The organism is Streptomyces sp. NPDC002779, assembly GCF_042888685.1.
In the GTDB taxonomy this organism is placed as follows: domain Bacteria; phylum Actinomycetota; class Actinomycetes; order Streptomycetales; family Streptomycetaceae; genus Streptomyces.
Genome location: NZ_JBIAQC010000001.1, coordinates 628449 through 683957, shown reverse-complemented (window position 1 = coordinate 683957; position 55509 = coordinate 628449). Strand labels below are relative to the sequence as shown.

The following is a 55509-nucleotide window of genomic DNA, read 5'->3' as shown; positions in this document are numbered from 1 at the left end:
TCACCGCCGAGCTGGACTCCGTACCCCTGCCACCACCCCCCGCGGACGCCCGGCGGCTGACCGGCGCGGACGCCGGGGCGGTACGGGCCTGGGCGGGCGGCAGCGGACTGCAGGACGCGGACGCCGAACTGTTCGCGCTGGCCGTCACCGAGGCGGCGGCCGCGCTCGGCCCGCTCACCGGCGTCCGGCTGTGGGGCGCGGCACCGGCCTGCGTCTGCGAACTGCGCACCGCCCGCCGCGTCGACGACCCCCTGGCCGGCTTCGTCCCGCCGGACACCGGCGAACTGGAACCGGGCCAGGGCCTGTGGTACGCCCGCCAGGTCTGCGCCTACGTCGACGTCCGGGACGACGCGGCGGGGGCGACCGTACGCCTGCAGTACGGATAGGACACGGGGGCCGCGGCCGGGGAAACAGGTATATCTACCCGTGCGCCCCGCCCGCGGCCCGACGACCATGGACAGCATGCTGCAACTCCGGAACGGCTCCCACCGTCGACCGCCCGTCGGAGCCGGTCATCTCACCGTGGAGTACGACCCCCGCCCCTCCGCGGTCCGCGAGGCCCGCAAGGAGGTGCGCAGCCGGCTGGAGGGATGGGGGCTCGCGGGCCAGGACGAGGTGCTGGACACCGCGGAACTGCTGGTCAGCGAGTTGGCGACCAATGCGCTGCTGCACTCGGCGAGCCGCTTCCGGGTGACGCTGTCCGCCGCGCAGGGCGTGCTGCGCTGCGAGGTGCAGGACGCCGGCCGGCGCACCCCGCAGGTGCTGGAGGCGGGCAGTTCGGAGAGCGGGCGGGGGATGTTCCTGGTGGACGCGCTGGCCCGCAGATGGGGCTGCCATCAGGACGGGCAGCGCAAGACGGTGTGGTTCGAACTCTGACGCGCCCTCTTGTCGGCCCGGCTCCGCTGCGGTTTCTTGATCTGCATGGCGGACAGCTCGGGAAACCCTCAGGCATCACAGGCCCACGCAATCGACTCCTCTCCCCGCAAGTCCAGTTGGAAGTACATCGGCCCCGGCATCGTCGTCGCCGCGACCGGGGTGGGCGCCGGCGACCTGGTGGCCACGCTGATCGCCGGCAGCAGCTTCGGGTACACGCTGCTGTGGGCCGCGATCATCGGCTGCCTGGTGAAGATCTCCCTCGCCGAGGCGGCGGGCCGCTGGCATCTGTCCACCGGCCGCACCCTCTTCGACGGCTGGGCGAGCCTCGGCCGCTGGACGACCTGGTTCTTCGTCGGCTACGTCGTCATCTGGGGCTTCGTCTACGGAGCCGCGGCGATGTCGTCGAGCGCCCTGCCCCTGCAGGCCCTCTTCCCCGATGTGATGGACCTGGAGTGGTGGGGGATCGCCTGCGGCCTGGTGGGCCTGGTCTTCGTCTGGTTCAACAAGTACGCCGTCTTCGAGAAGGTCATGACGGTCCTGGTGGGCGTCATGTTCGTGGTGACGGTCTACCTGGCGATCCGGGTCACCCCGAACCTCGGCGACGCCTTCGCGGGCCTGCTGCCGGTGCTGCCCGACGCGGACGACTCCGTCCTGAACACCCTCGGCCTGATCGGCGGGGTCGGCGGCACCATCACGCTGGCCGCGTACGGCTACTGGGTCAACGCCAAGGGCTGGACCAACACCGGCTGGATGAAGGTGATGCGCCTGGACAACCGGGTCGCCTACGCCACCACCGGCATCTTCGTGGTGTCGATGCTCTTCGTCGGGGCGGAGCTGCTGCACTCGGCGAACATCGCGCTGGCGAGCGGGGACAAGGGGCTGCTCCAACTGAGCGACATCCTGGAGGAGGAGTACGGCACGGCGACCGCCAAGTTCTTCCTGATCGGCTTCTTCGCCACCTCGTTCACCTCGTTGATCGGCGTCTGGCACGGCGTGAGCCTGATGTTCGCGGACTTCGTCGAGCGCTACCGCAGGGGTGACGCGACCCGTGGCGAGGACATCGCCACCGGCAGCCGCGAACGCAGCCTGCCCTTCCGCCTCTACCTGCTGTGGCTGACCTTCCCGCCGATGATCCTGCTCTTCCAGGGCCAGCCCTTCCGCCTGATCATCATCTACGGCGTCCTGGGCGCGGCGTTCCTGCCGTTCCTGGCCGGCACCCTGCTCTGGCTCCTCAACTCCTCCCGCACACCCCGGGAGTGGCGCAACGGCGCACTGAGCAACTCCATGCTGGCGATCGCGGGCCTGCTCTTCCTGGTGCTGTGCGTGAAGCAGATCTGGGACCAGCCGTGGTCGGAGTTCTTCTGACGGACTCCGGCCACGGCCTGGGGGGTGGCGGTGCCTACGGCAGCGCGTGCACGTGCGGGCCCACCGCGTTGGACCACGCGTTGCCCGCCGTGGCGTCCCAGTTGGTCGACCAGGTCATCGCGCCGCGCAGGTCGGGATAGGTCCTGGACGGCCTGAAGGACCCGCAGTTGGTGCCCTTCGCAAGACAGTCGAGCGCGTTGTTCACCACGGCCGGTGACACATACCCGCTGCCCGCGCCCCGGGTCGAGGCCGGCAGGCCCAGGCCCACCTGGGACGGGGCGAGGCCGCCCTCCAGCTGGATGCAGGCGAGGGCGGTCAGGAAGTCGACCGAGCCCTGGCTGTACACCTTGCCGTCGCAGCCGAGCATCGACCCGCTGTTGTAGTACTGCATGTTGACGACCGTGAGGATGTCCTTCACGTTCAGTGCCGTCCGGAAGTAGGAGTTCGACGTCGACTGCATGTCGATGGTCTGCGGAGCCATCGTGAGGATCATCGACGGTCCCGCCTTGGCCGACAGCGCCCTGAGCGCCTGGGTCATGTAGGTCGCGTTGAGCCCGTTCTCCAGGTCGATGTCGACGCCGTCGAAGCCGTACTCCTGCATCAGCGCGTACACCGAGTTGGCGAAGTTCGTCGCGGACGCGGAGTCGTTGACCGACACCGTGCCCCGCTCGCCGCCGACCGAGATGATGACCTTCTTCCCGGCCGCCTGCTTCGCCCGGACGTCCGCCTTGAACTGGTCGACGGTGTACCCGCCGAGCCCGGCCGAGTCGAGGGTGAAGGTCACCGCGCCCGGTGTCCCGGTGGCGTCGGCGAAGGCGACCGCGATGATGTCGTACTGCGCCTGGACGTCCGACAGCTTCTGCACCGCCGCGCCGTTGTCGAAGTTCTGCCAGTACCCGGTCACCGCGTGCTTGGGCAGCGCGGGATTCGTCGGTGTCGCCGTGGTCGTCCCCGTCACGGTCGCCGACTTCGGCGACTCACCGGCCGAGTTCACCGCCGTGACCTGGAAGGAGTACGAGGTGGAGGCCGCGAGCCCGGTCACCGTGGCCGATGTGCCGGTGACCGCCGTGACCTTGGTGCCGCCCCGGTAGACGTGGTAGCCGGTCGCGCCCGGGACCGTGTTCCAGGCCAGGGAGATCGACGACGAGCTGCGTCCGGACACCGTCACCCCGCCCGGCGCGCCCGGGACCGTCGGCTCCGGGTCCCCGCCTCCGCCGCCGTCGGGCCCGAACACCGAGACGTCGTCGGCGAAGTAGGCGGCCTGGCCGTACCAGCCGTGCGTGTACACCGTCACCGACCGGGTCGCGGAGCCGGTGGTGAAGGTGGTGGCCAGCTGCTTCCAGTTGCCGGAGTCCGGCGTCCACGTCGACACGTCCGTGGTGCCGGTGCCGGTGACGCCCAGATAGGCGTACCCGCCCCGCACCCACGCGCTGAGCGTGTACGTCGCGTTCGGCTGGACCGCCACGGCCTGGGTGCAGCGGGCGTTGTCCTGCCCGGCCGGGGTCGCCTTCAGCGCGGCCGAGCCGCCGTGCACCGGCGAGGAGACGGCCGTACCGCTGCCCGCGGAGCAGGTCCAGTTGGACAGGCCGGACTCGAAGCCGGCGTTCCTGGCGTTGTTGACATCGGCGGCGGAGGCCTGGCCGGTGCCCGCGAGGGAGAGGGCGAGCGCCAGGGTGACGGCACCCGTCCAGAGACGTGTCGATCGTCTGCGTATGGACATGTCAAAACACGTTGGTCCAGACCAATCCCCTTGTCAAGAGCAAGTGCCGAGATGCTCAACGTGCCCCGGTTTGGCGCAACTTGTGAAACGCCAGTTCCTTCATAGCTACAGAAACGCTGTTCTCCGGTCATGAACCCGTGGATACAGTGCTCACGTAGTCACGCAGTGAAGTCGGCTGTGTGTCCTGGGTACCGGAGTGACGCCGGTCGGGCCGGCGGGCATGGGGAGTGGGGAGCTGCGCGTGCCAACTGCCATCGCCGTGACCAGTGCCGACCTGGCGCTGCCGCCACAGGACGAACGGACCGTCCCAGCCGTCGTGCTCCAGGGCCTGGACCGGCAGCCGCTCGACCGCTCCCTGACCGCCCTGCAAGCGATCGTCGAGCAGCACGGCCACCTCATCGTCGTCTGCTCCGAGGCCCTCGACCCCGCCGTGGAACGCCGGCTGCACACCCTGCGCGCCCTCATGGAGAGCGACCGGATCGCCCTCTTCCGCCCCGAACTGCCGCCGCTCGGACTCGCCGTCCTGGTCCGCCAGCTGCGCCAGCTCGCCTCCTGCGACCTCAGCCCCGGCGTCCTCGCCTCGGCGGGCCGTCTGCTCACGCACTACATCCACGCCGGGGCGCTCCTCGGCTCCGTCGCCAGACTCGACCGCGTCCCCGTCGGGCTCAAGTCCCACACCAGGTCATGGGTCCCGGGCAGCCAGTTCGGCGTCCTCGCCCACCCCGAACCGCAGCTCGTCCGGATCGGCCCCGAAGCCGCCCTGACCGGACCGGAGTTCGGCACCCGGATGCTGGTCGCCAAGGGCCAGCTCCAGTCCGACTGGGTCACCGACACCCTGGCCAGGTCCTGGAGCGTCCAGGGCCTGCGCGAGGTGCCGCTGCCCGCCGAGTCGGAGCGGTGGTGGGGGACGGGACGGCTGATCGAGTTCTGCGCCTACCTCTCCGACCTGTCCGTGCTCTACCAACTGGTCACCTCGGTGCGCCGGAGCGCCTGCCACTGGTGCGGCATCGACGTCATCGGCGACCGCTGTGTGTTCTGCTCCGCCACCCCGCCCGTACCCGAGACCCGCGCAGGCTGACGAACCCGGAAGCCGCATCCGACCGATCCCGACCGATTCCCCCAATGAGGTTGCACGGTTCATGAACTCCCGTCAGCGCCGCGGCGTGATACTCCTGATCCTGTCGGTCGTCTGCGCCCTCGGCGCCTTCGCCGGCGTGCTGTCCGTCATCGACGACGCCGAGTCCAAGGTCGGCCCCGAGGTCACCGCCTACCGGCTCAAGGCGGACGTCGAACCGTACAAGCCCCTCAGCGCGGCCCAGTTCGAGAAGATCTCGATGCCCGAGCGGTGGCTGTCCGACAACGCGGTCACCGATCTCCGCGAGATCGAGGGCAGGATCGCGGTCACCACCCTCAAGCAGGGCTCCCTGCTCCAGAGCGACATGATCGTCGCCCAGCCGGCCCTGAAGCCCGGGCAGCAGGAGGTCGCCATCATGATCGACGCGGCGACCGGGGTGGCCGGCAAGATCACCCCGAACTCCACCGTGAACGTCTACGCCACCTTCGAGGGCGAGCGGGAGGGTGCCCCCGCCCAGTCCAAGATCATCGTGACCAACGCCAAGGTCCTCGACGTGGGCGACCTGACCGCGCTGAAGCCCGACGCCGACGACCGCGACCGGCAGCCCACCGACGCCGTCCCGATCACCTTCGCGCTGTCCACCCTCGACGCCCAGCGCCTCACGTACGCCGAGTCGTTCGCCCAGCGGGTCCGCCTCGCGCTGGTGGCGCCCGGCGGTGGCGGCACGGTCCCCGAGTCGGACCGGACGTACGAACTCGCGAAGGACAAGTGAGAGGCCCGCATGCCCACGAGGATCCTCCCGGCGGTCGGTGACGCGGACGCGGTCCGGTCGGTCACGACCCTGCTCAGCCAGCTCCCGGACGCCGAGCCGGTCGCCCCGGTGGTCGACTCCACCCAGCTGATCGACACCCTCGCCCGGCTGGCCGCCGAGTCCGTCGACGAACTGCCCGAGGTCGTGGTCGTCCATGAGCGCATCGGCCCGGTCCCCGCCCTGGAGCTGATCCGCGAAGTCGCCCTGCGCTTCCCGGCGGTCGGCGTCATCCTCGTCACCTCGGACGCGAGCCCCGGCCTGTTCCAGGCGGCGATGGACTACGGCGCCCGCGGCCTCGTCGCCCTGCCCCTGCACTACGAGGAACTCGCCACCCGGGTCCAGGCCGTCGCCCAGTGGTCGACGGGCGTACGGCGCCATCTGGGCGGCGCCATCGAGGTGTTCACCGGCGTCGGCGGCACCGTCGTCACCGTGAGCGGCGCCAAGGGCGGGGTCGGCACCACCGTCGTCGCCATCCAGCTCGCCCTCGCCGCCCAGGCCTCCGGCCGCCCCACCGCCGTGCTCGACATGGACCTCCAGACCGGTGACCTCGCCTCCTACCTGGACGTCCAGTTCCGCCGCTCGGTCGTCGACCTCGCCGGCATCTCCGACATCTCCCCGCGCGTCCTGGCCGACGCCGTCTTCCGCCACGACAGCGGGCTCGCCCTGCTGCTCGCGCCCGGCGAGGGCGAACGCGGCGAGGAGGTCACCGACCGCGCCGCCCGGCAGATCGTCAGCGCCCTGCGCGCCCGCTACGAGGTCGTGATCGTCGACTGCGGCGCCCAGCTCAGCGGCGCCGGAGCGGCGATCGTGGAGATGGCCGACACCGCCCTGCTGGTCACCACCCCGGACGTGATCGGCGTCCGCGGCGCCAAACGCGCCGTCCGCATGTGGGACCGCCTGCAGATCCGCAAGGCGGAGGAGACCATGGTCGTCGTCAACCGTCACACCCGCGGCACCGAGATCCAGCCCTCCCTGATCCGGCAGATCACCGGCACCGCGCTCGCCGCCACCACGATCCCCGCCCACTTCAAGGAGCTGCAGAGCGTGGTGGACGCCGGCCGCCTCCACGAACTCGACGCCAAGAGCACCGTCAAGCAGGCCCTGTGGACCCTCGCGGGCGAACTCGGCCTGGTCAAGGCCGCGGCGGTCGACCGCCGCGGCGGACGGGGCTCGGTGAGCTTCCGCCGCCGCAAGGAGACTGGGGGGTAGACATGCGCGCACTCCGCCGCGGAGCCGACCGGGGCCAGGTCACCATCGAGTTCCTCGGCATGACACCGCTGATCATCCTGACGCTCGTGCTGATGTGGCAGTGCGCGCTGCTCGGCTACACCTTCACGCTCGCCGGCAACGCCGCCGACGAGGCCGTACGGGCGGGCACGGCCGCCGACCCCGGCGCCAGACAGGGCGCCTGCCAGGCGGCGGGCCTCGACAAGCTGCCCGGCGCGTGGGAGGGCGGCGCGCAGGTGACCTGCACGACCGGCGGGGGGTATGTGACCGCCGAGGTCCGGCTGGAGGTCCCGGTGCTGTTCCCCGGGTCGATCGGCTTCCCGTTCACGGTGGAGGGGCAGGCGGGGGCGGTAGAGGAGGCGACGGACTGAGATGCCGTACGAACGCATTCACCGTGACCGTGACCGTGACCGTGACCGTCTGCGGGCACGCCCCCGTGACCGTGGCCAGGTGGCCCTGGAGTACCTGGGCTTCATCCCCGTACTGATCCTGGTCGCCATGGCGGCCATTCAGATCGGGCTCATCGCCTACACCGCCCAGCAGGCGGGCACCGCCGCCCGGGCCGGGGCGCGCAGTGCCTCGCTGGAGGGGCCCTTCGCGCAGGACTGCCAGGCCGCGGTGAGCGGCTGGCTGGCCGACGGGACCGCGTGCGCGAGCGCCGGGCTCGGCGACGAGGTACGGGTCACCGCGACCGTCGACATCCCGTCCATCGTGCCCGGCTGGGACTTCGGCGCCGCCACCAAGTCCGCCACCATGCCGCTCGACCACTGAGGAGCACGAGAGCCATGAGCCTGCGGGCCCGCATCAACACTCCCGAGGAGAACGGCAGCAAGGGCGAGGACGGCCATCTGGTCGCCTCCTACCGGGCCAAGCTGCTGGAGGAGATCGACCTCGCGGAGATGAGTTCGCTGGCCGCGGCCGAACGCCGGGCCCGGCTGGAACGCGTCCTCGGCCACATCATCAGCCGCGACGGTCCCGTGCTGTCCACGGTCGAGCGCTCGCAGCTGATCCGCAGGGTGGTCGACGAGGCACTGGGCCTGGGCATCCTGGAGCCGCTGCTGGAGGACGCGTCGATCACCGAGATCATGGTGAACGGCCCCGACGCGATCTTCGTCGAGCGGGCGGGCCGGGTGGAGCAACTGCCCCTGCGCTTCCCCTCCCACGAGCAGCTGATGCAGACCATCGAGCGGATCGTGTCCACCGTGAACCGGCGCGTCGACGAGTCGAACCCGATGGTGGACGCGCGACTGCCCTCGGGCGAGCGGGTGAACGTGATCATCCCGCCGCTCTCCCTGACCGGCGCGACCCTCACCATCCGCCGCTTCCCGCGCTCCTTCACCCTGCACGAGATGGTCGGCCTGGGCTCGCTGGACGAGCAGATGGTGTATCTGCTCGCGGGCCTGGTGCAGGCGAAGTTCAACATCATCGTCTCGGGCGCGACGGGCACCGGAAAGACGACGCTGCTCAACGCCCTGTCCGGGCTGATCCCCGAGGTCGAGCGCATCATCACGATCGAGGACTCGGCGGAGCTGCAACTCCAGCAGGGCCATGTGATCCGCCTGGAGTCCCGCCCGCCGAACGTGGAGGGCCAGGGCCGGGTCACCATCCGCGACCTGGTCCGCAACTCCCTGCGGATGCGCCCCGACCGCATCGTCGTCGGCGAGGTCCGTGGCGGCGAGTCCCTGGACATGCTCCAGGCGATGTCCACCGGCCACGACGGCTCCCTCGCCACCGTGCACGCCAACAGCACCGAGGACGCGCTGATGCGGCTGAAGACGCTGGCCTCCATGTCCGACGTGGAGGTCCCCTTCGAAGCGCTGCACGACCAGATCAACAGCGCCGTCGACGTCATCATCCAGCTCACCCGGTTCGCCGACGGCGCCCGCCGCATCACCGAGATCGCCGTCCTCGACAGCCACGGCGGCGAACCGTACCGACTGGCCACGGTCGCCCGCTTCAACGCCCAGCCGATGGCGGCGGACGGCCGGGTCTACGGCGTCTTCGAGTACTACCCGCTCCCGCGCCGCACCGCGGACCGCCTCTACATGGCGAACCAGCCGGTGCCGCAGGCGTTCGGCGTGGCACGGACCGTGGAGCAGTTGGCCATCCGAGCGGCCAGGTAGGAAGGAGCGGAACCGATGGAATTCCAGACGCTGATCACGCTGACCACCGGCATCACCCTGCTGACCTGCGCCCTGGCGGTGGCGGGCCTGCACGCCTGGGCGGCCGGCCGGGCCCAGCGCCAGGCACTGGTGGAGCGCCTCTCGGCGACCGGCCAGATCACGGCCGGGGGCCGCCGGCGCCGCTTCGGCGACCTGGACCGCAGACTGCGCCGTACGAAACCGGGCCGGAAGCTGGAACTGCGGCTGGCGGCGACGGGCCTCGACGTGACGCCGGGCGAGTTCTTCGTCTACATGCTGGCCGCGGTGGCGGGCCTGTGGCTGGTCGGCCAGGCGACGCTGGCGCCGTTCTTCGGCCCGATAGCGGGGCTGCTGGGGGTGTGGGCGGCCGTCCAGTTCCTGAACTGGCAACGGCAGAAGCGCATCGAGAAGTTCATCAACCAACTCCCCGAGCTGGCCCGCATCCTGGCCAACGCCACCCAGGCCGGGCTCGCGCTGCGCACGGCGATCGGCATGGCGGCGGACGAGCTGGAGGCACCGGCGGGCGAGGAACTGTCCAAGGTGGCCAACCAGTTGGCGATCGGCGCCTCCATGGACGACGCGCTGGGCGAGCTGGCGGACCGGCTGCCCTCGCGGGAACTGGTGGTGCTGGTGACCACCCTCGTCCTGTCGAACCGGGCGGGCGGCCAGGTGGTCAGCGCCCTGCGCAACCTGACGGAGACGTTGGAGGAGCGGAAGGAGACCCGCCGGGAGATCCGCACCCAGCTCTCCCAGGTGAGCATGACCTCGTACGCCGTGCCGGCGCTCGGCATCGGCTCCCTGTTCCTGATGAACGGCGTCAAGGACGGCGCACTGGACCGTATGACCGGCTCACCGGCCGGCCAGGTGGCGGTGATCGTGGCGTTCGGGCTGTACGTCATCGGCTTCGTGATGATCCGCCGTCTGTCGCGGATCGACGTCTAGGGGGGGAGGGCGGACCATGACGGCTTTGCTGCTCGCCCTGCTGATGGGACTGAGCGTATGGGGTGCCTTCGCCGGCATCCGCATGTACCGTGCGGACGCGAAACTCCCCGGTGACCTGCAGCTGGCGCTGGAGGTGGGCGCCACGCGCACCGGCGCCGTGGACTCGGTGATCGACCGCATGGGCATGCGGTACGCGCCGGCGGTCCTGCGCCTGATGGGCCCGAAGCAGGTGGCCAAGTACCGCCGCAAGATCGACCTGGCGGGCAACCCGGGCGGCCTCACGATCGACCGCTACGCGGCCCGGCGGGCGGTGTACGGCTTCCTGGGCGCGGTGGGCGGGCTGGTGTTCCTGATGCGGGGCCAGTATCTGGTGACCCTGCTGCTCTTCGCCTTCGGCGCCTTCTGGACCGAGGTCGGCATCTGGTCGGCGATCCGGATCCGCAAGGACGTGATCGAACGGACCCTGCCGGACTTCCTCGACGTACTCGCGGTGGTGGTGAGCGCGGGCCTCGGCTTCCGGCAGGCACTGGACCGCGTGGCGTCCCGCTACGAAGGCCCCTGGGCGGACGAACTCCGCATCACGCTGCGCCAGATGGACCTGGGCATGAGCCGCCGCCAGGCGTTCGCGGAACTCCGCCGCCGGAACGACTCGGAACAGGTCGCGATGTTCGTGACCGCCCTCCAGCAGGGGGAGGAACTGGGGGCGCCGATCGTGGACACGCTGGTGGCGCTGGCGAAGGACATGCGCAGGACGGACGCGCAGAACGCCCGCCGGAAGGCGGCGAGGGCCGTGCCCAAGGCCACGATGATGATCACGACGTTCATGGTTCCGGCCACGATGATCCTGCTGGGGGCGGGGCTGCTGCTGGGCTCGGGGACGGACTTCGGCTCCATCACGGGGGAGTAGGTGACGGTCATGGGCATGGGGCTTGGGTCAGGGCTGGGACCGGGAGTCGGGGTGCGGGTGAGGGGGCTGGGAGTGGACGCCGGTGCCGCTGCCGGTGCCGGTGCAGGTGCCGGTGTCTGTGCTGCCGTAGGCACGGAGGCCGTTGCAGCTGTGCCGGCGCGCCCCCAGGACCCCACCCTCGCCCTCCAGATAAACGCCCTCCAGGCAACCACCCGTATGGTCTTCGGCTTCCGGCTGGCCATGCTCGCCCTCTCCGCCCCCGCGGCCCTGCTGAACGCCGCCCCCGGACTGGGCACCCGCCTGGTGGGCGCCGCCGTGGTGGTCACCTTCATCACCAGCTACGCCCTCTTCAGGGACTGGGAACGCTTCGGCCCCCTGCTCCTGCGCCACCCGACCCTGCTGGCCCTGGACACCCTCTTCGGCGCGCTGCTCCTGGTCTCGGCGGGCCCGGACACCCCCCTGGCCTACGTCAGCGTCTGCACCCCCCTCCTCGCCGGCATCGCCTACGGCTACCGAGCCGCGGCCGTCTTCGCCAGCCTCCAGTCGCTGATCCTCCTGCTCGTCTACGCCACCACGGCGGAAGCCGACACCAGCCTCGCGGAGAAGCTGCTCCTGCCCGGGTTCTGTGTGATCACCGGCGCGGGCGGCTCCGCCCTGCGCAACCTCGTCCTCCGCTTCGGGGCGGCGACCCAGGCCCTGGCCGAAACCCGGGCCCGGCTGGCGGCCACCGAGGCCGTGGCCGCCGAACGGGCGCGTCTGGCACGGGAGATGCACGACTCGGTGGCCAAGACCCTGCACGGCGTGGCCCTGGCGGCCGACGGCCTGGCAGCGACAGCGGCCACCACCCCCCAGAACCCCGCCCTGATCACCCGACAGGCGGAACTGGTAGCCCGAGCCAGCCGCAGAGCGGCCACGGAATCCCGAGAACTCCTGGTGGACCTGCGCCGCCACGAGCCCTCGACAACGACGGACGTCCTCGAGGAACTGGCAGCAAGGACGGCCGACTTCACCACCCGTACAGGCGTCCCCACCACCTACCACCCCACCAGCCCCGCCACTCCCACCCCGCCCCTGCCCGCCGCGGTGACCCGCCAACTCCTCTCCATCGCCGCGGAGGCCATGGAGAACGCCCACCGCCACGCGACCCCGACCAGCGTGGACGTACGGGCGGGCGTGCAGGGTGATCTGCTGCGCATCAGCGTGTACGACGACGGCCGCGGCCTCCCGCCGGGAACCACCCTCGAACAACTCCGCAGAGCGGGCCACTTCGGCCTGATCGGCATGGTCGAACGGGCCGCGTCCGTGGGCGCCCGGATCCGGATGGGCCGCGGCGACCACCCGAAAGGCACGGAAGTCCTCCTGGAACTCCCCCTGGCGCCACGAAGGACATGACGGCATGACACACCCCCACTTCCCCAGAACCGCCCCCGCGCGCCCGCTCCGCGTAGTGGTGGCCGACGACAACCCGGTGGTCCGGGCCGGCCTGACGGCCCTGCTGACGGGCCGCAGCGACATCACGGTCGTAGCCGAAGCGGCGGACGGCCAGGAGGCGTACGAGGCGGCCCTCCAGCACCGCCCCGACGTCGTCCTCCTGGACGTCCAGATGCCCGGGGTCGACGGCCTCGCGGCACTCCCGTACCTGGTGGCCATCGCGCCGGTGATGATGCTGACGTACAGCAGGGAGTCGGAGACGGTGGAGGAGGCGCTGCGCAGGGGCGCGAACGGTTACCTGGTCCATGGCGAGTTCACGGCTGCGCAGCTGGTGGACGCGGTACGGGACGTCAGACAGGGCAAACCCCACTTCACGCCGACGGCGGCGGACGCACTCCTGAGCCAGCTCCGTAAGGGTGCGGATTCGCAGCAGCATACGGAATCCAACGCTCCACCGACCGAATTCCGCGAACCTCTTTCGCAAGTGCAACCGAATGTGGGAGAGTCGTCTTCGGGCAGGGCGAGGTTCCAACTCAGCGCGAGGGAGGCGGAGATCATGAACCTGATCGCCACGGGCATGACGAACCAGCAGATCGCCGCCACCTGCTTCATCAGCGAGAAGACGGTCAAGAACCACATCAACCGCATCTTCGCCAAGCTCCACAGCACCACCCGGGCACAGGCCGCCGCCAAGTGGCTGGGGGTGAACTGAGATGCCCCGCATCTGGGCCCACCTTTGGGCCCACGGACCCTCGTCCCCGTACCTCCAGCGGCCCTACGGTTCCGGCACCACAGCCGCAACCGAAGGGACACCCCATGAACAACCGCTTCAACATGAACGACAAGGGCCAGACGGCGGTGGAGTACCTGGGGATCATTGCGGTGGTCGTTGCGATCGTGTTGGCGATCACGGGGACGGACATCGGCAACACGATCTACACCGCGATCGTGGACAAGGTCGACGAAGTCGTTGGGTGATTCGGCACCCTCGGTACGGCGACTCAGGGCAGGCGTTCCCCATCTACATCACCGTGGTGGGGGCCCTGCTCTTTCTCGCGTTCGCCTACCTGGCGGTCGGCCAGGCCGCAGCGAACCGGAACGGTGCCCAGACAGCAGCCGATGCGGCTGCGCTCGCGGCAGCGCAGGACACCCGGGACCAGCTTGCGGGTAAGTGGGTGGAGGACGTACTCGACCCGACCCAGTGGCAGGACATCTTTGACGGCCTTGTGCCTGGACTTGAGCCGTCATGCTGGCGGGCGGACGAACTCGCCGCGCAGAACGACGCGCATGTCGAGTCGTGTGATCAGACCGGCCCTTTGGAGTACACGGTCGATGTCCAGACGGACAAGTCTGTCGGGGATTCCATCGTCCCGGGTACGGAGGACAAGTACGCGCGGGCGTCCGCCATAGCAGTGATCGAGTTCCGTTGCGGGTTCGAACTTCCGGGCGAGGGTGCCGAGGAGGGGGAATTGCCGGTACTTACCTGTGAGGGCGAGGACTGGGAGCTGGATCCGGAGGACCTTACTGATCTCCCGGGCCCTGAAGACCTTTTTGACGTCCATCTGGCTGACTGACACCGAACGACGAGGGATGAAGGAAGCAGAGGCATGAGCATTCGGTTCACTACGAAGGCCCGCAGGGGGATGGTCGCGTTGACCGTTGCGGCTGGACTGGCCCTCGGTGTGGCCGGCTGCGGCGGCGGGGGAGGCGACGAAAAGAAGTCTGAACCGTCCGCCTCTGCTTCGAAGGACAGTGGCTCCGACCCTAGTGCTCAGGAGGGTACGGACGAACCACTGGCCGAACTCAGGGGTGAGAACGGTCTGATTCTCAGGATCGACGCTGCCACCAGAGACGCAGGCGGATTCGTGACCGTGGGTGGCGAGATCAAGAATGACGGTGCTGAGGCGACTCGCATTCCGATTCAGACCCGTGGTGATGAGACTGAGATCATGCGCCACGGGTCGTCACTCGGCGGGGCAACCCTGGTGGACTCCGCATCCAAGAAGCGGTATTACGTGCTGCGGGACACGGACGGACGACCACTGGCTACCACGGAGATGCCGCGGATCAAGCCCGGCGAATCCATTCCTGTGTTCATGCAGTTCCCCGCACCGCCTGCCGAGACGACAGAGGTGACGTTCCAACTGCCCTCCTTCGCGGCTGCCCCCATTCAGATCGCTGGGTGAGTCGAACGATGACCTCCACCAAACTCACCACGGCCTTCACCACCGCCACCGTCATGCTCGCCACGACCCTCTACGGCGTCACGGCGGCCCACGCCGACGACAATCCCAGCGTCCCCCCAGGCACCGAAGCAACAGCCGCCGCCCCCGTCGAAGTCGACCCCAACGACCCGGACCTGAAGCTCCCCGAAGGTGCGACGCTCGCCGAAGCGAAGGTGCTGGACATCAAGCAGGTCGTCGAGGACCAGAGCGGAGACGAACGCCGCGAGGACACCAATGCCGACGTGAAGTTCGCGCTCCAGGCGGAAGTCCTGTTCCCCAAGGACAGCGCGAAACTGAACGGCGAGGCAAAGGCCCGCATCGCAGCGATCGCTGAAGAAATCAAGACCCAACAGGCGACAAAGATCCGTGTCTTCGGCTTCACGGACAACCTGGGCTCCTCGGCCCACGGCGATGCCCTCTCCAAGCAACGTGCCAACGCCGTGGAGGACATCCTGAAGGGCGAACTGAACAACCCGAACATCACCTACGAGGTCCGCGGTTACGGCGAGCAATACCCCATCGCATCCAACGACTCGGAATCCAGCCGCAAGAAAAACCGAAGGGTAGAGGTCTCCTTCCCCCGCACGGACGACTGACGCGACGCCACCACGGGGCCTCGGAAGACGGCCGTAGCCCCGCCGCCCCCTCAGCCGTCCACACCCCCCACTGCTGTCGCCTCCACCTCCACCCGTGCCCCCACCTTCAGCCCCCACCCGGCCATGGCCCCGGCCTCCGTCTCCAGGACGTGTCGGGCTCGGGGGCGGGGGAGGCCGAGGCGGCCCGGTTTCATGGTGCGTACGGCGATGACGCGGAGTCGGCGATCGAGGTACGCGACGTCGATGGGCATCCGCATGCCGATCGTGTGCACGCTGTTGGCGGGGGAGAGCAGGAGGGCGCCCTCGACCGAGTCCCGCCCGAGCAGCCCGCGCCTGCGGGCCCGGTAGGACGTGGCGATTTCCAGGGGCAGCTCGCGACCGCGCGTGGGCGGCGACGACTGGTCCAGAACGATCAATTTCCCGCACCCGTCAACCCATTGCCGCCCCATGGCCGAGTACATCCCCACTCTGGGGCAACCTAGTCGGGCGGCCAGCCAGCCCCGCCCGGTCCGCTACACGTACGACTGGAGCGTTCCGCGTCGCCGAACATCCAGCGTCGCGCAGTGGAACGAGCCGCCGAACGGGGCGTAGTGCAGCAGGTCGCACGGCACCGGCTCGAAACCCCAGGACTCCAGCGCGCGCAGCATCGACGTGTGGTGCCGTTCCGCGATCACTCGCTTCTCGTCGAGCATGAGGACGTTCATGCTGAGCCACTTCCCGCACATCGAAGTGATCTTCAGCAGCGGCTCGTCCAGGGGATCGGGCGGGGGAGCGACCAGTACCTCCCACGAGCGCAGGACGTCGGGCAGGCGGTCGGCATCGACGTACTCGGGGTTGATCAGGACCTTGCCGGGGCCGAGCGGCACGAACGTCGTGTCGATGTGCATGGGGGCGCGGCAGCGGCTCTCGATCTCATGAATGCGATAGTCCGGCCCGAGATGGCGGCGCAGCCATTCGATCCCCATCCGGTTGGTGACATTGCTTCGCGTGACGAAAAGATCACGCCCCGCGCGCACGAAATCGGCCGCGTCGAATACGGGCTCGAATTCGGTGAGGATGTACCGCATGGGCTCGCCGTCCGCAGGGACCCGGAAATCGGGGTCGAACAGTTCGTCGGTGAGCTGGGGTTTCGGCGCGGACGTCCACCGGGCGCCGCGCCGGAAGTAGTCCTTGAGGATCGGGCGGTAGGAATGCGTCTCGAAATACCGGCACGGCCATGCCATCGGGGTCTCGATGATCTCGTCGCCGATGACGAGCATGCTGTCGCGAGGGCAGGTGTTGCAGAATCCGCGGGACGACCAGTCGGGCGTATGGAAACGCCGGTGGTGATCGACCGCGTCCGGTCGCTGGACCGTGATGCCGAAGGACTCCAGCAGCCCGACGAACTGCTCGATCTCCTCCTGCGCCCGCTCGACCAGCATGCGCGGGTACCGCGCGCCGGCGGCCAGCCCCTGCAGCCGCGCCGCCCACCTCGGAATATTGCAGGTCACAACGGGGTGACTGGACGGGATGGTCGCCCCGTCGAGCCGTCCGACGATGATTTCCTCCAGTGGGTCCCACTCATTGTGGGAGCTGACCGGAGAGGCGAGGTGCTCGGCGGGGGCCACGGCCGAGGCGGGCGATGACTGCAACATCACATGGGGTCCACTCTCGCTCGGCGGAAGTCGAACTCTTTGCATCTATCGAGTCACCCGGAGCCCGTTTTCAAAACAGTGCGCGTTCTCGCACGTTCTCCTTTGCTCGTTCATAAGCGGAACGAAGTGTTCGCGGAGGCGCCGGGCGATCGAACCGGTGCGTTATGCAACCGTTATGCCGCGCTCAAGGGCAGGGACGGGAGGTTTGCGTGCATCTGCCCCGTCGGTTGACAGGCGCCGCCCTGGTGTCGTCTCACCCCGATCGATAGCGTTGCTTCGCTCAAGAGAAGCCTCGCCTCACCGGGAGCCGACCGTGAACCGCCGCCCCACCCTCCTCGCAGCGATCACGCTGACCGCCGCAGCGGCCCTGACGCTGTCCGCGTGCGGGAGCGACGACGACAGCCCCGAGGGCAACGACAAGATCGCAGGAGCCGATACAGGAGGCGAGAAGTCAGCCTCACCGAGTGCGCTGGCGTCGTCGTCCGCCGAGCGACCGAAGATCGAGTTGCCGTCGGATGTCACGTACAAGTTCGAGTGGAAGAAGACCGGCGATCCGGAGAAGGACGCCGTTCTCAGCGACGCGGAACAGCGCATCAAGGCCGTGGACATGGCCATCGCTGAGCAGGATCCCTTGCACGAGGCATACCGCTTCTACTCGGAGGGAACCGCCGCGGCTGGTAGCGAGACTTATATCAAGGAGTTCGTCGACCACAAGGCTCGTACCACCGGCCTGACCCGGTACTACAACGAGAGCCTGTCCATCAAGGACAACGGGACTGCCGCGCTCGTGTACTGCGAGGACCAGAGCAAGGCGTTCAACAAGTTCCTGAAGACCGGCAAAACTGACGTCACCCCGGTGACAAAGGACAGCTACGTCATCTACGCCGGCACCCTGCGCCAGAACAAGAACGGGGTCTGGGTCACCGAGACCCTGACCTCGCAGAGGGGGAGTGCGAAGTGCCAGCCTTGATCCCGAAAAGACACCTGCTCCTTGCTTCGGGAGCCATGGCTCTGGTCCTGGCCGTTGCCGGTCCTGCCCAGGCGGAGAAGGGCTTCGGCGGAACAGATGGCCAGCCCGCCCCGGGCACTGGCGCCGACGTCAACGGCGACACCGTCTCCGTCACCGCCGGAGGCGTCGTCTTCGATCACTCCAAGAACGGCAGCGGCAACTCCACCGGCACCCTGACCTCCAGCACCAACTGGAGCCCCCCGCCCTGCTGGTACGCCCCCAAGTACACCCCCGAGCAGCTCCAGAAGTACCTGGAGCCGATCTGGGAGGCGGAGTCGACGGGCTATCAGTGGGACGCGGAGCAGCGCGAGAAGTACAACGCCAAGGACCCGGAGAAGGGCTTCAACAAGGACAAGACCGGCAAGGGCTACTGGTGGGGCTCGTACGTCGACGAGAGCTACCCCCCTGGCTGGGACTCCTGCGAGGCGGACTACTTCTGGGTGGACGTCGGTGACCCCCCGCCCCCCGGCATCGAGAACGCCATAACCCCGGAGATCCTCGCCGAACTCGCCTACGCAGAGATCCGCGTCCCCGGCACCGAGGTCACCCTCGCCCCCGCGAACGCCACCAAGGTCAACCTCCCGACCTGGAGCTGGCTGGACGCCGCCGAGTTCAAGCCGGTCTCGGTCACCGCGTCCGTACCGGTGCTGGAGCTCGAGGCGACCGCGACGGCGGTACCCGTCTCGCTGCAGATCGAGCCCGGTACGGCCGACGCCGTCACCTACCCCGCGTCCGGCGTCTGCGAGATCGACAACGGCCGCATCGGCGAGCCCTACGCCAAGGGCAAGGCCGACCGCACCCCGCCCTGCGGAGTGAAGTACCTCCGCTCGTCGGGCGACGGCACGTTCCCCCTCCAGGCCACGCTCACCTGGGAGATCACCTGGACCGGCACCGGCGTGCCGGGCGGCGAGCTCCCCGACGGCACCTTCGGCGCCACCCAGAACGTCGTTGTACAAGAGATCCAGGCCATCAACCGCTGACCATCTCCAACTCCTGCTCCTTGTCCGGGAAGTGCTCCTCCTGAAGGGGGGAGCACTTCCGCGTACGTCACGAATGGGCGTCCGTGTCGTTCCTCTCTGCGGTGGGTGATCCGCGGACAGAGGGGACAAGGCATGGCTGAGCGGTTGACCGTCGACGGCGACGAGCTCACACGCTTCATGAACGCGCTGCGGAAGTCGACCACCTCACTCGCCGGAGTCCGCAAGGCCCTGCTCGATTCGACGGTCTCAGGTCTCGGCACGGACGACCTCGACCGCGCCTGCGCGGACTTCCAGGAGGACTGGAAGTACGGCGCCGAGGAGATCGGCAAGCAGACGGAGGACCTCGCCGAGATCATCGGCAAGAGCCGGGACAGCTATCTGGAGGTCGACAAGGCCCTTGAGGAGGCCCTGAAGAAGGCCGGGTCGGGCGGGGTCCGCAAGTGACGCTCGCCTTCGGCGCCGAACGCACCGGCGCCGCCCTCGACCCGTCGAATCTTCACGTCCGCTACCCCCACCTGGGCTTCGACCCCGTACCGGGCAGCACCGAGACCGTCCGCGACCTGCACCGCAAACTCGCCGCCTGCGCGACGGTCCTGGAGGACGCACACGGCCTCGTCACCAAACTCCTGGACGGCAGCTACTGGAAGGGCGACGCCGCCGTCGCCTTCCGCGAGCAGCTCGACGGCGGTCCGCTGCCGCGGAATCTGAGGAACGCCGCGCGCTCGCTCCGCAAGGCAGCCGCTCACCTCACGCGCTGGGAGACCGAACTGGACGACTTCCAGCGGCGGGCCAAGCGGCTGGAGGACGACGCGCAGGATGCGCGGGCCGCGGTGAAGCGGGCGGAGGAGGGGGCGGATGCCGATACCGGCGCTGCCCGGTCCGAGCTCGACAAGGTGCTCGGCCGGGCGCGGCGGCTCGCGGAGGAGCATGAGGCCAGGGCCAAGCACCGGGCGGAGAAGATCCGGGGCGCGACGAAGGAGCTGGCGCCCCATGAGCCGGGCTGGCTCGACGACGCGCTCGACTGGCTGGGCGAGAACCTGCCGGACGTACTGAGCTTTCTGGCGGGCACGATCGCCGTGGCGGTACTCCTCCTCTCCGGGCCGCTGGGGTGGAGCCTCGCGACCGCGGGCCTGCTGATGCTCGGATCCTCAACGATCAGTCTGACGGCGCTGTCCCTTCGACTCGGTGATCCCGAAGTGCGGGCATCCCTGTGGGACGGCATTCGGTACGGCGAACTCGACGGTGACTTCTGGAGCAACTCGGTGTCGGTCGGGGCGGATCTGGCCGGCGCGTTGCCGGGTGTCGGGGCGATCGGCAAGGGCGCGTTCACGGGGATCCGGGCAGCCGCGCGCAGCACGGAGGCGGTCAGTTTCGGGGAGAAGCTCGCCCTCGTCGGTACGAAGACCATGGATGAGGCGAAGGCCGTGGCGGACCTGGACAACCCGCTGGTCCTGCGGGCCGTGCGGGGGATGAGCGATCCAGCGAAGGCGGCCCGCACCGTGCAGGGCACCTCAGGACTGGTCGGAGTAGGGACAGGCGGTTTCGGCCTCCACAACAAGCTGGTGGACGCGGAGGATGACGGCATCAAGGACGGCACGGTGGCGGGTATCGACGGATCCCGCCTCGTCCTCGATACCGGCGGAATCTATGCGGTCGCCCGCCACCTCTTCTGACACCGCCGACGAAGGAGCGATCTCTTGAACCCTGCCGAGTGCCCGACGGCTTGGGACCATCCCCCCACTCGCCGCTCCTGGACGGGACACATGGCCATGAATGTCGCCGGTCTCGTCGGTTGGGCCGGTGGCTGGGTCGCGCTGCTCGGTATCTCCACACACACGCCCGACTGGGTTGTGTGGATCTTCATGCCGTACTTCGTCTACGGCCTCTACCGAGCCGTGCTCCAACTCCGCTGCTTCCCCACCGCCCTCCACATCCTCCGAGTCCTCCAGCACTACCCCTGGCAACTCCTCCCCCACACCCCCCGCGGCCTCGACGAGCACCCGGACGCCGAGGACGGTGGGATCTGGATCGAGTTCCCGAACCCCGCTCGCCCGGAGGGCAGGCGCATTCCGCTCACCTTCGTGAAGCATCACCGTGCGTACTGGTGGCTGCGCCACATCGGCGGCCCCCGGACCAAGCCCGCACTCAAGGCGCGGCTGGAGCCGCTGTGGTTCGCCGGGGACCCGCGGTTCCTGGGCGTCGTGGCGGTCAGCGGCCGGCGCGGAGCCGCTCCACGCCGGTTGCACTTCCTGTACCGGCCGTCCGCCTTCGAACAGCGCGCCGCACGCAGGCAGTGGGACGACGCCACCCCGGACGACCTCGAACGCGCACGCCGGGCCGGAGCCCGGTTCCTCGCGTCGGCCCCGGCCACCGCCACCGCCGCCGGGCAGGAGTGATGAGCGCTCCCACGATCGTGGTCGACGATTCCGCCGTAGATCCGCACGCGGAACTGTGGTTCGCCGAGCCGCCCGGATTCATGCCGCTGCCCTTGGACGCCCTGCTTCCCGAGCCCGACTCCCGAGCGGCGCACGCCCTGCGCGCCGCGGCCGCGCCCTTCCTCGACTCGGCCCCGGACGACACGGTCCGGCTCCGGTTCGTCTCGCACGTCGCAGCGGGCCAGCAGCTGCTCGCCGCCCTGCGCGAAGTAGGGACCGTGTACTGCGCGATCGGGCTGCACCGGGACGATGTCGGTGCCGCGGGCGACGGGTTGCCGCTGGTCTCCTGGTTCACCGTGTCCTGGCGTGCCACGGCTGTCGCCTCGCGTGCCGCGACGGCGGCCCGGTCAGTCGCCTCGGCCTCGGGCTTCGACCACGTCGAGTACTGGGAACTGCCCTGTGGTCCCGCGGCGTTCAGCGAAGCGGCCTTCACGCCGCCTGCCGGCACCGCACTGCCGCAGCGGCCGTTGCTACAGCTCCGGGCCCACCTGCCCCACCCCGACTGCAAGAAGCTGGCCGTGCTCGCGCTCAGCACGACCGCTCTGGCCCGCCGCTCCGAGTACCGGGTGATCCTTCGGCGGATCGTGGAGACGGTCTCTTTCCGTAATCCCCTGGAAGCAGCGCCCCCGGACGGGGTAGGAACACCCCCATGACTCGACTCGGCGCGATCTTCCGCCCCCAGCTGCCCCCCGAGAACCTCCGTTCCATCGCCCGCCTGGCCGACGAAACCGGTCTGGAGGAGCTGTGGCTCTGGGAGGACTGTTTCCGCGAGGGCGGGGTGTCCGCGGTGGCCGCCGCGCTCGCGTGGACCGAGCGGGTGCGGGTGGGGATCGGGCTGCTGCCCGTGCCGTTGCGGAATGTCGCGGTCACCGCGATGGAGGCCGCCACGCTGGAGCGGATGTTCCCGGGGCGCGCCGTGCTGGCCGTGGGGCACGGGGTGCAGGACTGGATGGGGCAGGTGGGGGCCCGGGTCGAGTCCCCGGTCACCCTCCTGCGCGAGCACCTCCTCGCGCTGCGGGCGCTGCTGCGCGGGGAGCGCCTCACCACGGACGGGCGGTACGTCCGTCTCGATGACGTCGCACTCGACTGGCCGCCCGCCCGGCCCGTCCCCGTGCTCGCCGGTGTCACCGGACCCCGCTCCCTCCGCCTCTCCGGTGAGGCCGCCGACGGAACGCTGCTCACCGCGTCCAATCCGCCGGACGGCGTACGCCGGGCCCGGCAACTCATCGACGAGGGGCGGAAGTCCGCCGGGCGCACCGATCCGCATCCCGTGGTCGTCTACCTCCTGGCCGCCACCGGTGCCGACGCCGCCGACCGGCTGCGCAAGGAGCTCACCGACGAGGGCCTCGCCGATGTCCCCGGCCTCGGTGTCGCCGGAGACGCCGCCGCCGTCGCCGAGGCCGTTCAACGCCTCGCGGAGGCCGGCGCCGACACCGTCGTACTCCAGCCGACGGCCGACGAACCCGACCCCGAGGGCTTCGTACGCTTCGCCGCCGAGCAGGTACGACCGCTGGTTTCCTGAGGCCTCACCCCGTCGGCCGATCCCCCGTCGCCCCGTCGATCAGCTCCCGCACGATGTCCATGTGGCCCGCGTGCCGGGCCGTTTCCTCGATCATGTGGACCAGGACCCACCGCAGGGACACGGCCTCGCCGCGCCAGTCCGGGCGGCCCAGGTCGTCCAGGGTGCGTTCGCGGATCGTGCGGTCGGCCGCGGCGCGGGCGCGGCCGTAGAAGTCGATGATCTGCTGGGTGGTCTCGCCCTGGTCCGCGCGCATGTCCTCGTCGGTGTACGGGTCGAACCACAGCGGCTCGACCTCGCCGCCGAAGGCGGACACGAACCAGCCGTACTCCACGGAGCCGAGATGCTTCACCAGGCCCAGCAGGCTCGTGCCCGACGGGGTCAGCGGGCGGCGGAGGTCCGCGTCGTCCAGCCCCTCCAGTTTCCACAGCACCGCGTCCCGCATCCGGTCGAGGCTCGCGTGGAGCGTTTCCTTGTCGCCGGCGGTGTACGGCGTGCTGGTCGCGTCAGGGGTCGTCATACCGCCGAAAATTAGCAGCGGGCACTGACAACGGGCTGCGATCATCGGGGCATGGACCAGCAGAGCAGCCGCAACCGCAGCCGCAGCCGTACCTTCGAGGAACTCGTCGCCGAGGGCGCCGCCGTTCCCACCGAGGGCTGGGACTTCTCCTGGTTCGAGGGGCGGGCCACCGAGGCGCGGCCGAGCTGGGGGTACGCCGTCTCCCTCGCCGAGCGGCTGGCCCGCGCCGACGCCGCCCTCGACCTGCAGACCGGGGGAGGGGAAGTGCTCGACTTCGCCCTCGGGCGCGCGCCCAAGGCCCCCGTCCTGACCGTGGCCACCGAGGGCTGGCCCCCGAACGTCGCCAAGGCCACCGCCCTCCTCGCCCCGCGCGGCGTCGCGGTCGTCGCCTCGCCCGAGGCCGACCCGCTCCCGTTCGCCGACGGCGCCTTCGACCTGGTCTCCAGCCGGCACCCCGTGCGGGCCCCCTGGCCGGAGATCGCCCGCGTACTGGCGCCCGGCGGCACCTACTTCGCCCAGCACGTCGGACCGCACAGCGCCTTCGAGCTCGTCGAGTACTTCCTCGGGCCGCAGCCCGACGAGGTCCGAGGCGGCCGGGACCCGCGGAAGGAGCGCGCCGACGCGGAAGCCGCCGGTCTGCAGGTCGTCGATCTGCGGGCCGAGGAACTCCGCATGGAGTTCCACGACATCGCCGCCGTCGTCCACTTCCTGCGCAAGGTGATCTGGATGGTCCCCGGCTTCACCGTCGAGGCGTACGAGACGCACCTGCGGTCCCTGCACCGGCGCATCCAGGACGAGGGACCCTTCGTCGCGCACAGCACCCGCCACCTCTTCGACATCCGCAAGCCCGGCTGAGTCAGGCGTGCGGGCCCACCGTGACCTCCCCCAGCACCAACTCGGGCGCCGCCTCCAGTACTTCGCCCACCCGTCCTACCTGCTCGTCCAGCTCCCGCCGCTGCCGTGCCGTCAGGACGCCCAGCGTCTCCACGGTCACCGTCGTACGCCGGCCCTGCCGCCGCTGGTGCCACACCCCGGCCACCACCCCGTCCACCAGCAGCACCGGATGGTTCCCCGCCTGCCCACCCGACAGCGCCCTGCGGTACGCCTCCCCGGGGAACAGCGACTCCCGGGGCTGCGCGGCGATGACGTACGCGTCGAAGTACGGCAGCAGCCGTACGCCCCGCCACTCCGGTGACGGGAAGGACGTGTCGCCCGCCGCCACCCACGCCGGTGCTCCCTGGAAAACGACCTCCTCGATCGCCGCGTCCTTCACCAGGTGCTGGAAGAGTCCGCCCGCCCAACCGACCGGCGCGGCGAGCCACTTGGCGAAGTGCGCCGGGGTGGCCGGGCCGTAGGCGCGCAGATAGCGCAGTACGAGGGTGCGCAGCGCGTCCTGCGCGGGCAGGGGGGCGAAGCGGGGTGGGCGGGTGTACGTCACCTTGCGGCCGCGGTTGGGGCCGAAGCAGAGCGCGCCTGCCTGGCCCGCCCGGTGCATGACCTGCCGCCAGCGCGGCCACATGCCCTGGAAGGCGGGCATGACCGGGTCGCCCGCCCAGGGGCCGGTGCGGGCCACGACCTGCTCGCTCAGCTCGTCGATCGTCAGGCACGCCCCGTCCAGCGCGTCCTCGATCGCCGCCAGGATCTGCCGCGTCTGTTCCTCGGTGAGGCGGGCGTCGGCGGCGAACGGGCTCGGCCCGGACGGGATAGCGGTCAGGGCGGCGGTCCACAGGGGGAGCTCGTGTGCGGGGAGCAGATGGACCGTGCCGCGCGGGCCGTGGGTCTTCACGAGGGAGCGGTCGTCCCAGAGCGCGGTGCGTACGTCCGCCCGCGTCAGTCCGGAGGTCCGTACGCCGATCGACAGCTCGGCCGCGGAGAGCACCTGGGCGTGCGCGCCGAGCATCGCGGACACGATGCCGGGGGCCGAAGCGCCCTCCGACGCCGGATTGGCCAGGAACTGTCGTTCGAGCCGTCGCGCGCTCGCCTCTTGCCAGGAGATCGTCACCGTCATGGGACGACGGTAGGGGGGAAGTAGGTCAGGTTCCGTCCTCTTTGGGAGTCGAGTGAGGTGCGAGCAAATCGGGTGAATCGGGCATCCGGTGCAGTTCCACCCTGGATATCCAAGGATTCACACCTTTTCCACATTGTTATCGCTTGCAACTCGCGTCTCATCCGCAACTCGCGTAAATTCGGACCAAGGTAATTCGCGTGAGCAAAGCTGCGCGGGCGGCACCGCGCAGTGGAGGGGGCTGCGCGGTGCCGTGCCCACCTGCGGCGGGCGGAGCGCCGTATGACCGCGGGCCGACGTCAAGCTGACGTTCGCTGCCCGGGTCACCCAGGTGGGGGACAACCCGGAAAACACGCCGCGTGCGGGACAAGGACCGGCACACCCGGGCGCCCCACGCGTATCCCGCCGAACGCCCAGAAAATCCGCTGTGTTCCGGCCATGAGCCACCCCTGAAACCCCCCTCTCACGCCCACCGCCGCGTTGCCGTCCGATTTCGGAGAGTAGTTATGGCACGCCGATGCACGCAGCATCACTTACGAAGGGTTATGGTGGAAACCCCCCCTCGGGCCGGTCCGTCTCCCCCCCACGGACCGGCCCGTTTTTCTTTTGTCGCGGACGCCTTCGCGGACGCCTGGTTCCACCGGCCCCACACGCCCCGACACCCGCCCGCCGGGCCGCCCGCAGGGCGGAGGTAGGCTTCGGCGGCGGGGACCGCCACCGGGCTGGGACCGCCCTCGGGAGCGACCGGGGCCGCGGCCGCCCGATCCGTACGGAGGGGCTATCAATCACGTGAACCTGCGCGACAAGCTGCGTGGCCTGCTGGTCGGGCTGTACGCACGCCGGGTGGAAGGTCACCTGGACCACGCTCAGGTGCCCAAGCACATCGGCGTCATCATGGACGGCAACCGCCGCTGGGCGAAGGCCGCGGGTTCCAGCACCGTGCACGGTCACCGGGCCGGCGCCGAGAAGATCGAGGAGTTCCTCGGCTGGTGCTCCGAGACGGACGTCGAGGTCGTCACCCTCTGGCTGCTGTCGACGGACAACTTCGACCGCCCGAAGGACGAACTGGTCCCGCTGCTCGGGATCATCGAGGACGTCGTACGCACCCTCGCCGCCGACGGCCGCTGGCGCGTCCACCACGTCGGCACCCGTGAGCTGCTGCCGCCGCGGATGCAGAACAGCCTCAAGGACGCCGAGGAGACCACCGCACACATCGACGGAATACTCGTCAATGTCGCCATCGGCTACGGCGGACGCCAGGAGATCGCCGACGCGGTGCGCTCGATGCTGCTCGACGCGGCGGACCGGGGCACCTCACTGGAGAAGCTCGCCGACTCCGTCGACATCGAGATGATCGGCCGCCACCTCTACACCGGCGACCAGCCCGACCCCGATCTGGTCATCCGCACCAGCGGTGAGCAGCGGTTGTCCGGGTTCATGCTGTGGCAGACGGCCCACTCCGAGTACTACTTCTGTGATGTGTTCTGGCCGGCCTTCCGCAAGGTCGACTTCCTGCGCGCGATGCGTGACTACGCCGCCCGCCACCGCCGTTACGGCGGCTGAGCCACAGGTCACCCGCCACCCCCTTGGGGTGGAGGTAACAAGGAGTTCACCAGCGCGCCGTTCCCCGCCGTGGCATGGCAGCGCTTGTTCGAGGGCATAAGCCAAGCAGGTCGACACCCGAACCACGGGTGTCGGATCTCAGCGGACGGCACGGGGCCGTCCGCCCGGGAGGCCCTTTGCACCAGCCCGATCGTGCGGTCACCGTACGGACGAAGCAGGTAAGGGCCGGTTCTCGGCCCGTGCAGCGGCGCCGTCGACCGGTCCAGCTCCTCTCCGTCGCTCCCCGACCTCTTCCGAGGGGGTACGTCCTTCCGTGGTGACCAGCGCAACGCGCCCCAAGCCAGACCGGCGCACCTACGTAATCGACACCAGCGTCCTGCTGGCCGACCCGCACGCCCTGAACCGCTTCGACGAGCACGAGGTCGTGCTCCCCATCGTCGTGGTCACGGAGCTGGAGGCCAAGCGGCACCATCCCGAGCTCGGCTACTTCGCCCGGCAGGCGCTGCGTCTGCTCGACGAGTTCCGGGTCCGGTTCGGCCGTCTCGACGCCCCGATCCCGATCGGGGAACTGGGCGGGACGGTGCGTGTCGAGCTCAACCACTCGGACCCCAGCGTTCTGCCGACCGGCTACCGCCTGGGGGACAACGACTCCCGCATCCTCGCGGTCGCCCGCAATCTGCAGGCCGAAGGGTTCGACGTCACCGTCGTGTCGAAGGACCTGCCGCTCAGGATCAAGGCCTCGTCCGTCGGGCTCCTCGCCGAGGAGTACCGCGCCGAACTCGCCATCACGGACTCCTCCGGCTGGACCGGAATGTCCGAACTGACGCTCCCCGGCGAGCAGGTGGACGTCCTCTTCGAGGTGGGGCACGCCCATGTGCCCGAGGCGGCGGACCTGCCGGTGCACACCGGGCTCACCATCCAGTCCGAGCGCGGCAAGGCGCTGGGCCGGGTGACGGCCGACGGCAACGTCCGGCTGGTGCGCGGCGACCGGGAGGCGTTCGGTATCAAGGGCCGCAGCGCTGAGCAGCGCATCGCGCTCGACCTGCTGCTCGACCCGGACATCGGGATCGTGTCGATGGGCGGCCGAGCCGGTACCGGCAAGTCGGCGCTGGCGCTGTGCGCGGGCCTGGAGGCCGTGCTGGAGCGCCGTCAGCACCAGAAGGTGATGGTCTTCAGGCCGCTGTACGCCGTGGGCGGGCAGGAGCTCGGCTATCTGCCGGGCAGCGAGGCCGAGAAGATGAGCCCCTGGGCGCAGGCGGTGTTCGACACGCTGTCCGCGGTCACCAGCCGCGAGGTCATCGAGGAGGTCACCTCGCGCGGGATGCTGGAGGTCCTCCCGCTCACCCATATCCGCGGCCGCTCGCTGCACGACGCGTTCGTGATCGTGGACGAGGCGCAGTCGCTGGAGCGGAATGTCCTGCTGACCGTTCTGTCCAGAATCGGCGCCAATTCACGGGTGGTGCTGACCCATGACGTGGCCCAGCGGGACAATCTCCGGGTCGGGCGCTACGACGGAGTCGTCGCCGTCGTGGAGAAACTGAAGGGGCATCCGCTTTTCGCCCATGTCACGCTGAACCGGTCCGAGAGGTCCCAGATCGCCGCCCTTGTGACCGAAATGCTGGAGGATGGGCATATCTGACCCGAGACTGCCCCGAGTGCTTAACTTGAGGTAGCTACTCGCCAGTTGGCGCCGTCCGACAAAGGCCCAGAGCCTAGTCGGGCGGCGCCTTGGTGTGTTGCCGTTTCGTGGAACTGCCGGGACCAAACGGGATGTGAGCTTTCACACGCAACACAGAATTGCCTCACGGCGTCCGGGTACGGCAGAGTCTCCTTCCTGTCAGGCCCCGCATACGGCACATCCGTACCTTCAGAGGTATGGCACCCCGTGAGGAACACCGCCAACTCCATAGCGTCGCCGTATGCCGCCCGCGCACCACGCGGCGCTCCCCGGAGGGGAGTTGCCCACCGGGCCCGTGCCTCCCGTGACCCCGCAGTTGGGAGGCCAGCGCCAGGGGCAAGATTGCGTCCGCCAGGGTCACCGAAGCGGGCGATGCTGGAAGGAAACCGTGTGAGCCGGATCTCGGTCCGGGGATTCGCAGTGGTCTCGGCCACCGCGGTCACCGCCGTCGGAAGCGTTGTCGGCGTTGCCTCGGGCAGCACCGCGCAGAACAACGACGCCGAAGCGACGGCAGCCGACGCCACGCTCCTCGCGGACATACCCACGGGCCAGCAGGCCCAGGTACAGACCGCTTCCCTGACGCAGCAGGCGACCGTCCAGGCGATCGCCGCCGACGCGAGCGCCAAGAAGGACGCGGAGGAAGCGGCCCGCAGGGCCGCCGCCCAGACCGCGATCGAGAAGAAGGAAGCCGCGGAGAAGGCGGCGAAGGCAGCGAAGGCGGCCGAGGAAGCCAAGGAGCGCGAAGAGGCCGAGGCGAAGGCCTCCCGGTCCTCCTCCAGCTTCGCTGTGCAGAGCTCGTACACCATCGCGCAGATCCAGGCGATGGCGCAGTCGATGGTGCCGTCCGGCCAGTGGCAGTGCTTCAGCAACATCGTGGACCACGAGTCCAGCTGGAACTACAAGGCCGTGAACCCCTCCTCCGGCGCCTACGGTCTCTTCCAGGCCCTGCCGGCGGGCAAGTACGCCTCCGCCGGCGCCGACTGGCAGACCAACCCGGCCACCCAGATCAAGTGGGGCCTCAACTACATGAACGAGCGGTACGGCAGCCCGTGCGACGCCTGGTCGTTCTGGCAGGCCAACCACTGGTACTAGGCATTTCCCCGCTCAACCTCGCACAGCCCCTCACCGTCCTACGGTGAGGGGCTGTCGCCATGTACGGTCGGACCGGACGACTCCGGGGGGAGTGGTGGGGAAAGACGGGGGAAGAGGACGGAACATGTCTCGAGTGCCAGGGTGGCTCGGTCGGCTCGGCGCCGGACTGACCCGGATGGGAGACCGGTTGGACGAGCGCCGCGCGGAGGTGCAGCGCGAGAGCGCCGAACCCCCGGCCGCCTCCGCGCCGACGCCTCCCCCCGCCGACAAGGCGCCGCCGTCCGTTCAGCGTGTGTACGTGGCTCCGGCGCGTCCGGATCCCGCGCTGGCCGTGCCGTGGGGTGTGCGGGTCGCCGCCGAGGCCGGCTGGCGGCTGCTGGTGCTGGCCGGCACCGTATGGGTGCTGATGCGGGTCATCAGCGCCGTACAGCTGGTCGTGCTGGCGTTCGTGGCCGCGCTGTTGATGACGGCGCTGCTCCAGCCCACGGTGGCGCGGCTGCGCCGGATCGGTGTCCCGCAGGGCCTCGCGACCGCGCTCACGGCGATCCTGGGCTTCGTGGTGATGGGCCTGATTGGCTGGTTCGTCACCTGGCAGGTCATGGAGAACCTCGACAACCTCTCCGACCAGATCCAGGACGGTATCGACGAGCTGCGCGACTGGCTGCTGAACAGCCCCTTCCACGTCACCGACAAGCAGATCAACGACATCGCCGAGAATCTGCGCGACGCGGTCGGCGCCAACACCGACGAGATCACCTCGGCGGGCCTGGAGGGCGTCACGGTCATCGTCGAGGCGCTGGGCGGCATACTGCTGGCGGCCTTCTCGACGCTGTTCCTGCTCTACGACGGCAAGCGGATCTGGGAGTGGTCGCTGCGGCTGGTGCCCGCGGCGGCCCGGCCGGGGGTGGCGGGCGCGGGCCCGGCCGCGTGGCGGACGCTCACCGCGTATGTGCGCGGGACGCTGATAGTGGCTCTGATCGACGCCGTCTTCATCGGCATCGGGATCTACTTCCTGGATGTGCCGATGGCCGTCCCGCTGGCCGTCTTCATCTTCCTGTTCTCGTTCATCCCGCTCGTCGGCGCGGTGGCCTCCGGCGCGCTGGCGGTCGTGGTGGCGCTGGTGACGCAGGGCGTCTTCACGGCGGTGATGGTGCTGGCGGTCGTGCTCGCGGTGCAGCAGATCGAGGGGCACATCCTGCAGCCGTTCATCCTCGGCCGCGCGGTCCGGGTCCACCCCCTCGCGGTGGTCCTGTCGGTCGCGGCGGGCGGCCTGATCGCGGGCATCGGCGGCGCGGTGGTGGCGGTGCCGCTGGTGGCGGTGACCAACACGGTGGTGGGCTATCTGAAGGCGTACTCGCAGGAGAGCCCGGAGAGCCCGGAGAGCCCGCAGGTGGTCGCGGATGCCGAAGGCCCCGTCCACGCCGAAGGCCCCGTCCACGACAGTGAACGGGGCCCGGAGTGACCTGGCTTACGCGGAGAGGACCGCTTCGGCGTCGAGGGTGACGGCGACCGCCTGGATCACCGAGGCGATCTTGAACGCCTCCTGGACGACCTCGCGCTCCAGGCCGGCCTTGCGCAGCACCTGCTCGTGCGAGTCGAGGCACATGCCGCAGCCGTTGATGGCGGAGACCGCGAAGGACCACAGCTCGAAGTCGACCTTGTCGACACCGGGGTTGCCGATGACGTTCATCCGCAGGCCCGCGCGCAGGGTGCCGTACTCGTGGTCCGACATCAGGTGGCGGGTGCGGTAGAAGACGTTGTTCATCGCCATGACGGCGGCGGCCGCCTTGGCGGCGGTGTACGCCTCCGGCGTCAGGTTCGCCTTCGCCTCCGGCTCCAGCTCGCGCAGCACGATCGGGGAGCGCGAGGCGATGGCGGTCGCCAGCACGGTGCCCCACAGCTGCTGCGCCGGGAGGTCGGAGTTGCCGATGACGGAACCCAGGTTGAGCTTCAGGTCCTTGGCGTAGTCCGGGACGGCGGACTTGAGGGAGTCGAGGGACATCTCAGGTCACTCCCCGGCCAGCAGCTTGACCGCGTCCAGCGTCTCGTCGCCCTTGGTCCAGTTGCAGGGGCACAGCTCGTCGGTCTGCAGCGCGTCGAGGACCCGCAGGACCTCCTTGGGGTTACGGCCGACGGAGCCGGCGGTGACCATCGTGAACTGGATCTCGCGGTTCGGGTCCACGACGAAGACCGCGCGCTGGGCGAAGCCGTCCTCGCCCTCGATGCCGAGGTCGCGCATCAGCTCGTGCTTGGAGTCGGCCAGCATCGGGAAGGGCAGGTCGGTCAGGTCCGGGTGGTCCTTGCGCCAGGCGTGGTGGACGAACTCGGAGTCACCGGAGAAGCCGAGGATCTGGGCGTCGCGGTCGGCGAACTCGTCGTTCAGCTTGCCGAACGCGGCGATCTCGGTCGGGCACACGAAGGTGAAGTCCTTCGGCCACGCGAAGACCACGAGCCACTTGCCCTCGTAGGACTTGTGGTGGATCTGCTCGAACTCCTTGCCCTTCTCCAGGGAGACACAGGCGGTCAGTTCGAACTCGGGGAACTTGTCACCAACAGTGAGCACAGGCTCTCCTTGCAGCGAAGAAGCGTCCGGATCGCGGACGCTTCTCATGGGTTGGACGAGGTCGATGCTGGCACACGGTGCATTGATTAGAGAAATTGCTACACTCGGTCATGGTGATCGGAGGCGGTTATCAGTGACCGTGAGTAATGGTGGAGCCAAGAGGCGACTGCCGAGTCTCGCCCAGCTGCGGGCGTTCGCGGCCGTGGCGGAGCATCTGCACTTCCGGGACGCGGCCGCCGCCATCGGCATGAGCCAGCCCGCCCTGTCCGGTGCCGTGGCCGCGCTGGAGGAGACCCTCGGCGTCACGCTGCTGGAGCGGACCACCCGCAAGGTGCTGCTCTCGCCGGCCGGTGAGCGGCTCGCGGTGCGCGCGAGGGCCGTACTGGACGAGGTGGGTGCGCTGTTGGCGGAGGCGGAGGCGGTACGCGCCCCGTTCACCGGGGTGTTGCGGCTCGGGGTCATCCCGACCGTGGCGCCGTACCTGCTGCCGACGGTTCTGCGGCTCGTCCACGACCGCTACCCGGACCTCGACCTCCAGGTCCACGAGGAGCAGACCGCCAGCCTCGTCGACGGCCTGAACACCGGCCGCCTGGACCTGCTGCTGCTCGCCGTCCCGCTCGGGGTGCCGGGTGTGGTCGAACTCCCCCTCTTCGACGAGGACTTCGTGCTGGTCACGCCGTTGGACCACCGGCTGGGCGGCCGTACGGGCATCGGGCGCGAGGCGCTCAAGGAGCTCAACCTGCTCCTCCTGGACGAGGGGCACTGTCTGCGCGACCAGGCACTGGACATCTGCCGGGAGGCGGGCCGGGAGGACGCGCCGGTCACCACCACGGCCGCCGGTCTGTCCACCCTGGTCCAGCTCGTCGCGGGCGGTCTCGGTGTCACGCTGCTCCCGCGCACGGCCGTCAAGGTCGAGACGACCCGCAGCAACCAGCTGCTGACCGGCTACTTCTCCGACCCGGCCCCGACCCGCCGCATCGCCCTCGCCATGCGCACGAACGCGGCCCGCAGCGCGGAGTACCAGGAACTGGCCACATCCCTGCGCGACGCCCTGCGCCCGCTCCCGGTACGGGTCCTGGAGGGCGACACGGGCTGAGGGGGCGGCGAGACCGGCCCCGGCCCACCTCCGCGGCACGGGTCACCCCCATCGACTCGCTGCCCGGTGGGACGGGTCAGGGCCCATCGGGGTCGCGGTCGGCGGGCGGGTTGTTCTGCCTTTCCGGCGGATGGCCCCCGCCTGGCGTTGGGCGCGGCCCGCAGGGCGGGGGGCCGCTATGGCGTGGGCGCGGAGGGCGCGAGTCAGGCCGCCGGTCGCCTCGGCGCGGGGCGTACGTCGTCGGTCGCGGCTGACAGCGCCCCGCGGGGGCACAGTCGGGGGCGGTCGCCGGATGGCCCCGCCTGGCGTGGGCGCGGGCCGCATGGGTGGGTGCCGCCATGGGGTCCGCTGTCGGTCGCGGCTGGCAGTGCCGCGCGGGGCCGTCCGGCGGATGGCCCCGGCCTGGGGCGTGGGGGCTGGGCCCGCAGGGTGGGGTGCCGCTATGGAGTCCGGTAGCGGGGGGAGTTGGTAAACCCTGCGGGCCGCTGTCGGAGGGCGGTCGCTTCGGCCTTCTGGCGGGTGGTCGCCGCCTGCGCGGAGGCGTGGCTGGCCGGTAGCGGGGGGTTGTTCTGACGGGATCCGCTGGCGGGTGGGGGCGGTTGGGGTCCGGAGCACTCTGCGGGGTCGTAGCGCACGGGCTGGTCGGCTTGCAGATCGGGTGGATGGTTCCCGACTGTGCAGCGGCGCCGGGGTGGTGTCTGCGCGGCCCGGTGCCGGTGGAGTCGGCAGCGACTTCGACGGCCCGCAGGGCCGGGGGGCGCTGCGGGCCGCTTGGGTGGGGGAGTTCGGCCGGTTCCGGTTCGTTCTACTCGGTGCGCAGGCCGTCCGGGCGCATCAGTCTCAGGAGGGGAGGCAGGCTGAGCAGGGTCACCGCGAGGACCACGCCCGCCGCGGCGCCGGTCATGGACAGCAGGCTCCCCCAGTCCACCCGTACCGCCGTGTCCGTCATCCGCAGCAGGACCGCGCCGAGGGTCAGGCCCACCGCCGAGGCCAGCAGCAGACCCAGCGTGATCGGGATCGCCGTCTGCCACAGCACCGACAGGCTCAGCGTGCGCCGCCGGGTGCCGAAGGCGACCAGCGCCGACAGCAGCTTCTTGCGTTCGCGCAACTGCTCCAGCTGCGACACCAGCAGACTCGCGCCGATCAGCATCAGCACGCACACGGCACCGACGAACAGACCCGTGCGGATGGAGGCGAACCGGTTGGACTCCTCCGTCGCCGACCAGTCCTCGGCGCGTACCAGCGGACCCAGCGCCGCCACGGTGTTGCGCACCCGCTCGCGCGCGTCGGAGACGGACGGGTCGAGCGCGATGTACGCCCGCCCGGTCATGGCCTGCGCGGCACCCTCCGGCAGCGCCTTCGGAGTGATCAGGAAGCCGCCCCGCTCCATACCGCTCAGATCCCGGCGCGCTTCCACCTTCCGCAGATCCGCCGGCACCTGCCAGGCGACCTCCCGGCCCGGGGTGGAGCCCGCGTAGCTCGGATCCAGGTACAACGTCCGCCCCGGCACGGCCAGTCGCGCGGTGTCCGTGTCGTACTCCACACCGGGGACGGCGAAGACGTCACCGTCCCGGCACGAGGTCAGCCTGGCCTGCTCCCGCAGGGCCGCGCAGTCCCCGACGGTCACCGAGGCGCCCTTCTCGGGGTCCAGGCGCCTGTCCCCGAGCCAGCCCTCGGAGTGGGCGACGATCCGCCGCACGCCCTCGGTCCCGCGCAACCGCTCCGCGGCATCCTCGATACCGACGCCGCCGCCCGACGTCACCTGCATCTGCGCCTGGGAGACGTCGTAGCCGGTGCTCTTGGTGTAGTCGCTGTCCACCCCGGCGAACAGCATCTGCAGCGCGATGGCCCCGGCCACCGCCACCGCGACGCCGTTGACCAGCCGGGCGGCCGTACCGCTGCTCAACTGAAGCCGCCGTACCGCCAGTTGCCAGGCGATCCCGCCGCCGCCGAGCCGGCCGACGACCGTCTCCACGATCCACGGCAGCAGCGCGGTCACGCCGATCAGCAGCAGCATCACACCGCCGACGACGAGGTACTGGTTGAAGTCGCCGTCCTCGTTGCCCTGCCCGACCATCGGGTAGAGCAGCGCGAGTCCGCCGAGCGGCAGCAGCAGCCGCCACCACAGCCTGCGCCGCGCCGGCTTGGCCGTACGCACCACACCGAGCGGCTCGATGACCACCCCGCGCAGCGCCAGCAGCGTCACCAGCACCGCGGCCGCCGGCACGGCCATGGCCACCAGCAGGGCCAGCGCGGGAGAGGGGTTCAGATCGTCCGGGAAGACGCTGAACCGGAACACCTCGACCGATCCCGCGATCTGACGACCGATCAGGAAGAAGACAGCGCCGAGGACCAGTCCGAGCAGCGCGCCCGCCAGTGCCTCACCGGCCGCGATACGGCGGGTCATCCGGCCGTCGGAGCCCACCAGGCGCAGCGCCGCCAGCCGCCGGTCGCGGCGCTCGCCGCCGAACCGCACGGCCGCCGCGATGAACACCGCGACCGGCATCAGCAGCGCGACGAGGACGACCAGGATCAGCAGGATCAGCACCGGGTCGGACTTCTCCCGGGACGGGTTGGGGTCGCCGTAGCGGTCGATGCGGACCACCTGGCCCCCGTCGACGTACGGTGCGAGCCCTTCGCCGCCCCGGTAGAAGGTCAGATCCGCCGAGCCGACCAGGCCGCTCTGCCTGACGGTCCCGACGATCCGCTCCGGCAGCCGCTCCCGCAGCAGCGCGCCGTCACCGGACTCCAGCACCCGCTTCAGCGCCGGTGAGACCACCATCTCGCCCGCCGCCGGGAACCTGTCCACTCCGGGCGGCAGCGGCGCGCGCGGCCCCTCGGGCTCCAGGATCCGCCCCCGTACGTCCGTGCCGCGGAACACCGTGCTCGCCTCCACGACCAGCAGGGTGTCGTCGGCCTTGGCCGGCATCTCGGCGCTGAAGGTGATGTCGGTGCGCGCGGCGCCGCGGTCGTCCCGGGCGGCCAGCGCGTTCGGGATCGCCGTGGTCAGCAGCAGCAGCGCCACGCCCAGTCCGACCCCGACGGCCGTCAGCACGGCCCGGGTCCAGCCCTCGCGCCCGCCCGCGAAGGCGAACCGGAACCCCAGGGCGAGGTCCCTCCCCCACTGGTTCATACGATCCGCTCCATGTCCCGGGACCGGCCGTCCCGTACGACGATCTCGCGGTCGGAGTAGGCGGCCACCCGTGCCTCGTGCGTGACCAGCACGACGGCGGCGTTGGTGGACCGCGCGGCCTCCGTGAGCAGTTCCATCACGCGCTCGCCGTTGAGGGAGTCCAGCGCGCCGGTCGGCTCGTCGGCGAACAGCACCCGGGGGCCGGTGACCAGCGCGCGGGCCACGGCGACCCGCTGCCCCTGGCCGCCGGAGACCTCACCGGGCCGCTTCTTGCGCAGGTCGTCGACCTCCAGCCGTTCCATCCAGGACAGCGCGGTGCGCTCGGCCTCCTTGCGGGCGGTGCCGTTCAGCCGGAGCGGCAGGGCGACGTTCTCGACGCAGGTCAGCTCGGGCACCAACTGCCCGAACTGGAAGACGAAGCCGAACTCCGAGCGCCTGAGCCGGCTGCGCTCGCCGTCGCCCATGGTGGCGAGCTCGCGTCCGGCGTAGGTGATCGACCCGGAGTCGGGCGGCACGATCCCGGCGAGACAGTGCAGCAGCGTCGACTTCCCGGAGCCGGACGGGCCCATCACGGCGACGACCTCTCCGGGATGCACGGAGAACTCGGCGCCGTCGAGGGCGACGGTCGGACCGTAGGCCTTGCGCAGCTCCTGGGCCGCGAGCAGGGCACCGGCGGGCGGCGTCACTTGACCACCACCTCGGCCAGCTTGTCGAGCCGCGCGGCGGTCAGTTCCAGCCAGCGCAGATCGGCCTCCAGATGGAACAGGGCGTGGTCGCAGATCAGCTGGTCCGCGAGATCGCCCTTGCGCTTGCGGTCGGTGAGGATCCGCATCATCCGCAGATGCTCGGCGCGCTGGGTGTCGAGGATGTCGGCGGCGTCGCGCCGGGTGAGCAGCGCGAGGACGACCTTGGTGTAGAGCGTGGACTGCAGGTACGGCTCGGGCTTCTCGGGCGTCGCCAGCCACCGCTGTACGTCGGTGACCCCGGCGTCGGTGATGGCGTACCGCTTGCGCTCGGGGCCGCCGCCGGGTTCGATGCCGTCGACCTCGACGAGACCGTGCTTCAGCAGCCGGGACATCGTCGAGTAGACCTGGCCGTAGTGCAGCGGCCGGTCGTGACCGAACTTCTCGTCGAAGGCCCGCTTCAGGTCGTAGCCATGACGCGGGCCTGATTCCAGGAGCCCCAGGAGGGTGTGACCGATGGACATGAGCGCGACTCTACACGCGGTGTATACGCCGTATGTATACGCGCGGTGTGCAGTCGCTGGCGGGGCGTACGGCCGCCCAGGTGGGGGCCTGTTGTCACGGTTCTGTCACTGAGGTTCGGGCGGGCCCGCGGGCGGGCGTCCGCGGCGCGGGATCGGCCCCGTCTCCCTCGGCAGGCGCCCCGCCTCGGCGAGCGCCTTGCGCAGCAGGAACTCGATCTGCGCGTTGGCCGAGCGCAGGTCGTCCCCGGCCCAGCGGGCCAGTGCCTCGTAGACGGCCGGGTCCAACCGCAGCAGCACCTGCTTGCGCTGCGGCCGGCCCTGGGAGGCGGTCACTGGTAGAGCGTCCCCGTGTTGAGCACCGGCTGCGGCGCCCGGTCACCGCACAGCACCACCATCAGGTTCGACACCATCGCCGCCTTGCGCTCCTCGTCCAGCTCCACGATGTCCCGCTCGCCGATCCGCGCGAGCGCCGCCTCGACCATGCCGACGGCTCCGTCCACGATCTGCCGCCGGGCCGCGACGACCGCCCCGGCCTGCTGCCGCTGGAGCATCGCCGAGGCGATCTCGGGGGCGTACGCGAGATGCGTGAAGCGCGACTCGATGATCTGCACTCCGGCCGCCTCCACGCGCGCGTGCAGTTCGGCGGCGAGCTTCTCGGTGATCTCCTCGGCGTTGCCGCGCAGCGAGAGGCCGTCCTCGTCATGGGCGTCGTAGGGGTACTCGATGGCGATGTGCCGGACGGCCGCCTCGGTCTGGGTGGAGACGAACTCCAGGAAGTCGTCCACCTCGAAGCTGGCCTGCGCGGTGTCCTCGACCCTCCAGACGACGACCGCGGCGAGCTCGATCGGGTTGCCGTAGGCGTCGTTGACCTTGAGGACCGCCGTCTCGTGATTGCGGACCCGGGTCGAGATCCTGACCCGGGAGGTGAGCGGGTTCACCCAGCGCAGCCCGTCCTGCCGGATCGTCCCGCGGTACCGCCCGAAGAGCTGGACCACCCGGGCCTCGCCCGGCGCGACCATGTTCAGCCCGCACATCGCGAGGAACGCGGCGAGGGCGATCAGGATGCCCCCGGCGATCAGCGCGGCCTTGGCGCCGGTCCCGTCCACCGTGGTGGCGCCGGCGACGCAGCCCGCGCCGAGGGCGAGCCCGAGCAGGCCGAGCAGCAGCGCGAGTCCGCCGCCGATGCTGTGCGCGGCGAACTCGCGCACCCGCGGCGCGGGCATGTCGGGTACGTCGGGTGCGGTGGTGGTGTGGCTGTTGGACATGGGTCCCCCGGATCTTCCTTCTGGTCTTCCTGCTGGCATAGCTTCCATCTAGCTAAGTGATATCACATTAGCGCAGTCAGGCAACCTTGCGCACCTGTCACTCGTCGGTTCCAGAGGGATGGGTGCTGATTCTCACGTCCGTAAAAGACCGGATCGGCGGCCCTTTGTCACATCTGACGGTGTTAGCTTTCTGAGCTGACCTGAGCGGCGAACCTGTGTGGCATCGGTGCACACGAGAGCGAAGCGGAGCGGATCGGACTCATGGGACGAGCGGAAGAGAGACGAGCACGGCAGCGCGGTGGCCGCCGCGCGGCGCCCAAGCGTCGCCGCTCGTCCGGCCCGGCCGGCGCCGGCGGCATACGCAGGTTCTTCACCTGGAAGAAGATCCTCGGCACCTTCCTGGGCCTGTTCCTGCTCGGCATCGGCGGCTTCATCGTGCTGTACCTGATGGTGGAGGTGCCCCAGGGCAACGCCGCCGCCCGGCTGCAGAGCAACGTCTACAAGTACAGCGACGGCACGGTCCTCGCCCGCGACGGCAAGGTCAACCGCGAGATCGTGGACCTGTCCAAGGTGCCCGAGGAGATCCGCAACGCCTTCGTCGCCGCCGAGAACAAGTCCTTCTACAAGGACTCCGGCGTCGACTTCAAGGGCACCGCCCGCGGACTGCTCAACACGGTCAGCGGCAAGGGCGCGCAGGGCGGCTCGACGATCACCCAGCAGTACGTCAAGAACTACTACCTCACCCAGGAGCAGACCGTCACCCGCAAGCTGCGGGAACTGGTCATCTCCCTGAAGGTGGACCGCCAGATGTCGAAGGACGAGATCCTCGCGGGCTACCTCAACACCAGCTACTTCGGCCGCAACGCCTACGGCATCCAGGCCGCCGCGCAGGCCTACTACCGGGTCGACGCCGAGAAGCTCAGCGTCGAGCAGGGCGCGTATCTCGCGGCCCTGCTCCAGGCGCCGAGCCAGTACGACTGGGCGGTCGCCTCGGAGACCGGCAAGGAGCTCGTCAGGGCCCGCTGGAACTACGTCCTCGACAACATGGTCGAGGAGGGCTGGCTGAACTCCTCCGACCGGCAGTCGATGGAGTTCCCGGTGCCCAAGGAGCCCAAGGCCGTCGCGGGCCTGGAGGGCCAGAAGGGCTACCTCGTCGAGCTCGCCAACAACCAGCTCGAAGAGCAGCTGATGAAGCAGGAGGGCATCTCCCGCTCCGAGGCCGAGACGCAGGTCAAGAGCCAGGGCTGGACCATCACCCTGAACATCGACCGCAAGCGGCAGGCGCAGCTGGAGAAGGCGGTCGAGACCGAGCTGACCAGCAAGCTGGACCCGAAGGAGCGTCCCGTCGACGCGGACATCCAGGCGGGCGCCGTCTCCGTCGACCCCAAGACGGGGAAGATCGTCGCCCTGTACGGCGGCGAGGACTACTTCAAGCACTACCGCTCCAACGCGACCCGGACCGACTACCAGCCGGCGTCGACGTTCAAGCCGGTCATCCTCGCCGCGGCCCTGGAGAACGGGGCCGAGACCCAGGACGGCGAGACCATCGGCGCGAGCACGGTCTACGACGGCACCAGCAAGCGGCCGGTGGTGGACGCGAACGGCAAGAAGGTCGGCTTCGCCCCGCCGAACGAGGACGACGTCGACTACGGCGATGTCACCGTCCAGACCGCCATGAACAAGTCCGTCAACTCGGTGTTCGCGCAGATGGGCGTGGACGTCGGCATGGACGAGGTGATGGACACCGCCGCCGAACTCGGCATGGACGACGGTCTGGAGGCGGTGCCCGCGCAGACGCTCGGCACCATGGGCGCCAGCCCGCTCCAGATGGCCGGGGTCTACGCCACCCTCGACAACCACGGCAAGCAGGTCACCCCGACCCTGATCAAGTCCGCCGAGCAGCACAACCGCACGGTCGAGATGCCCGACGCGATCGGCGAACAGGTCATCAGCCGCGAGGCCGCCGACACCGTGACCTCGGTGCTCACCGGCGTGGTCGACGACGGTACGGCCCGGCGCTCGGTGCGCGACAACCCGGCCCGGAACGGCCAGCAGGTCGCCGGCAAGACGGGTACCTCCGACTTCGGCAGGTCGGCCTGGTTCACCGGTTATACGCCGGACCTGGTGACCGCGGTCGGCATGTTCGGCGAGGACGCCAAGACGCAAGCCCAGGTCAACATGAAGGGCGCGACGGGCACCCTGCCCGGCACCGGCCGGGTCAACGGCGGCGGCCTGCCGGCGTCGATCTGGGCGGCGTACACCTTCGGCGTGACGGACCCGGACGCCGAGTTCGACCTCGACACCGACCAGGGCGCGGCGGTGGAGCCGACCTGGACGCCGACGCCGACCCCAGAGCCGAGCCGCACCCCCACGCAGGAGCCCACCACCCAGGCCCCGACGACCCAGGCCCCCTCGAAGACCCCGACGCAGACGCCGACCGGCACCCCGACGACCGAAGAGCCGACGGACGAACCCACGACGGCCGTGCCGACCACGACACCGCCGACGGACGAGATCCCCGAGGACCCGGCGGAACCGGGCGAGGACGAGGACGAGTAGCGCGTACGGGCGACAACGGCACGAACGGCGAAAGGGCGCCCGGTCCGCACCGGGCGCCCTTCGTCGTACCGTCCGCGGCGTTCAGCTGCGGTTGAGCTCGAACCACACCACCTTGCCGGTGCTGAGCCGGGTGGCCCCCCACCGGCGGGCCAGCTTGTTGACGAGATACAGCCCCCGGCCGCCCTCGTCCGTCGCGCGGGCCTGCCGGAGCCGGGGCAGCTGCGGCACGTCGTCGCCCACCTCGCACCGCAGCACATCCGTGCGCAGCAGCCGCAGCGTGACCGGCCGGGACGTGTACCGCACCGCGTTGGTGACGACCTCGCTCACCAGCAGCTCCACCGAGTCGGACATGTCCTCGAGCCCCCACCGGGACAGTGCCCGCCGGGCCAGCCGCCGCGCCCGCCCGGGCGCCGCGTCCTCCGGCTCCAGGTACCAGTACGCCACATCGCTCGGCGCGATCCCGTCGAAGCGGGCGGCGAGCAGCGCGATGTCGTCGTCCCGGTCACCGGGGCCGAGCATGTCCAGCACCTCGTCGCACAGCGCCTCCAGCGGCGGCGGATGATCCGGCCCGGTCAGCTGGGCGGTCGCGGCGAGCTTCTCGCGCAGTTGCTCTATCCCGGTCCACACGTCCCGCAGCCGCGACTCCACCAGACCGTCGGTGTACAGCAGCAGGGTGGCGCCGGCCGGCGCGTCCAGCTCCACCGCCTCGAAGTCGACCCCGCCGACCCCGATCGGCGCGCCCGGCGGCACCCGCAGCACCTCGGCCCGGCCGCCCAAGTGCAGCAGGACCGGCGGCGGATGACCGGCGTTGGCGATCGTGATGCGATGCGCGACCGGGTCGTACACGGCGTACAGACAGGTCGCCATGCGGTCCGTGCCGAGCCGCTGGGCCTGCTCGTCGAGGTGGTGCAGCACCTCCTGCGGCGGCAGGTCCAGGCCCGCGAGCGTCTGGGCCGTGGTCCGCAACTGCCCCATGATCGCGGCGGAGGTCATGGAATGCCCCATGACATCGCCCACCACCAGCGCCACCCGGCTGCCCGGCAGCGGGATCGCGTCGTACCAGTCGCCGCCCACCCGCGCGGTCTCGGCGGCCGGCAGATAGCGGGACGCGAGCCGTACGCCGGTCGGCCGGGGGAGGGTCTCGGGCAGCATCGTGCGCTGCAGCTCGTCCGCGATGTACGCCTCACGGCCGTACAGCACCGCCTTGTCGATGCCGAGCGCGCTGTGCGTGGCGAGCTGGGCGGCGACCAGAAGGTCGTCCGCCTCGAAGGCGACGCGCTCGGGGCGGCGCAGGAAGATCGCCGCGCCGATCACCCGGCGCCGGCCGCGCAGCGGCGCGAGGATCGCGCGCTGGCCGGTGGGGACCACCAGATCCCCGTCGTCACCGAGGAGTTCGGGCAGCGCGGCGCTGGCCGCGGGCGCGTCGGCGAACACCGGACGGACCCCGCGCAGTACTTCGGCGAGCGCGCCGCCGGGCCGTACCTCGCACAACTCGGCGGTTCCGGCGGACAGTTCGGCCAGCTCGGTCGGCTCCGGCACGCCCTGCGCGGGCAGGAAACCGCCGTCGGTGTCCCGCTCCTCCGGTATCCGGTCGGTGCGGCGCAGCCGCAGCACGACGGGCCCGGTGGGCCGCTCGTCGCCGACCGGCAGCGGGTCGCGGAGGTAGACCAGGATCGCGTCCGAGAACGTCGGCACGGTCGCCCGGCACAGCCCCATCACGATCTCGTCGAGGTCGATGCCGCGGGCGATCCGCCGGGTCGCGGCGCCCACGAACCGCAGCCGGTCCCCGTCCCGCCGCATCGGCGTGGGACGGCCCGGCGGCACTCCCTGCCCGCTGCGGCGCTCCTCCGGGGCCGGCGCGCTGCTCGGCTGGGCCGGGATGCCCTCCGGGACCGGCCGGGGGCGGTGGGTGTCGGCCTCCGCGGCGGCGGAGGGCTGCGCATGCTCGGGACCGTTGCTCACGGGGGCCTTGTCGTTGCCGGACGGGGCGGTGGTGCCCGGGGTGGAGGGCGGTTCTCCGGTGCGGGCCTGCGCCGGTAACGCGGCGGCGCCGGGCGCGCGGGACGGGGTCGGGGTACGCAGGAGCGCCCCGCGGGGATCCGCGGGGTCGGCGCCCGGGGGGCGCTCGAACGAGGTCGGCTGCTCCGTCACGCGTGTCGCATCCATCCGTCCGGGGCGTGTTGTTCGTCCCGCCGAAGTCCCGATACCCGCAATACCTGCCCCAGGAACGGAATTCCCGCGTGGCCGGAGGCAGTTCCTGTGCCACCGGCGGGCTGTGCGCCGCCCGGCCGGGTGTTGCCCTCGTACCCCTCGCTCACGTCCAGCCGCCCCTCGGTGACGATCGGTCAAGCCCAGTGCACGCTCCGGTAGTTGCCACCGCGCGCCCTTGCGGAGGACGATCCTACGTTTCATGCCCGGGGGCGCATCAAGGGTCTCATGAGGACATGTGCGCGGGCGTACGTCCTGCGTCCTCCGGCAGTGACGGTACAGCCCAGGACGGGTTCGGGCGCCAGTGTTGCCAGCCGTCCGAGAACGGTGACCCCCAGGCGCGGATCACCTCCACCGCGGCACGCCCGGCCTCCCGGACCCGTTCGGCGGTGCGGGCGTCCATCAGGCCGTCCTGCTGGGCCTGCGCGAACTCGTCCTCGTCGCGCCAGCCCCAAGTCCGGTCAGGGTACACACAGATGTCCAGGAAGTGGTCCTCGGAATCCACCCCGCCCGGCCGGCGGACCAGCGGTTCCTCCAGGTTCACGTACCAGTTCTTGAACCGCCAGCCCGCATCCCAGAACAGCCACACCGACCACGGCTGCCCGGGTCTGGCCAGTTTCAGCACCCCGGTGCCGAACCAGCGGTCCCGCTGCACCGTACGCGGCTTGGTGTAGCGCGACCGCAGGGGCTCCTCGTGCACGGGGGTGCCGTCCGCCAGCGCGGGCTTGAGACACGCGGTCCCGGGCGCCAGCCATACGGCGAGCAGCTCCGGATCGTCCCGTACGACGGTCACCGGACGCACGATGTGGAAGCGTGGGCCGCCGTTCTCCCGGTACCGCCACAGAATGTGACTGCCGGGCGCCCAGTGCGCCGTAGTGCCGCCCGCTTCCACCGTCGTCATCGCTCCACCGTCCGCCATGCACAGATAGTAGGTGTCACCGACTGCCGCCGCTGCGGCGAACGTCACCGTCCGCGCGCCCGGCGCCGATCGTCACGGGCGCGTCATCCGCAGGACATCCAGCGCTTCGTCCAGCTCAGCCAGGGTCAGGTCGCCGCGCTCCACATACCCGCCCTCCAGCACGACTTGACGGATCGTCCGGCGCTGCGCGAGCGCCTTCTTGGCGACCTTGGCGGCCTCCTCGTACCCGATGTACTTGTTCAGCGGCGTGACCACGGACGGTGATGACTCGGCGTACTCGCGGGCCCGTTCACGGTGCGCGACGATGCCGTCGACCGTCCGGTCGGCGAGCAGCCGGGAGACGTTGGCGAGCAGCCGGATCGATTCCAGGACGTTCTTCGCGATGACCGGGAGCATCACATTGAGCTCGAAGTTGCCCGCGGCCCCCGCGGTGGCGACGGTGGCGTCGTTCCCGGTGACCTGTGCGGCGACCATCAGCACCGCCTCCGGGATGACCGGATTGACCTTCCCCGGCATGATCGAGGAGCCGGGCTGTAGATCGGGCAGCGAGATCTCCGCCAGCCCGGTGCGCGGCCCGGAGGCCATCCACCGCAGATCATTGGCGATCTTCGTGAGCCCGACCGCGATGGTCCGCAGCTGCCCGCTGATCTCCACCACGCCGTCCCGCGCGCCCTGCGCCTCGAAGTGGTCGCGCGCCTCGGTGAGCGCCAGCCCCGTGGCCCGGGCGACCTCCTCGATGACGGCGGCGGAGAAACCGGGCGGGGTGTTGATGCCGGTGCCGACCGCGGTGCCGCCCAGCGGCAGCTCGGCCAGCCGGGGGAGGGAGGCCTCCAGCCGCTCGATCCCGTACCGGACCTGGGCGGCGTACCCGCCGAACTCCTGCCCCATCGTGACCGGCGTGGCATCCATGAGATGGGTGCGCCCGGACTTCACGACGTCCGCGAACTCCTCCGCCTTGCGGGCGAGGGAGTCGCCGAGGTGCCGGAGCGCCGGGATCAGATCACGGGTGACGGCGGCGGTGGCGGCGATGTGGATGGAGGACGGGAAGACGTCGTTGGACGACTGCGACGCGTTCACATGGTCATTGGGGTGTACGTCCCGGCCGAGCCGTTCGCTCGCGAGCGTGGCGATGACCTCGTTGGCGTTCATGTTGGACGAGGTGCCCGAGCCGGTCTGGAAGACGTCGACAGGGAAGTGCTCGTCCCACGTCCCGTCCGCGACCTCGGCGGCGGCCCGCTGGATCGCCTCGGCCACGTCCTTGTCGACCACGCCCAGCTCGGCGTTCACCTTCGCCGCGGCGCCCTTGATCCGCGCCAGCGCCTCGATGTGCGCCCGCTCGATCCGCTGCCCGGACACCGGGAAGTTCTCCACGGCACGCTGGGTCTGGGCCCGCCACTTGGCGTGGGCGGGCACCCGCACCTCGCCCATGGAGTCGTGCTCGATGCGATAGCTCTGCTCTTCGTCGGCCACTGCCGATCACCTCCACCTGGCACAGCGCCCCGGACATGTCACCTGTTCCCCGTCGGCGCTGATCGTCACGGCGCGCGGCGGGAGGGGCAGGGGCGGACAATGAAGGAACGCAGGGGGGCCCGGCACCCCACGGGAGGCACGACATGCTCCGCAGCATCAGGACGCTCGGCGCGCTCGGCACCGGTCTGGCGGCGGCGACCGCCCTCGTCATGGCGGCTCCCGCGGCGGCGCAGCAGGACGACTTCACCCTCTACGCCCGGGAGGTCGCGGGCGACGAGGAGGAGCAGCAGCAGGCGCCCGAGGTCGGCGACACCTTCTCCTTCGCCGACGACCTCTACGGGGAGAAGGGCGGCGACAAGGTGGGCCGGGACGGCGTCGCCTGCACGGTCGTCCGCACCGGCGACCCCATGGACATCCAGTGCCTCGGCACCTTCGTCCTGTCCGGCGGCCAGATCACCGCCCAGGTCCTCATGACGGTCCCGCTGGACGAGTCGGCCGAGCTGCCCGCCTTCGACGCGTCCGTCACCGGCGGAACCGGCGACTACCGCGGCGCGAGCGGCCAGATCAGCTTCACGGACGACGGGGACTACCAGCGCCTGGACTTCGACCTGACCTGACCGACGGGCCGCCTGGCGCGGAGCACTGCTCAGGCGTTACGCCAGCCCCGGCCCCCGTACCGCGATCGACGTGAACGTCGGGGCGGAGCCGGATCCTGGAAGAAGTCGTTCGACTTGTTCGTCCGACGGCACCACTCGGCCCGTCCGGCGTTTGAGGACGACGCCTTTCGGGCCGATCGGGGGTCCAGGGGGCGGAGCCCCTGGGCGGGGTCGAAGGGGCGGCAGCCCCTGGGGATGGGACGGGTAGGGGCGGCGGGGGCGAGATCCGTCCCCGCCGCACCGCGAGCACTACGCCAGCCCAGGCCCCCGCACCGGAATCGAGGTGAACGTCGGCGCCGGAGCGGGACCCTGGAAGAAGTCGTTGCCCTTGTCGTCCACGACGATGAACGCCGGGAAGTCCTCGACCTCGATCTTCCAGACCGCCTCCATGCCGAGCTCCTCGTACTCGACGACCTCGACCTTCTTGATGCAGTCCTGCGCGAGGCGCGCGGCCGGGCCGCCGATGGAGCCGAGGTAGAAGCCGCCGTGGGTGCCGCAGGCGTCGGTGACCTGCTTGCTGCGGTTGCCCTTGGCCAGCATCACCTTGGAGCCGCCCGCCGCCTGGAACTGCTCGACGTAGGAGTCCATGCGGCCGGCCGTGGTCGGGCCGAAGGAGCCCGACGCGTAGCCCTCGGGGGTCTTGGCGGGACCGGCGTAGTACACCGGGTGGTCCTTCAGGTACTGCGGCATCTCCTCGCCCGCGTCCAGCCGCTCCTTGATCTTGGCGTGCGCGATGTCACGGGCCACCACCAGCGGGCCGGTGAGCGAGAGCCGGGTCTTCACCGGGTACTTGGTGAGCTCGGCGAGGATCGTCTCCATCGGCTGGTTCAGGTCGATCTTCACGACGTCCGCCGAGTCGTCGAGGTGCTCGTCCGTCGTGTCCGGCAGGAATCGCGCCGGGTCGGTCTCCAGCTGCTCCAGGAAGACGCCCTCGGGGGTGATCTTCGCGACCGCCTGGCGGTCGGCGGAGCAGGAGACGGCGATGGCGACCGGGCAGGAGGCACCGTGCCGCGGCAGCCGGACCACGCGCACGTCGTGGCAGAAGTACTTGCCGCCGAACTGCGCGCCGATCCCGATCTTCTGCGTCAGCTCGAAGACCTTCTCCTCCAGCTCCTCGTCCCGGAACCCGTGCCCGAGCGGCGAGCCCTCGGCCGGGATCTCGTCCAGGTAGTGCGCGGAGGCGTACTTGGCGGTCTTCAGCGCGTACTCGGCGGAGGTGCCGCCGACGACGATGGCCAGGTGGTACGGCGGGCAGGCGGCCGTACCGAGCGAACGGATCTTCTCCTCCAGGAACTTCATCATGGAGGCCTCGTTCAGGACGGCCTTCGTCTCCTGGTAGAGGAAGGACTTGTTGGCGGAGCCGCCGCCCTTCGCCATGAAGAGGAACTTGTAGGCGCCGCCGTCGGTGGCGTACAGCTCGATCTGCGCGGGGAGGTTGGAGCCGGTGTTCTTCTCCTCCCACATGGTCAGCGGGGCCATCTGCGAGTACCGCAGGTTGAGGTTCAGGTACGCGTCGTAGATGCCGCGCGAGAGGGCTTCCTCGTCCCCGCCCTCGGTCAGCACGTTCTGTCCGCGCTTGCCCATCACGATCGCCGTGCCGGTGTCCTGGCACATCGGCAGGACGCCCGCCGCCGCGATGTTCGCGTTCTTCAGCAGGTCCAGGGCGACGAACTTGTCGTTGCTGGACGCCTCGGGGTCGTCGATGATCCGCCGCAGCTGAGCCAGGTGCGCGGGGCGCAGGTAGTGCTGGATGTCGTGGATGGCCTCGGCGGCGAGCTTGCGCAGTGCCTCCGGCTCGACCTTGAGGAACGTCCGCCCGTCGGCCTCGAAGGTGGAGACACCCTCGGAGGTCACCAGCCGGTACGGGGTGGTGTCCTCTCCCATGGGGAGCAGATCGGTGTACGCGAACTCAGGCATGTCGCCCATTCCTCACTCGACAGATGCGGCGGCCGACCTCCGTCGGTCAGCGCCCACCAGCGTAGGACCTGCCGCCGGAGGCGGGCTTGTGAGGTAAGGCTCAGTTCGACCCGGACGGGGACTGTCGCGATCTATCGTGAGTGGGTACGCTGCTGCCGTGGACCTTCAGAAGCAGACCGCGCCCGCCGCCGAGCTCCGTGCCTCCGACGCCGACCGCGACCGGATCGCGGACATCCTCCGCGAGGCGCTCGCCGAGGGCCGCCTCACCCCCGACGAGCACAGCGAGCGGGTGGAAGGGGTGCTGGCCGCCAAGACGGTGGGCGAGCTGGAGGTCTTCATCAAGGACCTGCCCGCGGCCCACGGTCCCCGGCCGGCGGCCTCGTACGCCCACATCCCGAGCCGCCCCGCCAACCTCCCCACCGACCCCGACGACACCGCAGTCGCGATCTTCAGCAGCGCCGTCCGCAAGGGCCGTTGGCGCGCCGGGCGCCGGATCCACGCGTACGCGATCTTCGGCAGCGTGGAGATCGACCTCAGCGAGGCGCTCTTCGAGTACCAGCAGGTCGTGGTCAAGGCGATCTCGGTCTTCGGCAGCGTCGAGATCCGCGTCCCGGAGAACGTGTCGCTGCGCGGCACCGGCGGCGGCGTCCTCGGCAGCTTCGAGGTGGACACGCTGGACGCCGAGGACGCGGCGGCGCCCGTGGTCTACGTCGACGGGTGGGCCGTACTGGGCAGCATCGAGGCCAGGCCCCGGCGCGGCAAGCTGGTCACCGACATCCTCGACCGGGTCCACGCCAAGGTCGGGAAGAGTTTGCGCAAGCATCTGAATCATTGACAGACGCAAATCCGAGGGCAACCGAAATCAACCGGTCCGCTCATCCGGTCGCGCAGGAGCCCCCGGAATCCAGCGCTTCGGAACTGCCTGCATAGGCGCGCGCACAGCGGGTAGACCTTGCTGCATCGTCTCTCGCTCGCGAAGCCGTCGTCAGGAGTAGACCGTGCTGCAACCGCCGCATTCGTCCCTGCATGTCGCTGCCGTTCCGGCCCAGCGGGAGCCAGTGCGAGACAGGGATCAAGACGCGCCCTGGCACACCGAGGCGGTGTGCCGGCGCGACGAGGCCGGCCTGTTCTTCGCCCCTTCCAAGGAGCCCACCGCGGCCCGGCTCTCCCGCGAGGAGGCGGCCAAGCGAGTCTGCGCGCGCTGCCCGGTCATGGTCGAATGCCGCGAACACGCCCTCCTCCAGCCCGAGCCCTACGGGGTCTGGGGCGGCCTCACCGCGGCGGAACGCCGCGTGGTGCTGGCCCGCCGCAGGCGCCGCGACCTCGAACTGAAGAAGGCGGCGAGGGCGACGGGCCGCATAGCCCAGGCCGGCTGAGCCGCACAGGGCAGGGAAAAGGCGCCCCCTCCGCACCGGGGGCGCCCATGGGCCGCTGACCGGCCTCGCAGCTCGGCCTGTTGCTTGGCCGCGCTGCTTGGTCCGTTACTTGGCCCGGTCGAAGTCGATCGCGCTGTACGCCCGCAGCTTGCTCAGCCGGTGCTCGGAGTCGATCCGCCGCACCGTCCCGGACTTGGACCGCATCACGATCGACTCGGTGACCGCGGAGTCCGCCCGGTACCGCACGCCCCGGAGCAGCTCACCGTCGGTGATGCCGGTGGCGACGAAGAACACGTTCTCACCCTGGACGAGGTCCTCGGTCGTCAGCACCCGGTCGAGATCGTGCCCGGCGTCGATCGCCCGCTGCCGCTCCTCGTCGTCCTTCGGCCACAACTTGCCCTGGATGGTGCCGCCGAGACACTTCACGGCACAGGCCGAGATGATCCCCTCCGGCGTACCGCCGATGCCGAGGAGCATGTCGACGCCGGTGCCCTCGCGCAGGGCGTAGATCGACGCCGCGACGTCACCGTCGGAGATCAGCTTGATGCGGGCGCCGGCGTCCCGGATCTCCTTGATGATCCCCTCGTGCCGGGGCCGGTCGAGGATCACCACGGTGACGTCCTCCGGCGTGGACCGCTTCGCCTTGGCGACCCGGCGGATGTTGACCGAGACCGGGGCGTTGATGTCGACAAAGTCGGCGGCCTCGGGCCCGGTGACCAGCTTGTCCATGTAGAAGACGGCCGACGGGTCGAACATCGCCCCGCGCTCGGTGGCCGCGAGGACGGCGATCGCGTTCGGCATGCCCTTGGCGGTCAGCGTGGTGCCGTCGATCGGGTCGACGGCGATGTCCACCTCGGGCCCGGTGCCGTCGCCGACCCGCTCCCCGTTGAAGAGCATCGGCGCCTCGTCCTTCTCGCCCTCACCGATGACGACGACGCCGTTCATCGAGACGGTGGAGACGAGGGTGCGCATCGCGCGCACCGCGGCACCGTCGGCGCCGTTCTTGTCGCCGCGCCCGACCCAGCGGCCCGCGGCCATGGCGGCTGCTTCGGTGACCCGGACGAGTTCCAGGGCGAGGTTGCGGTCGGGGGCCTCGGAGGGGACATCGAGTTCGGACGGCAAGTGATGATGTTCGGTCATCGGAGCGCACCTTTCTGATACGACGACGGCCGGATGAGGGTGATGCCGACGACTCTATCGTCAGGCCTGCAGAATGAGCAGGGGGCCCCACGGATGAGCGGACCGGGCACCTGCGACGATAGGGGCGTGGCAGGTACGAACGCTAAGCAGAAGTCGGTCCGCAACATGGTCCTCTCCCTCGCGGTGACCATCCTCGCGGCGGGGGTCGTGTACCTCTTCATCCCGCACGAGGAGTCCGCCCCGGACCTCAAGCGGGTCGACTACCGGGTGGAGCTGCTCACCGCGCGCCGCGCGGCGTCCTACCCCGTGGCCGCCCCCGAGGGGCTGGCCGAGGAGTGGAAGGCGACCTCGGTGTGGTTCCGGGGCGACCAGTCCGACGCCTGGCACCTCGGCTTCCACGCCCCGGACGGGGAGTACGTCCAGGTCCGGCAGTCGGCGGCGCGGAAGGTGAAGCCGTTCCTCGACGACGCCACCCAGGGCGGACGCGCGACGAAGGCCACCCAGGAGATCGACGGCGAGACGTGGACCCGCTGGACCGGCGGCCGCTACGACGCGCTGGTGCTTGACGGGGACGGCTCGACGACGGTCGTGGCGGGCACCGGCTCGTTCGCGCAGCTGGCGGAGATGGCGGGCGCGCTGAAGGCGGACTAGGCCCGGCCGCACGCGCATGACGAAGGCCCCCGGCGCGCTGCCGGGAGCCTTCCTCGTGGGTCGTGCTCAGACGGTCGTGATGACCTCGTCGTACGACAGCCGCGGGGAGCGGGGGAACCAGGCGTCGGGGCCCGGCTTGCCGATGTTGACCACCATCAGCGGGGTGTGGTCGTCGTCCAGGAACTCCTTGCGGACGCCCTCGAAGTCCAGACCGGTCATCGGGCCGGCGGCCAGGCCCGCGGCGCGGACGCCGATGATGAAGTACGCGGCCTGGAGGGCGGCGTTGAGCGCGGCGGAGCCCTCGCGGACCGGGCGCTCGGTGAAGAAGGCGTCCTTGGCCTGCGGGAAGTGCGGGAGGAGTCGCGGCAGTTCGTCGTGGAACTCGTTGTCCGCGGCGAGGATCGCGACCAGCGGGGCGGCGGCGGTCTTGGCCTGGTTGCCCTCGGCCAGGTGCTGGACCAGACGCTCGCGGGCCTCGGGGGAGCGGACCAGGGTGACGCGCAGCGGCGACTGGTTGAAAGCGGTGGGGCCGTACTTGACCAGGTCGTAGATCGCCTGGACCTGCTCGTCGGTCACCGGCTCGTCGGTGAAGGTGTTCGCGGTGCGGGCCTCGCGGAACAGCAGGTCCTGGGCGGCGGGGTCAAGAACGAGAGACATGGGTGAACCTTCTCGGGGTGGCGCGTCGGATCCGTGCGAGGGATCAGCTGACACGTCGACCATAGGCGAGTGAAGTTCAACGTTCAACAAAAGAGGGGTAGGGGGTGATCCGCTTCACAGGCAGGGAAGGAGATCACTCTTCCTCCGTCGCCTCCTCCTCGGCCGCCAGTGCAGCGTCGAGCCGCGCCCGCGCCCCGTCCAGCCAGCGCCGGCACACCTTGGCCAGCTCCTCCCCGCGCTCCCACAGCGCCAGGGACTCCTCCAGCGTCGTACCGCCCGCCTCCAGCCGCCGTACGACCTCGATCAGCTCGTCCCGCGCCTGCTCGTACCCGAGCGCCTCATCCACCTTGCTGGTCATGCACTCACCCTAAGCATCGACTCGGACAGTGAACTCACCCGCGGAGACCCGCGCCCGCAGCACCTCGTCGCCGCCGACCTCGTCCGGGTCCCGGACGACATGCCCGTCCGCCTTCTGCAGCACGGCGTACCCCCGCTTCAGGGTCGCCGCCGGGGACAGCGCCACCACGCGCGCGTGCGTGTGCGTCAGCTCGGAGTCGGCGCGGTCGAGGAGGTGGCCGAGGGTGCGGCGGCCGCGGTCCAGCAGGGCCGCGACATGATCGGCGCGCTCGTCGATCATCCGGTGCGGGTCCTCCATCGACGGCCGGGCCAGCGCATTGGCCAGCCCGCGCTCCTCCCGGTCGAGGTAGGCCGCGACACAGCGCCGGGCCCGCCCCTGGAGCATCCGTACCCGCTCGTACTCCTCGCCCACGTCCGGTACGACCTTCTTGGCGGCGTCGGTCGGGGTGGACGCGCGCAGGTCGGCGACATGGTCGAGGAGGGGGTTGTCGGGCTCGTGCCCGATCGCGGAGACCACCGGCGTACGGCAGGCGGCGACCGTCCGCACCAGCTGCTCGTCGGAGAACGGCAGCAGGTCCTCCACGCTGCCGCCGCCGCGCGCCACGATGATCACGTCGACGTCGTCGATCTCGTCGAGCTCCTTGACCGCCTGCACGACCTGCGGCACCGCGTGCACACCCTGCACGGCGACATTGCGCACCTCGAAACGGACGGCGGGCCAGCGGTGCCGGGCGTTCTCCAGGACGTCCCGCTCCGCGGCCGAGGCCCGGCCGCACACCAGCCCGACGAGCTGCGGCAGGAACGGCAGCGGCTTCTTGCGCTCCGGCGCGAACAGCCCCTCGGCCGCCAGTGCCTTCTTCAACTGCTCCAGACGCGCGAGCAGCTCGCCGACCCCGACCGGCTTTATCTCGGTGGCCCGCAGCGACAACTGCCCACGCGGGGCGTACCACTCGGGCTTCGCCAGGACGACGACCCGCGCGCCCTCGCTCACCACATCCGCCACGGCGTCGAAGACCTGCCGGTAGCAGGTGACGCTCACGGAGATGTCGTACGACGGATCCCGCAGCGTCAGGAACACCACCCCGGCGCCCGGGCGGCGGGAGAGCTGGGTGATCTGCCCCTCGACCCACACCGCCCCGAGCCGGTCGATCCAGCCCCCGATGAGCCGCGACACCTCGCCGACGGGCAGCGGGGAGTCCGCGGACGTGTTTGCAGCCATGTCCGTGAGCGTAGCCGCAGGCACCGACATCGAAATCGTCCTCGCGCGTACGGCGGCTCGTCCCCGGGAGTGCGCCCGCGAAGTGGGGTGCGGCGTGGCGCCCTTGAGCGGAGGGCGCGGCGGTCGCTCTGCTGCTCAGGCGGCGGCCACCGGCTGCCCCGGCCGGCGCCCTCCCGCACCGGGCCGCTCGCGGTCGCGCGGGGCGGGATCGCTCTTTGCCTACGGCGGGCAGGGTCCGCGCCCTCGTCCGTCCCTGGTCGACTCGGCCTCGCCGAACCTCGGACCATGGCCGCTCTGAGCGGTTACTCGGGCCTCGCCCCGCCGCGACCGGTCCCCACCTCGCAGGACCGCTCCCGGTCCAGTGACCGTCACCCGCCCCGATGTTCCCCACCGAGCCACCTCAATCAGCCCCGCCCACCCTCAAGGCCACACCCGGCGTCTCATCCAGCCCCCGCACCCTCACCCCACCCGCCCCCGCTGCACCACCAGCACCATCACCCCCACCGCCAACCAGACCGCGCCCACCACCTGAGCCGTCCCCGAGGCCTCCGCGATCACCGTGACCGTGATGGCCGCGCCCGCTGCCGGCATCAGTACGTGGCGCCACCAGACCACCGGCCCCCCGCGGCGGCGCACCGCGAACCAGCCCACCACGCTGGCGTGCAGCAGGGTGAAGGCGGTGAGGGCGCCGATGTCGACGACGGAGACGAGGTGATCCAGGCCGTCGTCGCGGCGGGCCGCCCAGAGCGCCGCGGCCAGCGTGACCGCGGCCGCGCAGAGCAGGGCAGGCCGCGGGACCCCCGCGTTCGTCCGCGCCAGCACCCGCGGCAGCCGTCCGGCCCGGCCCATCGCGAACAGCAGCCGGCCGGCCGCCGCCTGCCCGGCCAGCGCGGCGAACGCGGCACCGATCGCCTTGCTCACGGCGACCAGGTCGTGCAGCCAGGTCCCGACGGACGCGTCGACGGCGTCGTAGAAGGCGGAGCCCTGCCGGGCCGGCTCGGCGGCCAGCTGGGCGGAGGACAGGGGTTCCAGCAGCGCCACCAGGTAGGTCTGCGCCACGAAGAGGACGCCCGTGAGCGCCAGGCAGAACAGGACCGCCCGCGCCACCTTCCGCGAACCCCCGGTGACCTCCTCCGCGAAGGAGGCGATGGCGTCGAAGCCGAGGTAGGACAGGACCGCGATCGACACCGCCCCGAGCACCGCCGACAGCGCGAACGCGCCCTGCGTGCCGTCCCCGGACAGCGGCGACAGCCACCCCCGCTCGGCGCCGTCCCGCGCGAGGACCACCACCGCCGAGACCACGAAGACCAGCAGGACCACGATCTCCATGGCCAGCACCAGGAAACCCACGCGGGCCGCGGGCCG

Annotated in this window: 56 protein-coding genes (2 of these 56 running past the window's edge); 35 read left to right on the top strand and 21 right to left on the bottom strand. The window is 70.5% G+C overall.

All coding sequences use genetic code 11. The features are described from left to right. The 3 genes from ACFYW5_RS03090 to ACFYW5_RS03080 all read left to right on the top strand — a co-directional run. Positions 1–386: the end of an anti-sigma factor RsbA family regulatory protein gene (locus tag ACFYW5_RS03090; protein ID WP_389415184.1), read on the top strand. The gene continues 511 nt to the left of window position 1, outside the view; the window shows 386 of its 897 coding nt (coding positions 512–897); the start codon falls outside the window, past its left edge; its stop codon occupies positions 384–386. A gap of 76 nt (positions 387–462) precedes the next feature. Next, on the top strand, positions 463–876 hold the full coding sequence (locus tag ACFYW5_RS03085) for an ATP-binding protein (protein ID WP_389415183.1): 414 nt from the start codon (positions 463–465) through the stop codon (positions 874–876). Between the two features lie 45 nt (positions 877–921). Beyond that, positions 922–2241 (top strand): Nramp family divalent metal transporter, encoded by a 1320-nt coding sequence (locus ACFYW5_RS03080; protein WP_389415182.1) that lies wholly within the window; start codon positions 922–924, stop codon positions 2239–2241. A gap of 34 nt (positions 2242–2275) precedes the next feature. Here the strand turns inward: ACFYW5_RS03080 and ACFYW5_RS03075 are convergent, their stop codons facing one another. Continuing rightward, entirely contained in the window at positions 2276–3961 is a 1686-nt protein-coding gene (locus tag ACFYW5_RS03075; RefSeq protein ID WP_389415181.1) for a chitinase, read from the bottom strand. A 220-nt stretch (positions 3962–4181) separates the two neighbouring features. Between ACFYW5_RS03075 and ACFYW5_RS03070 the strand changes: the two genes are divergently transcribed. The 14 genes from ACFYW5_RS03070 (at position 4182) to ACFYW5_RS03005 (ending at position 15316) form a co-directional block, all read left to right on the top strand. Then, on the top strand, positions 4182–5039 hold the full coding sequence (locus ACFYW5_RS03070) for a hypothetical protein (RefSeq protein WP_389415625.1): 858 nt from the start codon (positions 4182–4184) through the stop codon (positions 5037–5039). Between the two features lie 61 nt (positions 5040–5100). Beyond that, positions 5101–5808, top strand: a complete 708-nt coding sequence (gene cpaB, locus ACFYW5_RS03065) for a Flp pilus assembly protein CpaB (RefSeq protein ID WP_389415180.1) — start codon at positions 5101–5103, stop codon at positions 5806–5808. Between the two features lie 9 nt (positions 5809–5817). Next, positions 5818–7056, top strand: a complete 1239-nt coding sequence (locus ACFYW5_RS03060; RefSeq protein WP_389415179.1) for a CpaE family protein — start codon at positions 5818–5820, stop codon at positions 7054–7056. A gap of 2 nt (positions 7057–7058) precedes the next feature. Further along, complete coding sequence (locus ACFYW5_RS03055; protein ID WP_389415178.1) at positions 7059–7445, top strand: TadE family protein; 387 nt, start codon at positions 7059–7061, stop codon at positions 7443–7445. 1 nt (position 7446) lies between these two features. Continuing rightward, the gene (locus tag ACFYW5_RS03050) at positions 7447–7845 is read left to right on the top strand and encodes a TadE/TadG family type IV pilus assembly protein (RefSeq protein WP_389415177.1); all 399 of its coding nucleotides are present in this window, start codon (positions 7447–7449) and stop codon (positions 7843–7845) included. 14 nt (positions 7846–7859) lie between these two features. Further along, positions 7860–9197 (top strand): CpaF family protein, encoded by a 1338-nt coding sequence (locus ACFYW5_RS03045; RefSeq protein ID WP_389415176.1) that lies wholly within the window; start codon positions 7860–7862, stop codon positions 9195–9197. Positions 9198–9212: 15 nt separating this feature from the next. Beyond that, the gene (locus ACFYW5_RS03040) at positions 9213–10157 is read left to right on the top strand and encodes a type II secretion system F family protein (protein ID WP_389415175.1); all 945 of its coding nucleotides are present in this window, start codon (positions 9213–9215) and stop codon (positions 10155–10157) included. Between the two features lie 16 nt (positions 10158–10173). Continuing rightward, positions 10174–11064, top strand: coding sequence for a DUF5936 domain-containing protein (locus ACFYW5_RS03035; RefSeq protein ID WP_389415174.1), 891 nt, complete (start codon positions 10174–10176; stop codon positions 11062–11064). A gap of 216 nt (positions 11065–11280) precedes the next feature. Beyond that, the gene (locus tag ACFYW5_RS03030; RefSeq protein ID WP_389415624.1) at positions 11281–12456 is read left to right on the top strand and encodes a sensor histidine kinase; all 1176 of its coding nucleotides are present in this window, start codon (positions 11281–11283) and stop codon (positions 12454–12456) included. Positions 12457–12460: 4 nt separating this feature from the next. Beyond that, a complete protein-coding gene (locus ACFYW5_RS03025) occupies positions 12461–13207 on the top strand; it encodes a response regulator (RefSeq protein ID WP_389415173.1) in 747 nt (248 codons plus the stop codon). 104 nt (positions 13208–13311) lie between these two features. Beyond that, positions 13312–13473, top strand: coding sequence for a Flp family type IVb pilin (locus tag ACFYW5_RS03020; protein ID WP_389415172.1), 162 nt, complete (start codon positions 13312–13314; stop codon positions 13471–13473). Next, positions 13473–14069, top strand: coding sequence for a pilus assembly protein TadG-related protein (locus tag ACFYW5_RS03015; RefSeq protein WP_389415623.1), 597 nt, complete (start codon positions 13473–13475; stop codon positions 14067–14069). Before ACFYW5_RS03020 ends, ACFYW5_RS03015 begins: the two co-directional genes overlap by 1 nt. Before the next feature lie 33 nt (positions 14070–14102). Beyond that, complete coding sequence (locus ACFYW5_RS03010) at positions 14103–14681, top strand: hypothetical protein (protein ID WP_389415171.1); 579 nt, start codon at positions 14103–14105, stop codon at positions 14679–14681. An 8-nt stretch (positions 14682–14689) separates the two neighbouring features. Next, entirely contained in the window at positions 14690–15316 is a 627-nt protein-coding gene (locus ACFYW5_RS03005) for an OmpA family protein (RefSeq protein ID WP_389415170.1), read from the top strand. A gap of 50 nt (positions 15317–15366) precedes the next feature. On the opposite strand, the gene ACFYW5_RS03000 is transcribed toward ACFYW5_RS03005, so the two are convergent. Both ACFYW5_RS03000 and ACFYW5_RS02995 read right to left on the bottom strand, forming a co-directional pair. After that, positions 15367–15765: a DUF192 domain-containing protein gene (locus ACFYW5_RS03000; RefSeq protein ID WP_389415169.1), complete on the bottom strand. Its 399-nt coding sequence runs from the start codon at positions 15763–15765 to the stop codon at positions 15367–15369. Between the two features lie 63 nt (positions 15766–15828). After that, complete coding sequence (locus ACFYW5_RS02995; RefSeq protein ID WP_389415168.1) at positions 15829–16950, bottom strand: amidinotransferase; 1122 nt, start codon at positions 16948–16950, stop codon at positions 15829–15831. Between the two features lie 313 nt (positions 16951–17263). On the opposite strand from ACFYW5_RS02995, the gene ACFYW5_RS02990 reads away from it, so the two are divergent. From ACFYW5_RS02990 to ACFYW5_RS02960, 7 genes are all read left to right on the top strand, one after another. Next, complete coding sequence (locus ACFYW5_RS02990; protein WP_389415167.1) at positions 17264–17920, top strand: hypothetical protein; 657 nt, start codon at positions 17264–17266, stop codon at positions 17918–17920. A gap of 35 nt (positions 17921–17955) precedes the next feature. Then, positions 17956–18939: a hypothetical protein gene (locus tag ACFYW5_RS02985; RefSeq protein WP_389415166.1), complete on the top strand. Its 984-nt coding sequence runs from the start codon at positions 17956–17958 to the stop codon at positions 18937–18939. 132 nt (positions 18940–19071) lie between these two features. Further along, positions 19072–19383 carry a hypothetical protein gene (locus ACFYW5_RS02980; RefSeq protein ID WP_389415165.1) on the top strand — a complete coding sequence of 104 codons (312 nt, stop codon included), beginning with the start codon at positions 19072–19074 and terminating at the stop codon, positions 19381–19383. Next, positions 19380–20612, top strand: a complete 1233-nt coding sequence (locus ACFYW5_RS02975; RefSeq protein ID WP_389415164.1) for a hypothetical protein — start codon at positions 19380–19382, stop codon at positions 20610–20612. The genes ACFYW5_RS02980 and ACFYW5_RS02975 overlap by 4 nt, the downstream gene beginning before the upstream one ends. A 90-nt stretch (positions 20613–20702) precedes the next feature. Then, positions 20703–21335 (top strand): hypothetical protein, encoded by a 633-nt coding sequence (locus ACFYW5_RS02970; RefSeq protein ID WP_389415163.1) that lies wholly within the window; start codon positions 20703–20705, stop codon positions 21333–21335. Then, positions 21335–22027, top strand: coding sequence for a hypothetical protein (locus tag ACFYW5_RS02965; protein ID WP_389415162.1), 693 nt, complete (start codon positions 21335–21337; stop codon positions 22025–22027). The genes ACFYW5_RS02970 and ACFYW5_RS02965 overlap by 1 nt, the downstream gene beginning before the upstream one ends. Further along, on the top strand, positions 22024–22896 hold the full coding sequence (locus tag ACFYW5_RS02960; RefSeq protein ID WP_389415161.1) for an LLM class flavin-dependent oxidoreductase: 873 nt from the start codon (positions 22024–22026) through the stop codon (positions 22894–22896). The genes ACFYW5_RS02965 and ACFYW5_RS02960 overlap by 4 nt, the downstream gene beginning before the upstream one ends. 4 nt (positions 22897–22900) lie before the next feature. On the opposite strand, the gene ACFYW5_RS02955 is transcribed toward ACFYW5_RS02960, so the two are convergent. Beyond that, positions 22901–23413 carry a DinB family protein gene (locus ACFYW5_RS02955; RefSeq protein ID WP_389415160.1) on the bottom strand — a complete coding sequence of 171 codons (513 nt, stop codon included), beginning with the start codon at positions 23411–23413 and terminating at the stop codon, positions 22901–22903. Positions 23414–23464: 51 nt separating this feature from the next. Between ACFYW5_RS02955 and ACFYW5_RS02950 the strand changes: the two genes are divergently transcribed. Continuing rightward, entirely contained in the window at positions 23465–24268 is an 804-nt protein-coding gene (locus ACFYW5_RS02950) for a methyltransferase domain-containing protein (protein ID WP_389415159.1), read from the top strand. 1 nt (position 24269) lies between these two features. Here ACFYW5_RS02950 and ACFYW5_RS02945 read toward each other — a convergent pair whose 3' ends face one another. Beyond that, positions 24270–25421, bottom strand: a complete 1152-nt coding sequence (locus ACFYW5_RS02945) for a winged helix DNA-binding domain-containing protein (protein WP_389415158.1) — start codon at positions 25419–25421, stop codon at positions 24270–24272. Between the two features lie 786 nt (positions 25422–26207). Between ACFYW5_RS02945 and ACFYW5_RS02940 the strand changes: the two genes are divergently transcribed. From ACFYW5_RS02940 to ACFYW5_RS02925, 4 genes are all read left to right on the top strand, one after another. Then, on the top strand, positions 26208–26981 hold the full coding sequence (locus ACFYW5_RS02940) for an isoprenyl transferase (protein ID WP_389415157.1): 774 nt from the start codon (positions 26208–26210) through the stop codon (positions 26979–26981). Between the two features lie 313 nt (positions 26982–27294). Continuing rightward, positions 27295–28620 (top strand): PhoH family protein, encoded by a 1326-nt coding sequence (locus ACFYW5_RS02935; RefSeq protein WP_389415156.1) that lies wholly within the window; start codon positions 27295–27297, stop codon positions 28618–28620. 429 nt (positions 28621–29049) lie between these two features. Next, the gene (locus tag ACFYW5_RS02930; protein ID WP_389415155.1) at positions 29050–29751 is read left to right on the top strand and encodes a transglycosylase SLT domain-containing protein; all 702 of its coding nucleotides are present in this window, start codon (positions 29050–29052) and stop codon (positions 29749–29751) included. A 124-nt stretch (positions 29752–29875) separates the two neighbouring features. Beyond that, positions 29876–31213, top strand: coding sequence for an AI-2E family transporter (locus tag ACFYW5_RS02925; protein WP_389415154.1), 1338 nt, complete (start codon positions 29876–29878; stop codon positions 31211–31213). Between the two features lie 6 nt (positions 31214–31219). Here the strand turns inward: ACFYW5_RS02925 and ACFYW5_RS02920 are convergent, their stop codons facing one another. Together ACFYW5_RS02920 and ACFYW5_RS02915 are read right to left on the bottom strand one after the other, a co-directional pair. Beyond that, positions 31220–31753, bottom strand: a complete 534-nt coding sequence (locus ACFYW5_RS02920) for an alkyl hydroperoxide reductase (RefSeq protein ID WP_389415153.1) — start codon at positions 31751–31753, stop codon at positions 31220–31222. A gap of 6 nt (positions 31754–31759) precedes the next feature. Beyond that, positions 31760–32314: a peroxiredoxin gene (locus ACFYW5_RS02915; protein WP_389415152.1), complete on the bottom strand. Its 555-nt coding sequence runs from the start codon at positions 32312–32314 to the stop codon at positions 31760–31762. A 133-nt stretch (positions 32315–32447) separates the two neighbouring features. On the opposite strand from ACFYW5_RS02915, the gene ACFYW5_RS02910 reads away from it, so the two are divergent. Next, a complete protein-coding gene (locus ACFYW5_RS02910) occupies positions 32448–33410 on the top strand; it encodes a hydrogen peroxide-inducible genes activator (RefSeq protein WP_389415151.1) in 963 nt (320 codons plus the stop codon). Between the two features lie 805 nt (positions 33411–34215). On the opposite strand, the gene ACFYW5_RS02905 is transcribed toward ACFYW5_RS02910, so the two are convergent. The 5 genes from ACFYW5_RS02905 to ACFYW5_RS02885 all read right to left on the bottom strand — a co-directional run bounded on the left by ACFYW5_RS02905 (position 34216) and on the right by ACFYW5_RS02885 (position 39015). Next, a complete protein-coding gene (locus tag ACFYW5_RS02905) occupies positions 34216–36543 on the bottom strand; it encodes an ABC transporter permease (protein WP_389415150.1) in 2328 nt (775 codons plus the stop codon). Further along, the gene (locus tag ACFYW5_RS02900) at positions 36540–37229 is read right to left on the bottom strand and encodes an ABC transporter ATP-binding protein (protein ID WP_389415149.1); all 690 of its coding nucleotides are present in this window, start codon (positions 37227–37229) and stop codon (positions 36540–36542) included. Before ACFYW5_RS02900 ends, ACFYW5_RS02905 begins: the two co-directional genes overlap by 4 nt. After that, positions 37226–37750, bottom strand: a complete 525-nt coding sequence (locus tag ACFYW5_RS02895; RefSeq protein WP_250077429.1) for a PadR family transcriptional regulator — start codon at positions 37748–37750, stop codon at positions 37226–37228. Before ACFYW5_RS02895 ends, ACFYW5_RS02900 begins: the two co-directional genes overlap by 4 nt. A gap of 105 nt (positions 37751–37855) precedes the next feature. Then, entirely contained in the window at positions 37856–38083 is a 228-nt protein-coding gene (locus tag ACFYW5_RS02890; RefSeq protein ID WP_389415148.1) for a hypothetical protein, read from the bottom strand. Continuing rightward, the gene (locus tag ACFYW5_RS02885) at positions 38080–39015 is read right to left on the bottom strand and encodes an SPFH domain-containing protein (RefSeq protein ID WP_389415147.1); all 936 of its coding nucleotides are present in this window, start codon (positions 39013–39015) and stop codon (positions 38080–38082) included. The genes ACFYW5_RS02890 and ACFYW5_RS02885 overlap by 4 nt, the downstream gene beginning before the upstream one ends. Before the next feature lie 261 nt (positions 39016–39276). Between ACFYW5_RS02885 and ACFYW5_RS02880 the strand changes: the two genes are divergently transcribed. Continuing rightward, complete coding sequence (locus ACFYW5_RS02880) at positions 39277–41574, top strand: transglycosylase domain-containing protein (protein ID WP_389415146.1); 2298 nt, start codon at positions 39277–39279, stop codon at positions 41572–41574. Positions 41575–41655: 81 nt separating this feature from the next. Here ACFYW5_RS02880 and ACFYW5_RS02875 read toward each other — a convergent pair whose 3' ends face one another. The 3 genes from ACFYW5_RS02875 to ACFYW5_RS02865 form a co-directional block, all read right to left on the bottom strand. Further along, positions 41656–43740 (bottom strand): SpoIIE family protein phosphatase, encoded by a 2085-nt coding sequence (locus ACFYW5_RS02875; RefSeq protein WP_389415145.1) that lies wholly within the window; start codon positions 43738–43740, stop codon positions 41656–41658. 268 nt (positions 43741–44008) lie between these two features. Then, positions 44009–44701, bottom strand: a complete 693-nt coding sequence (locus tag ACFYW5_RS02870; protein ID WP_389415144.1) for a DUF402 domain-containing protein — start codon at positions 44699–44701, stop codon at positions 44009–44011. Positions 44702–44773: 72 nt separating this feature from the next. Next, entirely contained in the window at positions 44774–46171 is a 1398-nt protein-coding gene (locus ACFYW5_RS02865) for a class II fumarate hydratase (protein ID WP_389415143.1), read from the bottom strand. Between the two features lie 143 nt (positions 46172–46314). Between ACFYW5_RS02865 and ACFYW5_RS02860 the strand changes: the two genes are divergently transcribed. Next, a complete protein-coding gene (locus ACFYW5_RS02860; RefSeq protein ID WP_389415142.1) occupies positions 46315–46788 on the top strand; it encodes a hypothetical protein in 474 nt (157 codons plus the stop codon). A 288-nt stretch (positions 46789–47076) separates the two neighbouring features. On the opposite strand, the gene ACFYW5_RS02855 is transcribed toward ACFYW5_RS02860, so the two are convergent. Further along, positions 47077–48744, bottom strand: a complete 1668-nt coding sequence (locus ACFYW5_RS02855) for a fumarate hydratase (RefSeq protein WP_389415141.1) — start codon at positions 48742–48744, stop codon at positions 47077–47079. Positions 48745–48901: 157 nt separating this feature from the next. Here ACFYW5_RS02855 and ACFYW5_RS02850 point away from each other — a divergent pair, with 157 nt between their 5' ends. Both ACFYW5_RS02850 and ACFYW5_RS02845 read left to right on the top strand, forming a co-directional pair. Further along, the gene (locus tag ACFYW5_RS02850) at positions 48902–49579 is read left to right on the top strand and encodes a DUF1707 domain-containing protein (protein WP_389415140.1); all 678 of its coding nucleotides are present in this window, start codon (positions 48902–48904) and stop codon (positions 49577–49579) included. A 163-nt stretch (positions 49580–49742) separates the two neighbouring features. After that, positions 49743–50120, top strand: coding sequence for a WhiB family transcriptional regulator (locus ACFYW5_RS02845; protein ID WP_389415139.1), 378 nt, complete (start codon positions 49743–49745; stop codon positions 50118–50120). 105 nt (positions 50121–50225) lie between these two features. Here the strand turns inward: ACFYW5_RS02845 and glpX are convergent, their stop codons facing one another. Then, positions 50226–51260 (bottom strand): class II fructose-bisphosphatase, encoded by a 1035-nt coding sequence (gene glpX, locus ACFYW5_RS02840; protein WP_250077439.1) that lies wholly within the window; start codon positions 51258–51260, stop codon positions 50226–50228. 126 nt (positions 51261–51386) lie between these two features. Between glpX and ACFYW5_RS02835 the strand changes: the two genes are divergently transcribed. After that, complete coding sequence (locus ACFYW5_RS02835) at positions 51387–51911, top strand: DUF4245 domain-containing protein (protein WP_389415138.1); 525 nt, start codon at positions 51387–51389, stop codon at positions 51909–51911. 66 nt (positions 51912–51977) lie between these two features. Here ACFYW5_RS02835 and ACFYW5_RS02830 read toward each other — a convergent pair whose 3' ends face one another. From ACFYW5_RS02830 to ACFYW5_RS02815, 4 genes are all read right to left on the bottom strand, one after another. Beyond that, positions 51978–52568, bottom strand: coding sequence for a malonic semialdehyde reductase (locus ACFYW5_RS02830; RefSeq protein WP_389415137.1), 591 nt, complete (start codon positions 52566–52568; stop codon positions 51978–51980). A gap of 133 nt (positions 52569–52701) precedes the next feature. Next, positions 52702–52926: an exodeoxyribonuclease VII small subunit gene (locus tag ACFYW5_RS02825; RefSeq protein ID WP_389415136.1), complete on the bottom strand. Its 225-nt coding sequence runs from the start codon at positions 52924–52926 to the stop codon at positions 52702–52704. A 9-nt stretch (positions 52927–52935) separates the two neighbouring features. After that, on the bottom strand, positions 52936–54144 hold the full coding sequence (gene xseA, locus ACFYW5_RS02820; protein ID WP_389415135.1) for an exodeoxyribonuclease VII large subunit: 1209 nt from the start codon (positions 54142–54144) through the stop codon (positions 52936–52938). 459 nt (positions 54145–54603) lie between these two features. Beyond that, positions 54604–55509 carry the 3' portion of an APC family permease gene (locus ACFYW5_RS02815; RefSeq protein ID WP_389415134.1) on the bottom strand. 459 nt of this gene lie beyond the right edge of the window, so 906 of the gene's 1365 nt are visible here — the last part of the coding sequence; the start codon falls outside the window, past its right edge; it ends in the stop codon at positions 54604–54606.

What these genes read in the sequence shown, in the direction of transcription:
- ACFYW5_RS03050 (WP_389415177.1), top strand. Translation starts at nt 7,447, where the DNA reads ATGCCGTACGAACGCATTCACCGTGACCGTGACCGTGACCGTGACCGT.
- ACFYW5_RS02855 (WP_389415141.1), bottom strand. Translation starts at nt 48,744, where the DNA reads ATGCCTGAGTTCGCGTACACCGATCTGCTCCCCATGGGAGAGGACACC.
- ACFYW5_RS02920 (WP_389415153.1), bottom strand. Translation starts at nt 31,753, where the DNA reads ATGTCCCTCGACTCCCTCAAGTCCGCCGTCCCGGACTACGCCAAGGAC.
- ACFYW5_RS03010 (WP_389415171.1), top strand. Translation starts at nt 14,103, where the DNA reads ATGAGCATTCGGTTCACTACGAAGGCCCGCAGGGGGATGGTCGCGTTG.
- ACFYW5_RS02995 (WP_389415168.1), bottom strand. Translation starts at nt 16,950, where the DNA reads ATGTTGCAGTCATCGCCCGCCTCGGCCGTGGCCCCCGCCGAGCACCTC.
- ACFYW5_RS03025 (WP_389415173.1), top strand. Translation starts at nt 12,461, where the DNA reads ATGACACACCCCCACTTCCCCAGAACCGCCCCCGCGCGCCCGCTCCGC.
- ACFYW5_RS02985 (WP_389415166.1), top strand. Translation starts at nt 17,956, where the DNA reads ATGGCTCTGGTCCTGGCCGTTGCCGGTCCTGCCCAGGCGGAGAAGGGC.
- ACFYW5_RS03080 (WP_389415182.1), top strand. Translation starts at nt 922, where the DNA reads ATGGCGGACAGCTCGGGAAACCCTCAGGCATCACAGGCCCACGCAATC.
- ACFYW5_RS02945 (WP_389415158.1), bottom strand. Translation starts at nt 25,421, where the DNA reads ATGACGGTGACGATCTCCTGGCAAGAGGCGAGCGCGCGACGGCTCGAA.
- ACFYW5_RS03045 (WP_389415176.1), top strand. Translation starts at nt 7,860, where the DNA reads ATGAGCCTGCGGGCCCGCATCAACACTCCCGAGGAGAACGGCAGCAAG.
- ACFYW5_RS02905 (WP_389415150.1), bottom strand. Translation starts at nt 36,543, where the DNA reads ATGAACCAGTGGGGGAGGGACCTCGCCCTGGGGTTCCGGTTCGCCTTC.
- ACFYW5_RS03005 (WP_389415170.1), top strand. Translation starts at nt 14,690, where the DNA reads ATGACCTCCACCAAACTCACCACGGCCTTCACCACCGCCACCGTCATG.
- ACFYW5_RS02980 (WP_389415165.1), top strand. Translation starts at nt 19,072, where the DNA reads ATGGCTGAGCGGTTGACCGTCGACGGCGACGAGCTCACACGCTTCATG.
- ACFYW5_RS03020 (WP_389415172.1), top strand. Translation starts at nt 13,312, where the DNA reads ATGAACAACCGCTTCAACATGAACGACAAGGGCCAGACGGCGGTGGAG.
- cpaB (WP_389415180.1), top strand. Translation starts at nt 5,101, where the DNA reads ATGAACTCCCGTCAGCGCCGCGGCGTGATACTCCTGATCCTGTCGGTC.
- ACFYW5_RS02870 (WP_389415144.1), bottom strand. Translation starts at nt 44,701, where the DNA reads ATGGCGGACGGTGGAGCGATGACGACGGTGGAAGCGGGCGGCACTACG.
- ACFYW5_RS03030 (WP_389415624.1), top strand. Translation starts at nt 11,281, where the DNA reads ATGGTCTTCGGCTTCCGGCTGGCCATGCTCGCCCTCTCCGCCCCCGCG.
- ACFYW5_RS03035 (WP_389415174.1), top strand. Translation starts at nt 10,174, where the DNA reads ATGACGGCTTTGCTGCTCGCCCTGCTGATGGGACTGAGCGTATGGGGT.
- ACFYW5_RS02875 (WP_389415145.1), bottom strand. Translation starts at nt 43,740, where the DNA reads ATGGATGCGACACGCGTGACGGAGCAGCCGACCTCGTTCGAGCGCCCC.
- xseA (WP_389415135.1), bottom strand. Translation starts at nt 54,144, where the DNA reads ATGGCTGCAAACACGTCCGCGGACTCCCCGCTGCCCGTCGGCGAGGTG.
- ACFYW5_RS03000 (WP_389415169.1), bottom strand. Translation starts at nt 15,765, where the DNA reads ATGGGGCGGCAATGGGTTGACGGGTGCGGGAAATTGATCGTTCTGGAC.
- ACFYW5_RS03040 (WP_389415175.1), top strand. Translation starts at nt 9,213, where the DNA reads ATGGAATTCCAGACGCTGATCACGCTGACCACCGGCATCACCCTGCTG.
- ACFYW5_RS02885 (WP_389415147.1), bottom strand. Translation starts at nt 39,015, where the DNA reads ATGTCCAACAGCCACACCACCACCGCACCCGACGTACCCGACATGCCC.
- ACFYW5_RS02950 (WP_389415159.1), top strand. Translation starts at nt 23,465, where the DNA reads ATGGACCAGCAGAGCAGCCGCAACCGCAGCCGCAGCCGTACCTTCGAG.
- ACFYW5_RS02880 (WP_389415146.1), top strand. Translation starts at nt 39,277, where the DNA reads ATGGGACGAGCGGAAGAGAGACGAGCACGGCAGCGCGGTGGCCGCCGC.
- ACFYW5_RS02825 (WP_389415136.1), bottom strand. Translation starts at nt 52,926, where the DNA reads ATGACCAGCAAGGTGGATGAGGCGCTCGGGTACGAGCAGGCGCGGGAC.
- ACFYW5_RS03085 (WP_389415183.1), top strand. Translation starts at nt 463, where the DNA reads ATGCTGCAACTCCGGAACGGCTCCCACCGTCGACCGCCCGTCGGAGCC.
- ACFYW5_RS02860 (WP_389415142.1), top strand. Translation starts at nt 46,315, where the DNA reads ATGCTCCGCAGCATCAGGACGCTCGGCGCGCTCGGCACCGGTCTGGCG.
- ACFYW5_RS02970 (WP_389415163.1), top strand. Translation starts at nt 20,703, where the DNA reads ATGGCCATGAATGTCGCCGGTCTCGTCGGTTGGGCCGGTGGCTGGGTC.
- ACFYW5_RS03055 (WP_389415178.1), top strand. Translation starts at nt 7,059, where the DNA reads ATGCGCGCACTCCGCCGCGGAGCCGACCGGGGCCAGGTCACCATCGAG.
- ACFYW5_RS02960 (WP_389415161.1), top strand. Translation starts at nt 22,024, where the DNA reads ATGACTCGACTCGGCGCGATCTTCCGCCCCCAGCTGCCCCCCGAGAAC.
- ACFYW5_RS03075 (WP_389415181.1), bottom strand. Translation starts at nt 3,961, where the DNA reads ATGTCCATACGCAGACGATCGACACGTCTCTGGACGGGTGCCGTCACC.
- ACFYW5_RS02925 (WP_389415154.1), top strand. Translation starts at nt 29,876, where the DNA reads ATGTCTCGAGTGCCAGGGTGGCTCGGTCGGCTCGGCGCCGGACTGACC.
- ACFYW5_RS02895 (WP_250077429.1), bottom strand. Translation starts at nt 37,750, where the DNA reads ATGTCCATCGGTCACACCCTCCTGGGGCTCCTGGAATCAGGCCCGCGT.
- glpX (WP_250077439.1), bottom strand. Translation starts at nt 51,260, where the DNA reads ATGACCGAACATCATCACTTGCCGTCCGAACTCGATGTCCCCTCCGAG.
- ACFYW5_RS02830 (WP_389415137.1), bottom strand. Translation starts at nt 52,568, where the DNA reads ATGTCTCTCGTTCTTGACCCCGCCGCCCAGGACCTGCTGTTCCGCGAG.
- ACFYW5_RS03060 (WP_389415179.1), top strand. Translation starts at nt 5,818, where the DNA reads ATGCCCACGAGGATCCTCCCGGCGGTCGGTGACGCGGACGCGGTCCGG.
- ACFYW5_RS02965 (WP_389415162.1), top strand. Translation starts at nt 21,335, where the DNA reads ATGAGCGCTCCCACGATCGTGGTCGACGATTCCGCCGTAGATCCGCAC.
- ACFYW5_RS03070 (WP_389415625.1), top strand. Translation starts at nt 4,182, where the DNA reads ATGGGGAGTGGGGAGCTGCGCGTGCCAACTGCCATCGCCGTGACCAGT.
- ACFYW5_RS02955 (WP_389415160.1), bottom strand. Translation starts at nt 23,413, where the DNA reads ATGACGACCCCTGACGCGACCAGCACGCCGTACACCGCCGGCGACAAG.